Annotated in this window: 54 protein-coding genes and 1 tRNA gene (1 of these 55 cut by a window edge); 32 read left to right on the top strand and 23 right to left on the bottom strand. The window is 71.0% G+C overall.

All coding sequences use genetic code 11. The features are described 5' to 3' along the window. Nucleotides 1–199 precede the first annotated feature (199 nt). From ACLJOU_RS32910 to ACLJOU_RS32895, 4 genes are all read right to left on the bottom strand, one after another. A complete protein-coding gene (locus ACLJOU_RS32910; protein WP_410572938.1) occupies nt 200–559 on the bottom strand; it encodes a DivIVA domain-containing protein in 360 nt (119 codons plus the stop codon). Nucleotides 560–759: 200 nt separating this feature from the next. Further along, on the bottom strand, nt 760–1,080 hold the full coding sequence (locus ACLJOU_RS32905; protein ID WP_410572936.1) for a DivIVA domain-containing protein: 321 nt from the start codon (nt 1,078–1,080) through the stop codon (nt 760–762). Nucleotides 1,081–1,101: 21 nt separating this feature from the next. Beyond that, complete coding sequence (gene pth, locus ACLJOU_RS32900; RefSeq protein WP_410572934.1) at nt 1,102–1,695, bottom strand: aminoacyl-tRNA hydrolase; 594 nt, start codon at nt 1,693–1,695, stop codon at nt 1,102–1,104. Nucleotides 1,696–1,724: 29 nt separating this feature from the next. After that, the gene (locus ACLJOU_RS32895; protein WP_410572932.1) at nt 1,725–2,327 is read right to left on the bottom strand and encodes a 50S ribosomal protein L25/general stress protein Ctc; all 603 of its coding nucleotides are present in this window, start codon (nt 2,325–2,327) and stop codon (nt 1,725–1,727) included. Nucleotides 2,328–2,676: 349 nt separating this feature from the next. Between ACLJOU_RS32895 and ACLJOU_RS32890 the strand changes: the two genes are divergently transcribed. Next, entirely contained in the window at nt 2,677–3,771 is a 1,095-nt protein-coding gene (locus tag ACLJOU_RS32890; RefSeq protein ID WP_410572981.1) for a hypothetical protein, read from the top strand. Between the two features lie 96 nt (nt 3,772–3,867). Further along, entirely contained in the window at nt 3,868–4,509 is a 642-nt protein-coding gene (locus ACLJOU_RS32885) for an NAD(P)-dependent oxidoreductase (RefSeq protein ID WP_410572930.1), read from the top strand. On the opposite strand, the gene ACLJOU_RS32880 is transcribed toward ACLJOU_RS32885, so the two are convergent. The 5 genes from ACLJOU_RS32880 to ACLJOU_RS32860 form a co-directional block, all read right to left on the bottom strand. Further along, the gene (locus ACLJOU_RS32880; RefSeq protein WP_410572928.1) at nt 4,503–5,435 is read right to left on the bottom strand and encodes a TIGR03621 family F420-dependent LLM class oxidoreductase; all 933 of its coding nucleotides are present in this window, start codon (nt 5,433–5,435) and stop codon (nt 4,503–4,505) included. The two genes, ACLJOU_RS32885 and ACLJOU_RS32880, sit on opposite strands and share 7 nt — an antisense overlap. Before the next feature lie 61 nt (nt 5,436–5,496). Next, complete coding sequence (locus ACLJOU_RS32875) at nt 5,497–6,477, bottom strand: ribose-phosphate diphosphokinase (RefSeq protein ID WP_410572927.1); 981 nt, start codon at nt 6,475–6,477, stop codon at nt 5,497–5,499. Beyond that, a complete protein-coding gene (glmU, locus tag ACLJOU_RS32870; RefSeq protein WP_410572926.1) occupies nt 6,474–7,946 on the bottom strand; it encodes a bifunctional UDP-N-acetylglucosamine diphosphorylase/glucosamine-1-phosphate N-acetyltransferase GlmU in 1,473 nt (490 codons plus the stop codon). The genes ACLJOU_RS32875 and glmU overlap by 4 nt, the downstream gene beginning before the upstream one ends. Nucleotides 7,947–8,053: 107 nt before the next feature. Next, a complete protein-coding gene (locus ACLJOU_RS32865; protein WP_410572925.1) occupies nt 8,054–9,808 on the bottom strand; it encodes a diguanylate cyclase domain-containing protein in 1,755 nt (584 codons plus the stop codon). Between the two features lie 35 nt (nt 9,809–9,843). Then, nucleotides 9,844–9,915, bottom strand: a tRNA-Gln gene (locus ACLJOU_RS32860). Between the two features lie 204 nt (nt 9,916–10,119). Between ACLJOU_RS32860 and ACLJOU_RS32855 the strand changes: the two genes are divergently transcribed. Further along, nucleotides 10,120–11,085, top strand: coding sequence for an acyl-CoA desaturase (locus tag ACLJOU_RS32855; protein ID WP_410572924.1), 966 nt, complete (start codon nt 10,120–10,122; stop codon nt 11,083–11,085). Nucleotides 11,086–11,180: 95 nt separating this feature from the next. Next, the gene (locus ACLJOU_RS32850) at nt 11,181–11,774 is read left to right on the top strand and encodes a TetR family transcriptional regulator (RefSeq protein ID WP_410572979.1); all 594 of its coding nucleotides are present in this window, start codon (nt 11,181–11,183) and stop codon (nt 11,772–11,774) included. 126 nt (nt 11,775–11,900) lie between these two features. Here the strand turns inward: ACLJOU_RS32850 and ACLJOU_RS32845 are convergent, their stop codons facing one another. Together ACLJOU_RS32845 and ACLJOU_RS32840 are read right to left on the bottom strand one after the other, a co-directional pair. Next, complete coding sequence (locus tag ACLJOU_RS32845; RefSeq protein ID WP_410572923.1) at nt 11,901–12,293, bottom strand: NUDIX hydrolase; 393 nt, start codon at nt 12,291–12,293, stop codon at nt 11,901–11,903. Further along, a complete protein-coding gene (locus ACLJOU_RS32840) occupies nt 12,290–12,682 on the bottom strand; it encodes an NUDIX hydrolase (RefSeq protein ID WP_410572977.1) in 393 nt (130 codons plus the stop codon). Before ACLJOU_RS32840 ends, ACLJOU_RS32845 begins: the two co-directional genes overlap by 4 nt. Nucleotides 12,683–12,718: 36 nt before the next feature. Here ACLJOU_RS32840 and ACLJOU_RS32835 point away from each other — a divergent pair, with 36 nt between their 5' ends. Continuing rightward, nucleotides 12,719–13,447 carry an SDR family NAD(P)-dependent oxidoreductase gene (locus ACLJOU_RS32835; RefSeq protein WP_410572921.1) on the top strand — a complete coding sequence of 243 codons (729 nt, stop codon included), beginning with the start codon at nt 12,719–12,721 and terminating at the stop codon, nt 13,445–13,447. 218 nt (nt 13,448–13,665) lie between these two features. Here the strand turns inward: ACLJOU_RS32835 and ACLJOU_RS32830 are convergent, their stop codons facing one another. The 3 genes from ACLJOU_RS32830 to ACLJOU_RS32820 all read right to left on the bottom strand — a co-directional run bounded on the left by ACLJOU_RS32830 (nt 13,666) and on the right by ACLJOU_RS32820 (nt 16,665). Next, complete coding sequence (locus ACLJOU_RS32830; protein WP_410572919.1) at nt 13,666–14,847, bottom strand: PQQ-dependent sugar dehydrogenase; 1,182 nt, start codon at nt 14,845–14,847, stop codon at nt 13,666–13,668. Between the two features lie 67 nt (nt 14,848–14,914). Then, nucleotides 14,915–15,571 (bottom strand): response regulator, encoded by a 657-nt coding sequence (locus ACLJOU_RS32825; protein ID WP_410572917.1) that lies wholly within the window; start codon nt 15,569–15,571, stop codon nt 14,915–14,917. After that, nucleotides 15,568–16,665 (bottom strand): sensor histidine kinase, encoded by a 1,098-nt coding sequence (locus ACLJOU_RS32820; protein ID WP_410572975.1) that lies wholly within the window; start codon nt 16,663–16,665, stop codon nt 15,568–15,570. Before ACLJOU_RS32820 ends, ACLJOU_RS32825 begins: the two co-directional genes overlap by 4 nt. 152 nt (nt 16,666–16,817) lie before the next feature. On the opposite strand from ACLJOU_RS32820, the gene ACLJOU_RS32815 reads away from it, so the two are divergent. After that, entirely contained in the window at nt 16,818–17,414 is a 597-nt protein-coding gene (locus ACLJOU_RS32815; RefSeq protein WP_410572915.1) for a class I SAM-dependent methyltransferase, read from the top strand. A 15-nt stretch (nt 17,415–17,429) separates the two neighbouring features. Here ACLJOU_RS32815 and ACLJOU_RS32810 read toward each other — a convergent pair whose 3' ends face one another. Continuing rightward, a complete protein-coding gene (locus tag ACLJOU_RS32810) occupies nt 17,430–18,203 on the bottom strand; it encodes a helix-turn-helix domain-containing protein (protein WP_410572913.1) in 774 nt (257 codons plus the stop codon). Nucleotides 18,204–18,277: 74 nt separating this feature from the next. Between ACLJOU_RS32810 and ACLJOU_RS32805 the strand changes: the two genes are divergently transcribed. The 4 genes from ACLJOU_RS32805 to ACLJOU_RS32790 all read left to right on the top strand — a co-directional run bounded on the left by ACLJOU_RS32805 (nt 18,278) and on the right by ACLJOU_RS32790 (nt 24,063). Next, a complete protein-coding gene (locus tag ACLJOU_RS32805) occupies nt 18,278–19,195 on the top strand; it encodes an LLM class flavin-dependent oxidoreductase (protein WP_410572911.1) in 918 nt (305 codons plus the stop codon). Nucleotides 19,196–19,393: 198 nt separating this feature from the next. Beyond that, nucleotides 19,394–22,948, top strand: coding sequence for a transcription-repair coupling factor (mfd, locus tag ACLJOU_RS32800; RefSeq protein ID WP_410572973.1), 3,555 nt, complete (start codon nt 19,394–19,396; stop codon nt 22,946–22,948). A gap of 124 nt (nt 22,949–23,072) precedes the next feature. Next, entirely contained in the window at nt 23,073–23,912 is an 840-nt protein-coding gene (locus ACLJOU_RS32795; protein WP_410572909.1) for a helix-turn-helix domain-containing protein, read from the top strand. Further along, entirely contained in the window at nt 23,902–24,063 is a 162-nt protein-coding gene (locus ACLJOU_RS32790) for a DUF397 domain-containing protein (protein WP_410572907.1), read from the top strand. Before ACLJOU_RS32795 ends, ACLJOU_RS32790 begins: the two co-directional genes overlap by 11 nt. Here the strand turns inward: ACLJOU_RS32790 and ACLJOU_RS32785 are convergent. Continuing rightward, nucleotides 24,047–24,454 carry a hypothetical protein gene (locus ACLJOU_RS32785; RefSeq protein ID WP_410572905.1) on the bottom strand — a complete coding sequence of 136 codons (408 nt, stop codon included), beginning with the start codon at nt 24,452–24,454 and terminating at the stop codon, nt 24,047–24,049. The two genes, ACLJOU_RS32790 and ACLJOU_RS32785, sit on opposite strands and share 17 nt — an antisense overlap. An 85-nt stretch (nt 24,455–24,539) precedes the next feature. Between ACLJOU_RS32785 and ACLJOU_RS32780 the strand changes: the two genes are divergently transcribed. From ACLJOU_RS32780 to ACLJOU_RS32750, 7 genes are read left to right on the top strand one after another with little or no spacing between them, the layout of a single operon-like run. Beyond that, complete coding sequence (locus ACLJOU_RS32780) at nt 24,540–25,565, top strand: hypothetical protein (RefSeq protein ID WP_410572903.1); 1,026 nt, start codon at nt 24,540–24,542, stop codon at nt 25,563–25,565. Then, nucleotides 25,562–26,494, top strand: coding sequence for a MazG family protein (locus ACLJOU_RS32775; protein WP_410572901.1), 933 nt, complete (start codon nt 25,562–25,564; stop codon nt 26,492–26,494). Before ACLJOU_RS32780 ends, ACLJOU_RS32775 begins: the two co-directional genes overlap by 4 nt. A 54-nt stretch (nt 26,495–26,548) precedes the next feature. After that, nucleotides 26,549–27,106: an RNA polymerase sigma factor gene (locus ACLJOU_RS32770; RefSeq protein ID WP_410572899.1), complete on the top strand. Its 558-nt coding sequence runs from the start codon at nt 26,549–26,551 to the stop codon at nt 27,104–27,106. Continuing rightward, complete coding sequence (locus ACLJOU_RS32765) at nt 27,103–27,924, top strand: zf-HC2 domain-containing protein (RefSeq protein ID WP_410572897.1); 822 nt, start codon at nt 27,103–27,105, stop codon at nt 27,922–27,924. The genes ACLJOU_RS32770 and ACLJOU_RS32765 overlap by 4 nt, the downstream gene beginning before the upstream one ends. A 17-nt stretch (nt 27,925–27,941) precedes the next feature. Next, nucleotides 27,942–28,733 (top strand): ABC transporter ATP-binding protein, encoded by a 792-nt coding sequence (locus tag ACLJOU_RS32760; RefSeq protein WP_410572895.1) that lies wholly within the window; start codon nt 27,942–27,944, stop codon nt 28,731–28,733. Next, a complete protein-coding gene (locus ACLJOU_RS32755) occupies nt 28,727–30,070 on the top strand; it encodes a hypothetical protein (RefSeq protein WP_410572893.1) in 1,344 nt (447 codons plus the stop codon). The genes ACLJOU_RS32760 and ACLJOU_RS32755 overlap by 7 nt, the downstream gene beginning before the upstream one ends. Further along, a complete protein-coding gene (locus ACLJOU_RS32750; RefSeq protein ID WP_410572891.1) occupies nt 30,067–30,630 on the top strand; it encodes a hypothetical protein in 564 nt (187 codons plus the stop codon). The genes ACLJOU_RS32755 and ACLJOU_RS32750 overlap by 4 nt, the downstream gene beginning before the upstream one ends. A 151-nt stretch (nt 30,631–30,781) precedes the next feature. Here ACLJOU_RS32750 and ACLJOU_RS32745 read toward each other — a convergent pair whose 3' ends face one another. The 6 genes from ACLJOU_RS32745 to efeU form a co-directional block, all read right to left on the bottom strand. Next, nucleotides 30,782–31,192, bottom strand: a complete 411-nt coding sequence (locus ACLJOU_RS32745; RefSeq protein WP_191307248.1) for a PPOX class F420-dependent oxidoreductase — start codon at nt 31,190–31,192, stop codon at nt 30,782–30,784. Nucleotides 31,193–31,209: 17 nt separating this feature from the next. Beyond that, a complete protein-coding gene (locus ACLJOU_RS32740) occupies nt 31,210–32,352 on the bottom strand; it encodes a GDSL-type esterase/lipase family protein (RefSeq protein ID WP_410572889.1) in 1,143 nt (380 codons plus the stop codon). Next, nucleotides 32,349–32,918 (bottom strand): TetR/AcrR family transcriptional regulator, encoded by a 570-nt coding sequence (locus ACLJOU_RS32735; RefSeq protein ID WP_410572971.1) that lies wholly within the window; start codon nt 32,916–32,918, stop codon nt 32,349–32,351. The genes ACLJOU_RS32740 and ACLJOU_RS32735 overlap by 4 nt, the downstream gene beginning before the upstream one ends. 63 nt (nt 32,919–32,981) lie before the next feature. Beyond that, entirely contained in the window at nt 32,982–34,256 is a 1,275-nt protein-coding gene (gene efeB / locus ACLJOU_RS32730; RefSeq protein ID WP_410572887.1) for an iron uptake transporter deferrochelatase/peroxidase subunit, read from the bottom strand. Continuing rightward, nucleotides 34,253–35,398 carry an iron uptake system protein EfeO gene (gene efeO / locus ACLJOU_RS32725; RefSeq protein ID WP_410572885.1) on the bottom strand — a complete coding sequence of 382 codons (1,146 nt, stop codon included), beginning with the start codon at nt 35,396–35,398 and terminating at the stop codon, nt 34,253–34,255. The genes efeB and efeO overlap by 4 nt, the downstream gene beginning before the upstream one ends. After that, a complete protein-coding gene (gene efeU, locus ACLJOU_RS32720) occupies nt 35,395–36,240 on the bottom strand; it encodes an iron uptake transporter permease EfeU (protein WP_410572883.1) in 846 nt (281 codons plus the stop codon). Before efeU ends, efeO begins: the two co-directional genes overlap by 4 nt. Nucleotides 36,241–36,606: 366 nt before the next feature. Between efeU and ACLJOU_RS32715 the strand changes: the two genes are divergently transcribed. After that, on the top strand, nt 36,607–37,353 hold the full coding sequence (locus ACLJOU_RS32715) for a murein transglycosylase (protein WP_410572969.1): 747 nt from the start codon (nt 36,607–36,609) through the stop codon (nt 37,351–37,353). A gap of 220 nt (nt 37,354–37,573) precedes the next feature. Here ACLJOU_RS32715 and ACLJOU_RS32710 read toward each other — a convergent pair whose 3' ends face one another. Further along, a complete protein-coding gene (locus tag ACLJOU_RS32710; protein WP_410572881.1) occupies nt 37,574–37,978 on the bottom strand; it encodes a tetratricopeptide repeat protein in 405 nt (134 codons plus the stop codon). Between the two features lie 72 nt (nt 37,979–38,050). Here ACLJOU_RS32710 and ACLJOU_RS32705 point away from each other — a divergent pair, with 72 nt between their 5' ends. From ACLJOU_RS32705 to ACLJOU_RS32640, 14 genes are all read left to right on the top strand, one after another. Then, nucleotides 38,051–38,512, top strand: coding sequence for a VOC family protein (locus ACLJOU_RS32705; RefSeq protein WP_410572879.1), 462 nt, complete (start codon nt 38,051–38,053; stop codon nt 38,510–38,512). A gap of 65 nt (nt 38,513–38,577) precedes the next feature. Then, the gene (eno, locus tag ACLJOU_RS32700; RefSeq protein WP_410572877.1) at nt 38,578–39,864 is read left to right on the top strand and encodes a phosphopyruvate hydratase; all 1,287 of its coding nucleotides are present in this window, start codon (nt 38,578–38,580) and stop codon (nt 39,862–39,864) included. Nucleotides 39,865–40,052: 188 nt separating this feature from the next. After that, complete coding sequence (locus ACLJOU_RS32695) at nt 40,053–40,415, top strand: FtsB family cell division protein (protein ID WP_410572967.1); 363 nt, start codon at nt 40,053–40,055, stop codon at nt 40,413–40,415. 129 nt (nt 40,416–40,544) lie between these two features. Next, nucleotides 40,545–41,054: a DUF501 domain-containing protein gene (locus tag ACLJOU_RS32690; protein WP_410572875.1), complete on the top strand. Its 510-nt coding sequence runs from the start codon at nt 40,545–40,547 to the stop codon at nt 41,052–41,054. 139 nt (nt 41,055–41,193) lie between these two features. After that, nucleotides 41,194–42,366, top strand: a complete 1,173-nt coding sequence (locus ACLJOU_RS32685) for a lytic transglycosylase domain-containing protein (protein WP_410572873.1) — start codon at nt 41,194–41,196, stop codon at nt 42,364–42,366. Nucleotides 42,367–42,393: 27 nt separating this feature from the next. After that, nucleotides 42,394–43,347, top strand: coding sequence for an exopolyphosphatase (locus ACLJOU_RS32680; protein WP_410572871.1), 954 nt, complete (start codon nt 42,394–42,396; stop codon nt 43,345–43,347). Between the two features lie 235 nt (nt 43,348–43,582). Beyond that, nucleotides 43,583–45,208: an ABC transporter substrate-binding protein gene (locus ACLJOU_RS32675; RefSeq protein WP_410572869.1), complete on the top strand. Its 1,626-nt coding sequence runs from the start codon at nt 43,583–43,585 to the stop codon at nt 45,206–45,208. Between the two features lie 84 nt (nt 45,209–45,292). Beyond that, nucleotides 45,293–46,222: an ABC transporter permease gene (locus ACLJOU_RS32670; protein WP_410572867.1), complete on the top strand. Its 930-nt coding sequence runs from the start codon at nt 45,293–45,295 to the stop codon at nt 46,220–46,222. Further along, nucleotides 46,215–47,168 carry an ABC transporter permease gene (locus ACLJOU_RS32665; RefSeq protein WP_410572865.1) on the top strand — a complete coding sequence of 318 codons (954 nt, stop codon included), beginning with the start codon at nt 46,215–46,217 and terminating at the stop codon, nt 47,166–47,168. Before ACLJOU_RS32670 ends, ACLJOU_RS32665 begins: the two co-directional genes overlap by 8 nt. 4 nt (nt 47,169–47,172) lie before the next feature. Next, complete coding sequence (locus ACLJOU_RS32660) at nt 47,173–48,174, top strand: ABC transporter ATP-binding protein (RefSeq protein WP_410572863.1); 1,002 nt, start codon at nt 47,173–47,175, stop codon at nt 48,172–48,174. Next, complete coding sequence (locus ACLJOU_RS32655; protein ID WP_410572861.1) at nt 48,161–49,198, top strand: ABC transporter ATP-binding protein; 1,038 nt, start codon at nt 48,161–48,163, stop codon at nt 49,196–49,198. Before ACLJOU_RS32660 ends, ACLJOU_RS32655 begins: the two co-directional genes overlap by 14 nt. A gap of 74 nt (nt 49,199–49,272) precedes the next feature. Beyond that, the gene (locus tag ACLJOU_RS32650) at nt 49,273–50,997 is read left to right on the top strand and encodes a S8 family serine peptidase (protein WP_410572859.1); all 1,725 of its coding nucleotides are present in this window, start codon (nt 49,273–49,275) and stop codon (nt 50,995–50,997) included. Nucleotides 50,998–51,214: 217 nt separating this feature from the next. Continuing rightward, a complete protein-coding gene (locus ACLJOU_RS32645; RefSeq protein WP_410572857.1) occupies nt 51,215–52,051 on the top strand; it encodes a hypothetical protein in 837 nt (278 codons plus the stop codon). Nucleotides 52,052–52,089: 38 nt separating this feature from the next. Then, a protein-coding gene (locus ACLJOU_RS32640; protein ID WP_410572855.1) for a hypothetical protein crosses the window boundary here: on the top strand, nt 52,090–52,352 show its start. It continues 571 nt past the right edge of the window; 263 of the gene's 834 nt are visible here — the first part of the coding sequence; the start codon lies at nt 52,090–52,092; the stop codon falls past the right edge of the window.

The following is a 52,352-nucleotide window of genomic DNA, read 5'->3' as shown; positions in this document are numbered from 1 at the left end:
CCTCTGGAACCTCGGACTTGATCTTCGCAAATCCAGTCCTACCAGGGGCCCCACGCCTCAACCCCGGTCAACACGCGCACCCGGCCCCAGCCTTACTGAGAAAACCTCAATGTGGCCTTCGGTGCGTCAGACGCACCCAATGTGGCCTTCGGTGCGTCAGACGCACCCAAGGCCACATTGGGGCGCTCGAGGCGGGGGGTCAGCGCTGCTGGACGCGGACCGCGCGGATCGTCGGGGGCGGGGTGACGCGTTCGGCGGTGGCTTCCTCGGACTTGCGGGCGCCCGGGAGGTCCGGGGCGTGGCCGGTGCGGGCGGCGAGCTGGTCCTCCACCGCGTCGAGGAACTCGTCGACTTCGCGCTCGTCGTAACCGCGCTTGCCGATCAGCGGCTTCGCGAACATCACGTGGTGCACTTCGGCGGCGGTCAGGTCGTCCTCGTCGGCGAGCGTCTTGGCGATCCGCCGGACGAACGCGTCGACCTGGTCCTTGGCGTAACCACGGCGGCCGATCGGGGCGTTATCGAAGGTGACCTCGGCGAGGTCTTCGGCGGTGAACGACATGGAACTCTCCGTCTCCGGGGTTGGGCGGGTGCGAACTCCCGTGCACCGTCCTAACCCGCGGACACGTTCCCCCGGAAGAGGCAGCCCGCAACCTCACCCCGACGGGCGGCCCGGCACCCGCCTTCGGGTGAAACAGCGCTACCGAACGGTGTGTGTCCGGGTTCACACCGTAACCTCCGGTGCTTCGCCCCGGACGGCGTTCAGCTGCGCCCGAACCACTTCCGGGGTGCTCCCGGCCGCTGCGGCTCGTCGGCCACCGCCGGCCGCGGGTTGCGCAGCTCCACCAGCGCCGCCTCGGCCTCGTCCAGGAACAGGTCGACCTGGGCCTGGTCGTAGCTGCGCATGCCGACCGGCATGATCGTGAACTCGACGTAGTGGATGTCGTCGGGCGTGAGGATGTTCCGCCCGGCCAGTGCCTCCGCGATGAGGTCGAGGAAGGCGTCGACCTCGTCCTCGTTGTAGCCGCGACGGCCGAACCGGGGCTTGCCGAAAGCGATCGCCCGGACTTCGTCGGGGGTCATGGCTTCACCTTGCCACCCATGTCAGCCCGCGTGGAAGGCGTTCTGCGCGGCCGCGAGGCCGGTGCCGGCCAGGGCTTCGGTCGCGTCCGCACACCGGTCCACCTCCAGCGGGAGTTCCTTGCGCTCGACCGTCGAGAAGTCCTTCAGCACGAAGTCCGCCGGGTCCTGCCGCCCGGGCGGGCGGCCGATGCCGAACCGCACCCGGTAGTAGTCGCGGGTGCCCAGCGACTTCGTGATCGAACGCAGTCCGTTGTGGCCGTTGTCGCCGCCGCCGAACTTCAGCTTCAGCGCCCCGAAGTCGACGTCGAGCTCGTCGTGCACCACGACCACACCCGAGGGCGGCACCTTGTAGAACTTCGCCGCGCCGGCCACCGGCCCGCCGGAGAGGTTCATGTACGACCGCGGCTTGACGAGCACCACGCGGCGGCCGGCGAGCCGGCCCTCGAGCACCTCGCCGCCGGTCTTGTGCGTCTTGAACTTGCCGCCGACGCGGGCGGCGAGCTCGTCCAGCACCATGAACCCGACATTGTGCCGGTTTCCGGCGTACTGGGGTCCGGGATTGCCGAGGCCGACGAGCAGGATCAGCTCGCCGGCCCCGGGCAGATCTTCAGGCATGCGGAAAAGGTAACAGCGGAAGGCGGAGGTTATTCGGCCGCTTCGGCGGACTCTTCGCCCTCGTCGGCCTCGGCCTCGTCGGCCTCTTCACGCTGCGGCTCGTTGACGGCCACGACCAGCGCCTCGGGGTCGGTGACCAGGGTCGCGCCCTGCGGCAGCTCGACCTGGCCGGCCAGCACCTGGGAGCCGATCTCGAGACCCTCGATCGAGACCTCGAACTGCTCCGGGATGTGCAGCGCCTCGACCTCGACCTGCAGGGTGTCGACGTCCTGGTTGACCAGGCCGCCCGGGCCGGGGTTGCCGGTCACGACGACGGGGACGTCGACGACGATCTTCTCGCCGCGCTTCACGACCAGCAGGTCGACGTGCTCGATGTAGTTCTTCAGCGGGTGGACCACGATGGTCTTGGTCAGGGCGAGCTCGACCGAGCCCTCCAGGTCCAGCGTGATGACGGCGTTCGAGCCGTTCTCACGGACGACGCGGGCGAACTCGATCGCGGGCAGCGCGAAGTGCCGCGGGTCCGCGCCGTGGCCGTAGAGGACGGCGGGGATCTTGCCGGCGCGACGCGTGCGGCGCGCGGCGCCCTTGCCGAACTCGGTGCGCGGCTCGACGGACAGACGTACCTCGGACACGGTGTGGCACTCCTTCAAATCAAAGACAGCGTGCTGCGGCGGGGGGAAGCCGATATGTTTCGTGCAGGAAGTTTCGGCGGCGAGTTTCCGGGCGTGCACGACGACGGGGGCTACTCGAGCCGCCGCGTCGATCACGCCGGGCACCCCAGAAGGGCCCCGCCTCGCCGAGACAACCTCAAGAGTGTAAACCAACCTCATCACGGTGGGTTGCGGCGGGTGCCCGGCCCAGGCTAGAACCTCCTGGACCCCGGTACGTGACGACACAAATCCGGTGGCGGGACGACGCCGGCCGAGGTGTGCTCGGTAGCGGGAGAGCAGGGGGCGGAACATGCGCGCTCGACGGAGCAGGGTGGCGGCGGTGCTGCTGCTGGGCGGGCTGCTGTCCGGCTGCCAGGTGGCGGTCGCCGGCACCGCCGGTGTCTCCGCGGCCGACCAGGCGACGGCCGACCGGCGCGCCGAGCAGCGCGCGGCGGTCGACGCGGCGCTCACCGCGCTGGGCCAAGCGCCCGCGATCGCGCTGAAGTCGACGCTGAAGGGCGCCGAGCAGCAGTTCCGGATCACCCGCGGCGGCACCGCGGCCGGCGCGCTGCCGCTGGACGGCCGGTTCGTGCAGGTGACGGCGGCGGCCGGCCAGTTCTACCTGCAGGCCGACGCCGACTACTGGAAGGCCCACGCCATCGACGAGGGCACGCAGTTCGGCACCAGCTGGGTGCGCTCGCTCGGCTCCGAACTGCCCTTCGACCCGGCGGCCCGGTTCGCGCCGCCGGCGCTGGCCGAAGGGCTGCGCAAGACGCTGGCCGGGCTGGACCGGATGAGTGAGCCGGTCCGCGCGAAGCTGCCGGACGGCACCGAGGTCTACCAGCTCGGTACCGCCCCCAGCGTCCTGCGCGTGACGACGGCCAAGCCGAACCGCGTCGTCAGCTTCGCCCCGGCGCTGCTCGACCCGCAGAACGGGCCCAAGTACGGCGCCGAGTTCGCCGTCACCGCGCTCACCGGCGACGCGGTCAAGACCTTCCACACCGACCTCGACGCCGCCGTGGACGGCCTGGGGCAGCCGTTCGAAGGGCTCGTGCAGGCCAGCGCCGTCGTCACCAACGACCACCTGGACTGCAAGGACTTCGTCGGCTCCTGCACGACGACGGCCGACGTCTCCAACAGCGTCGTCGGCACGCCCGCGTCGGGCGAAAAGAGCGTCGTCCACATCACCCTCTCGGTCGAGGTGAGTGCCGAGTCGCTCGGGGCGCAGACGTGCACGGCGGCCGGGGACGCGGAGCCGTACAAGACGATCCAGCTGTCCTGCGCGGTGAAGTTCAAGCTGCCCAACCGCACGGCCAGCTACCAGGTGCTCTCCAAGCCGACCGCGACCGCGGAGGTCCGCGCGGGCCTCGACGCCGCCGCCGTCAAGCAGAAGGTGGCCGCGGAGTTCGCGGGCCTCGGCGGCTGACCTGGACACCTACCCCCAGGTGTGTTGCTTCCGTTGAAGTAGGTGATCTTCCGTTCCTAGCATCGGCTGTGCACAGCCGACTGAACGGAGAAGGACATGGCGAAGCTGGTCATTTTCGGGGGCACCGGGTACGCCGGTGGCAAGATCGGCGCCGAGGCGCTGCGGCGCGGGCACGAGGTCGTCGGGGTCGCGCGCCACGCGGGTTCGGTCCCCGAGGGCGTCGAGGAGCGGCAGGGTTCGCTGCACGACGAGGACTTCGTCGCCGAGGTCGCGAAGGACGCCGACGTCATCGTGGTGGCCACCCCGGCCCGCGAGATCGACGGCAAGAAACTGATCGACGCCGTCCCGGCGCTGGCCCGGATCGCGAGCGAGCACGGCGCCCGGCTGTCGTTCGTCGGCGGCGCGGCGAGCCTCCACGTGGCCGAGGGCGGCCCGCGGCTGTTCGACACCCCGGAGTTCCCGGCCGAGTATAAGGAGGAGGCGGGCAACCACGCCGAGGTCCTCGGCCTGCTGCGCGAGCAACCCGAGAGCCTCGACTGGTTCTACGTCAGCCCCGCCGCGGAGTTCGGCGCGTGGGTCCCGGGCGAGCGCACCGGCAAGTTCCGCATCGGCGGCGACGTCCTGCTGACCGACGAGAACGGCCGGTCCTTCATCGGCGGCGACGACTTCGCCATCGCCTACGTCGACGAGATCGAGCAGCCGAAGCACCGCCGCGCGCGGTTCACTGTTGCTTACTGAGGGCTTTCGGGGGTCCGGGCGGCGAAGCCCCCGGTCCGAGGCGAAGCCTCGGTTCGACGCTGAAGCTCCTTCAGCACCGGCGCGAAGGTTTCCAGGTACGGCTCGAAAACCGTGATGTAGGAAAAGCCGTACCGCTCGCGCCGGTCCACCAGCTGCCCGGCGATCTCCTCGACCGTGCCCAGCAGCAGCTGCGGCGCGTCGAGGAGCTCCCGGGCGTCCGGGACGGTGCTGCGCTCGGTCTTCTCGTGCCACGCTTCGGCCGCGGCACGCCGGTCCTCGGTGACCTCGACGTGCTGCACCAGCATGTTGTACTCGACCTCGCGCGCCCCGGCGCGGGCCCGGAAGTACGCGACGCGCTCGTCCACGGCTTCGGCGTTGTCGAGTTTGAAGGTGCCCGGCGGCTGGCCCGGCTGCTGCCGGAGCCCGCCGAAGCCGACGACGTCCGCGTGCTCGGCCGCCAGCTCCAGTACCCCGTCGCTGTTGCCCGCGATCAGCAGCCGCGGGTGGTCGATGCCCTCGTGGTCGAAGTGTTTCCGCAGGTAGCCGAGGCTTTTGTCGAGGTAGGCGATCCGGTCGGACGCCCGCTGCCAGGGCAGTCCGGCGGCGTCGAACTCGCTCTTCATGTGCCCGGCGCCGAGGCCGAGGTCGAGGCGGCCGTCGAGCAGCGCGGCCATGGAGGACGCTTCGCGCGCGAAGAGCGCGAGGTTGTAGAAGGGCACATTGGACACGAGCGTGCCCAGCCGCGGCCGCTCGGTGACCGCGGCGGCCATGGCCAGCACCGGGAACGGCGCGAACCGGCCGGTGCCGAGGTGGTCGGGCACGGTGATGACGTCGTAGCCGAGCTCTTCCGCCCGCCGGCACCTGGCGACCCAGGCGTCCCGGCTGCCGATCCCGCGGAGGCTGACGCCGAACTTGAAGTTCCCCATGCCGGCGACGCTAGCGCCGGAAACCCCCGCCGGGCGCGGAGTTCGCGCCCGGCGGAAAGCGTCAGGCGTTGCCGTCGAAGAGGGACGTCACCGAGCCGTCCTCGAAGACCTGCTGGATGGCTTCGGCCAGCATCGGCGCGATCGACAGCACCGTCAGGCCCGGGAAGCGCTTCTCTTCCGGGATCGGCAGCGAGTTCGTCACGATGACTTCGCGCGCCTTGCACGCCGAGAGCCGCTGGGTGGCCGGGTCGGACAGGATGCCGTGGGTCGTCGCGATGACGACGTCGGCCGCGCCCTCGTCGATCAGGGCCTCGGTCGCCTTCACGATCGTGCCGCCGGTGTCGATCATGTCGTCGATCAGCACGCAGAGCTTGCCTTCGACCTTGCCGACGACGCGGTTGGCCACGGCCTGGTTCGGCTTGTCCGGGTCGCGCGTCTTGTGGATGAACGCGATCGGGCGGTCGCCCAGCTGCGCGGCCCACTTCTCGGCCAGCCGCACGCGGCCCGAGTCCGGCGAAACGACGGTGATGTCGGCGTCGCCGTAGGTGGCCTTGATGTGGTCGGCCAGCACGGTCTGCGCCATCAGGTGGTCGACCGGGCCGTCGAAGAAGCCCTGGATCTGCGCGGTGTGCAGGTCGACGGTCATGATCCGGTCGGCGCCCGCGGTCTTGAACAGGTCCGCGATCAGCCGGGCCGAGATCGGCTCGCGGCCCTTGTGCTTCTTGTCCTGGCGCGCGTACGGGTAGAACGGCATCACCACGGTGATCCGCTTCGCGCTCGCCCGCTTGAGCGCGTCCACCATGATCAGCTGCTCCATCACGTACTCGTTGATGGGCGTGGTGTGGGCCTGGATGACGAAGGCGTCGGTACCGCGGACGGACTCCTCGAACCGGACGAACAGCTCGCCGTTGGCGAACGTGTGCGCCGTCTGCGGGGTGATCGTCACGTTGAGGTGCTGGGCGACCTCTTCGGCGAGTTCCTTGTGCGCGCGTCCGGAGAAGAGCATCAGGTTCTTCTTCGGCGTGCCTTGCTTCGGACTCATGCTGGTGACTCCCCGTCGGTTCCTGCTGCTGACTCGGCGTCGAGAGCGGCCTGGGCCGCTTCCGCCGCGGGCGTACCCGGCCGGCGCCGGATCGCCCAGCCTTCGATGTTGCGCTGCGGCGGCGCCGACACCGCGAGTGTGCCCGGCGGGACGTCTTCGCGGATCACGGCACCTGCACCACTGTAAGCGCCGTCACCGATGTGCACCGGGGCGACGAAGGTGTTGTCCGCGCCCAACCGGACATAGGACCCGATAACGGTCCGGTGCTTGTTCACCCCGTCGTAGTTCACGAACACGCTGGAGCAACCGATGTTGCTGTGCTCGCCGATCGTGGCGTCACCCACGTAGGTCAGGTGCGGCACCTTCGTCCCGGCGCCGATCTCGGCCGCCTTCGTTTCGACGAACGCGCCCAGCTTCGCCTTCACGCCCAGCTTCGTGCCGGGCCGGAGGTAGGTGAACGGGCCGACGTTGACGCCGTCGCCGAGTTCCGAGTCCGAGCCGTGGACCCGCACGACGCTTGCGCCGGCACCGATCTGCACGTTCGTCAGCGTGCTGTCCGGGCCGACCGTGCTGCCCTCGCCGACCGACGTCGTGCCCTTGAGCTGCACGCCGGGCTCGATGACCACGTCACGGGACAGCGTCACGCCGGCGTCGATCCACGTGGTGGCCGGGTCGACGACGGTGACGCCGTCACGCTGCCAGCGCTGCACGATCCGGCGGTTCAGCTCGGCGCCGAGCACCGACAGCTGCACGCGGTCGTTGACGCCCTCGGTCAGCCACGGGTCGTCGACGACCAGCGCGCCGACGTGCAGACCGTCGCCGTTCGCGATGCCGAGGACGTCGGTCAGGTAGAGCTCGCCCTGCGCGTTGTCGGTCGAAAGACGGGAGAGGCCGTCGCGCAGCACCGCGGCGTCGAAGGCGTAGACGCCCGAGTTGATCTCGATGATCTCCGCCTGCTCCGGGGTGGCGTCCTTGTGCTCGACGATCCCGGTGACCTTGCCCGCGCTGTCGCGCACGATCCGGCCGTAGCCGGCCGGGTCGGCGACCACGGCGGTGAGCACGGTGACCGCGTTCTTCGCTTCGGTGTGCTCGTCGAGCAGCGCGCCCAGGGTCGCGGTGTCGAGCAGCGGGACGTCGCCGTAGCTGACGAGCACGGTGCCGGTGAGGTCGGCGGGCAGGGTGGCGAGCGCGCAGGACACGGCGTGGCCGGTGCCCTTCTGCTGGTCCTGCACCGCGGTGCCGACCGGGCGGGCGAGCGCGGTCCCGAGCTGCGCGAGGTGCTCGCCGACGAGCTCCCGGCCGTGGCCGACGACCACGACGAGGTGTTCGGGGTTCAGGCCGGCGGCGGCCCGGACGGCGTGCTCGACGAGGGGGCGCCCGGCGATCGGGTGCAACACCTTCGGGGTCGCGGATCGCATGCGGGTGCCCTCACCCGCGGCGAGGATCAACGTGCTCAGCGGGCCGGTCAACGGCGCTCCCAACGGTCACTCCGATCGCCGCTTCCACGGGAAGGTGACCCGGAGGCGGCCTCCAGGTCACTTCCCCGTGAAAGTGGCGCTTTGGTCGGTGACCGATCCTAACCGTGGTCTTCGGCGTCCCACGCGGGGTCGGTGGGAGGGGCCTCGCTCGCCCACGCGCCCGCGGGGTCGGCGGCCATCGAGTTGGCCGACGCCACCTGGTTGCCGCCGCCGCGTTTCGCCTGGTACATGGCCGCGTCCGCGCGGGCGAGGACCTGCTCGCCGCGTTCCTGCGGCCGCAGCGAGACGAGCCCGATCGACAGCGTCACGCCGTGCGAGAGGTGGTGCGGCAGGTTGGAGACGGATTTCACCGCGCGTCCGAGCGCCATCTTCGCCGCGGACGCCGGCGTGCCGGGGAGCAGGACGATGAACTCGTCGCCGCCGTAGCGCGCCACCAGGTCGTCGCCGCGCAACGCGTCACGAAGCGTGCTCGCGACGACCCGCAGGACGTTGTCGCCTTCGGCGTGCGACTGCTTGTCGTTCACGCCCTTGAAGCCGTCGAGGTCGACCAGCGCGACCGCCAGCGGCTGCGCGTCGGCCGACGAAGCGAGCTGACGCAGCTTCTCGTCCAGCGCGCGCCGGTTCGGCAGGCCGGTGAGCGGGTCCTGCAGCGCCTGCTGGGTGATCGCGCCGTGCTCGGCGGACAGCCGTTCGTGCTCGCGGCGGGCGTTCAGCGTGGCGATTTGCGACTCGCGCAGGCTCCACATCTCCGACTCCAGGCGCCGGGCGTAGTCGATCAGCGACTCGCTCGCGCCGGACGCGTAGTCCGGGCTCGTGTCGAGCCGGGCCAGCTCGCGGGCGATGTTGAGCCGCATCGACGGCTGCGAATGGTCGTCGGAGATGGACTGGCGGGTCTCGCGCAGGACCGACAGGGCCTCCTCGCGGCGGCCCTCCTTGTCCAGGCAGCGCGCCAGCGCGATCGCGACGATCTCCCGGTCGTGCCCGAACGCGCGCTCGGTGTAGAGCTTCTGCAGCCGCTCCACGTGCTCGGCGCCCGGCTGGTTCAGCGCCGGTGCCGCGGCCAGGACGCCGACCTGGTCGATCGCGGCGACGTTCGCCTTGCGTGGGAACAGCGACTCGGCGAACGGGCCTTCGGCGGCCGCCCCCATCGACGCCGCGGTGCGGAACTTCTCGGCGCTCTCGTCGTACTCGTCGATGCGCTCCAGCCGCAGGCCCCAGCCGAGCAGCATCTTGATCCGGTTGATCAGCTGCAGGGCGATGTCGTGCGGGCTCGCGCTCTCGCGGATCGCCGCGGCGGCCCGGCCGATCACCTCTTCGGCGGCTTCGTAGACGCCGAGCTGGTTGAGCACCAGCCAGCAGTCGATCAGCGTGGAGGCGAGCAGCCGGTTCCAGTTGCGCAGCCCGACCTGGCGGTCCGGGATGGTCGAGTCGTCGAGGATGGCCAGCGCCCGGGCGATCTCGGTGAGCGCGGCGTCCTCCTGCGCGGCGATCACCAGCCGGCGCCCGCGCAGGGCGTGCGCGTCGGCCCGCAGCAGGGCGATGCCGTGGCGGCGGGTGTGCGCGAGCATCTCGTCGAGCCGGGGCTCCGCTTCGGCGGCCAGGCCCTTCGTGGCCAGCCGGGCGAGGGCGGACGAGCGCAGCAGCTGGGCCACGAGCAGGGGCTCGCCGCGCCGCTGGGTCTCGTCGAGCAGCTCGTCCAGCATCGCGACGATCTCGAGCTGCTGGGTGTACTCGTGCCGCTGGACCGCGGCGTTCAGCTCCCGCGCGCGCCCGACGATCCAGGCGTCGGACATCTCGGCCAGCGCGGGCCGCCTGGCCGTCACCGGGTCGGTCGCCTCGTCGGTCAGCGCCAACCTCCCGGTGTCGTGGGTTTCCGGTCCTTCTGCTGCTCCGCCGCCAGGATTCGAACCTGAACTGTCAGAACCAAAATCTGAAGTGCTGCCGATTACACTACGGCGGATCGAACCTGGTCAGGATAGCGACGATCGGGTGTCGTCCGCGCGGGGGATGCGTTAGGCGCCGGTTCGCCGGGTACCCCGGTTACGGACAGCAGTGTGAGCTCGGGCTCTCCCCAGCCGCCCGAACCTCCTGTACCGTAACTTACGGCATCGTAGGTTAGGGCGCCCTTGGTACAAGTGAGCCCGTGTAGGAAGAAGTGAAGCGTATGACGGCCACGCTCGACCGCACTCAGCCCACTGGGGAGCCCCCGGCTCCGAAGGGGCCCAAACCCGTCACCGAAGGCACGCGCGGCATGGGCGTGCAGCTGTCGGTCTACTTCGGTGTGATCGCCCCGCTCGTGGCCCTCCTGGTCGCGGTGCCGTTCGCGTGGGGCTGGGGACTGAGCTGGGTCGACGTCGGCATCTTCGTGGTGTTCTACGCGATCAGCGGGCTCGGCATCACGGTGTCGTACCACCGCTACTTCACGCACGGTTCGTTCAAGGCCAAGCAGTGGCTGCGCGTGTTCATGGCCATCGCGGGCAGCATCGCCCTGCAGGGCCCGGTGATCACCTGGGTCGCCGACCACCGCCGCCACCACGCGTTCTCCGACCGCGACGGCGACCCGCACTCGCCGTGGGCGTTCGGCACCACGCCGTGGGCCATCGCCAAGGGCTTCTGGCACGCGCACATGGGCTGGCTGTTCGAGCGCGACCAGACCAACGCCGAGCGCTTCGCGCCGGACCTGGTCAAGGACCCGGCCATCAAGAAGGTCGACGAGCTGTTCTGGCTGTGGGCCCTGATCAGCCTGACCCTGCCGGCGCTGCTCGGCGGCCTGATCTCGTGGTCGCTCTGGGGCGCGGTGACGGCGTTCTTCTGGGCCGGGCTGGTCCGCATCTGCGTGCTGCACCACGTGACGTGGTCGGTCAACTCGATCTGCCACATGATCGGCGAGCGCCCGTTCGCCGCCCGTGACAAGTCGGCCAACTTCTGGCCGCTGGCGATCTTCTCCTTCGGCGAGTCGTGGCACAACCTGCACCACGCCGACCCGACCTCCGCCCGCCACGGCGTCAAGCGCGGCCAGATCGACATCTCCGCGCGGCTGATCTGGATCTTCGAGAAGTTCGGCTGGGTGCACGACGTGCGCTGGCCGACGCCGCAGCGCCTGGCCCGTATCGCCACGGAAAAGGGCTAGTCAACTAGGCTGCCCCGATGGCGGGGAGACGACGTTCGAAGCGGGAACAGCAGGTCACCGGGGCACGTCCGGCCGCCCCGGTGACCCGGGTCCGGATGACCGGCACCGAGCGGCGTCAGCAGCTGCTGAACGTGGCTCGGGCGCTGTTCGCCGAGAAGGGCTTCGACGGCACGTCCATCGAAGAGATCGCCCACCGCGCCAACGTGTCGAAACCGGTGGTGTACGAGCACTTCGGCGGCAAGGAAGGCATCTACGCGGTCGTCGTCGACCGCGAAACGCAGCTGCTGCTCGACCGGATGATCTCGACGCTGCACGGCGGCCACCCGCGGGCGATGCTGGAGCAGGCGGCGACGGCCCTGCTGTCCTACGTCGAGGATTCCCACGACGGCTTCCGCATCCTGGTCCGCGACTCCCCGGTGGCGAGCTCGACGGGCACGTTTTCCACGGTGCTGAACGACATCGCGAGCCAGGTGGAGCACATCCTGGCCCAGCAGTTCGCGGCCCGCGGCTACGACGAGAAGCTGGCCGCGCTGTACGCGCAGGCCCTGGTGGGCATGGTGGCGCTGACCGGCCAGTGGTGGCTGGACGCACGCAAGCCCAAGCGCGACGAAGTGGCGGCCCACTTGGTGAACCTGGCGTGGAACGGGTTGTCCCACCTGGAGCACAAGCCGAAGCTGCGGCTGGCCTAGCCGTGGCGCTGACGGCCGCGCAGCTGCGGCTCAGGCAGGGCCTGGCCCAGCGGATCACGGCGACCCACCCGGAGGTGCCGTCGGCGGCCGTGGTCCAGGCCCACGTGGACGCGTGGGCGCCGCCCGTCACCGCAGCAGGCCGGCTTCGTGCAGGTGGTCGAAGATGAGCTGGTCCACCGCGGAGACCCGGCCGCGGTCGGCGTAGCCGAGCCACGCCACCTCTTCGATCTCGCTGCTCGCCTTCAGCGCACCGCGGTATCCGGCGGTGTAACAGGTCATCCGCACCAGCGTGCCCGCGGCGTGCCCGTCCGCTTGGGCCTCGAACGTCCCCGCCGCGGCGATCGAGCCGGGAGCGATCGTCACGTCGAGTTCCTCGCGGATCTCGCGGGCCAGCGTCTCGGCGTCGGACTCGCCGGGTTCGCGCTTGCCGCCCGGTAGGTAATAGACGTCCTTGCCGCGGGAGCGCGTGCTGAGGATCCGGCCGTCCACCAGGTGGAGCCAGGCGATCTTGTCGATCACCGCAGCTGTCCGGTGCGACGCAGGTGGTCGAAGACCAGCTGCGTCACCAGCGAAACCCGGTCCCGGTCCGCGTACCCGAGCCACGCGATCTCTTCGATTTCCGCACACGCCCGCGGCTCTCCGCGGTACTCCGCCGCGTAGGCCGTGGTGCGGACCGTCGTGCCCTCCGCCTGCCCGTGGGCCTGGCCCTCGAACACCCCCGCCGGGCTGATCGACTCGGTGTCGATCTCCACGCCGAGTTCCTCGCGGACCTCCCGGGCCAGCGTCTCGGCGTCGGACTCGCCCGGTTCGCGCTTGCCGCCGGGCAGGTAGAACTTGTCCTTGCCGCGGGAACGCGCCGCCAGGACGCGGCCGTCGGCCACGTGGATCCAGGCGATCTTGTCGATCACGCTCATGCCCCGATCCTAGGCACTAAGGTCGAGGTCATGGCGGACAACAGGGAAATCGTGGTGACGGGCGGCGGCACGGGCATCGGCTATGCCGTGGCGGCGGCGTTCGCCGGGGCCGGCGAGCGCGTCACCATCACCGGGCGCCGGGAAACGGTGCTCGCCGAGGCCGCGACGCTCGCGGGTGCGCGGCCCGTCGTGTTCGACGCCGCCGATCCCGCGGCCGTCGAAGCCGCACTGGCGGAGTTGCCGGACCGCGTCGACGTCCTCGTCAACAACGCCGGTGGCAACACCGATTTCCTCGACAGCGAGGGCGAAACCGGCCTCGCCGGCTTCGCGGCGGCGTTCGAGCGGAATCTGCGGTCCAATGTGGTCAGTGCCGCGCTGGTGACGCACGCCCTGCGCGACCGGCTCGCCGACGGCGGCCGGATCATCACCATCGGGTCGATCGCCGCGCGCACCGGCGCCGGGTCCTACGGCGCCGCCAAGGCCGCGGTCGAGGGCTGGAACGTCAGCGTGGCCCGGGAGTTCGGGCCGCGCGGGATCACTGCGAACGTCGTCGCGCCGGGGCTGATCGGCGACACCGAGTTCTTCCACGGCCAGCTGAGCGAACGTCGTCGCGAGTGGCTGATCGGCAACACGATGAACAAGCGCCCGGGCACGCCGGACGATGTCGTGGCCGTGGTGACGTTCCTCGCGAGCCCGGCCGCCGGCCACGTCACCGGCCAGGTGGTGCACGTCAACGGCGGGGCGTACCTGGGCAAGTAGGGCCGGGCCGGAACCCGGACGACGTGGATGCCGGTCCCCGGGCGCCAGGTCGGCGATGGCGCCCGGGGACCGGCGCGGTGCTGCCGCGGGAAAACTCTCTTCGGACCGCGTCCAACACGCGTCGGGGGCGGGCGAAACCTCTGGTGCTCACCATGTTCCGCGATCCACCGGCCCGGCGGAAGTGTCCACGGCACCCGGCGGCCGTGCTTTTCTCATGGTCAGGCGGGCGTGACCTTCAGCAGCTTGTCGTCGGTCCCGTCCGACGTGGTCACGTACAGGGCGCCGTCGGGGCCGCTGCGGACCGCGCGCAGGCGGCCGAACTTGTCGTCGAACTCCGGCGGCAGCGTGACGTCGAGGACCTTGCCCGCGGGGTCCAGGTGGTACAGCAGCAGCTTCTGGCCCTTGAGCGCCACCACGACGAGGGCGCCGTCGTCCTTGCCCCACTGCGCGCCGGTCAGGAAGGCGTCGCCGCTGATCGCCTCGGTGATCTTCCCGGACGTCCACAATGGACTCACCGCGTCCGGGAAGCGCTTGAGGTCGGTCATCGGCACGCTCTCGTCGTAGCTCGAGTCCGTGCCGCCCTTCGACGGGTCCCAGCCGTAGTTGCCGCCCGGCTTCAGCAGATTGACCTCGTCGTCGAACGAAGGCCCGTGCTCGGCGGTGATCACCTGGCCGCTGCCCGGCCGGATCGCCACGCCCTGGACGTTGCGGTGCCCGTAGGTGTAGATCAGCCGTTCGCGCGGATCACTCGAAGTGATGAACGGGTTGTCCGGCAACGGTTCCCCGGTCTTCGCGTCCAGCCGCAGCACCTTGCCGCCGAGGGAGTGGCGGTCCTGCGAGACCGTCGACTTCGCGGTGTCGCCGGTGCCCACGAGCAGCGCGCCGTCCGGGGCGAACGTCGGGCGGCAGCCGGAGTGCCGTCCGCTCGGGTTCACCGGCAGCCCGGTCAGCAGGTTCTTCACCTTCGTCGCGCTCGCGCCGTCGTCGGCCAGCTTCCAGGTGACCAGCCGGATGTCGACGGCCTTGCCGCCCTCCTGGTGGTCCTGGCAGGTGATGAACTCGCGGCTGGTCGCGAAGTCGGGGCTGACGACCATGCCGAGCAGCCCGCCTTCGCCCTTGACGAGGACGTCGGAGAAGTCGGCGCGCACCTCGGCGGCCCGCCCGTTCCGGACCAGCGCGAGCTTGCCGGGCCGCTGCGGCACGAGGATGCCGCCGTCGGGCAGGAAGCCGACGTCCCAGCCGTGCTCCAGCCCTGCGGTCACCGTTTCGACCTTGAACTTCCCGCTCGCGGCGGACGGCGTGGCCGCCGGGGGGACGCTCTGCACCGGTTCGCTCGCCGCCCCGGAGCAGCCCAGGACCAGCAGGGACACCACACCGATGAGACCCAGCGAACGCCGCATAAGGGTCATCCTGCCACCGGGTGGTGAAATCGCCGTGTCGTCCGCAGGCCGGCTCGGCGGGGCGCGCTCAGGACCCCGGCCGCACCAGCCCGGACTCGTAGGCGAAGACGACCGCGTGCACCCGGTCCCGCAGCCGCAGCTTGCCCAGGATCCGGCCGACGTGCGTCTTCACCGTCGTCTCGCCGATGTACAGCTTCGCGGCGATCTCGCTGTTCGACAGCCCCCGCGCGATGAGGCCCAGCACGTCCTTCTCGCGTTCGGTCAGCGCGGCGAGCTTGGCGGCGTCCACGGGGTCGCGGTCGTCGGCGAGGTACCGCTCGAGCAGCCGCCGCGTCACCGACGGCGAGACCATCGAGTCGCCCCGCAGCACGCCCCGGATCGCGACGAGCATCTCCTCCGCGGGCGCGTCCTTCACCAGGAACCCGCCGGCCCCGCCGCGCAACGCCGCGTACGCGTATTCGTCGAGGTCGAAGGTCGTGATGATCAGGACGCGCACGTCCGGCAGCTCGGCGCAGATCCGCGCGGTCGCCGCGACGCCGTCGAGCACCGGCATCCGGACGTCCATCAGCACCAGGTCGGGCCGCAGCCGACGGGCCAGCGCGACCGCCTCCTCGCCCTCGGCCGCTTCGCCCACGACGACGAGGTCGTCCTGGCTCTCCACGATCATCCGCAGGCCGACGCGCACCAGCTGCTGGTCGTCGCAGAGCAGGATCCGGGTGGTCACGGGCCCACCACCAGGCTCGCGCGCACGCGGTACCCGCCGTCCGGGAGCGGCCCGGTGGTCAGCTCGCCGTGGTACATCTCGACGCGCTGGCGCATCCCGGTCAGCCCGCGTCCGGACGACGGCAGCGTCGGCGCCGGCTGCGCGTGGCCGCCGGTGTTCGTCACCTCGATCCGGACCTCGGGCGGCTGGTAGGCAACGCCGACGCGGCCCGTCGCGTCGGCCGGGGCGTGCTTGATCATGTTGGTGAGTGCCTCCTGGACGATCCGGTACGCCTGCAGCGCGGCGCTCGCGGGCAGCGCGCCCGGGTCGCCGGTGACGTCGAGGGTGACGTCCCGGCCGGACTGGTCGACGAGCTCGCGCAGTCCGGCGAGCGTCGGCTGGGGACTGCGCGCCGCCTGACCGGCGTGCAGCACTTCGAGGAGCCGCCGCAGCTCGGCCAGCGCGTCGCGGCCCGTGTGGACGATCGTGTCCAGCGTGCGGTCGACGGCGTCGGGATCCCGGTGCCGGGCCAGCTTCGCGCCTTCGGCGTTCAGCACGATGACGCTCATGCTGTGCGCCAGGACGTCGTGCAGCTCGCGCGCGATCCGGGTGCGCTCCTCGGCGACGGCCGCGCGGGTCTGGGCTTCGTCGCGCTTCTCCTCTTCGGCGGTCAGCTGGGCCTTGGCGCGGAAGAACTCCCCGAGTGCCCAGGCCGCGAAGTGCAGGGGCACGATCCCCACGATCGTGAGGGTCGGGTTCTGGGTGAACGGGCCCCAGCGGAACCCCCACACCACGTCCAGGGCCAGGATCGCGGCGGTGGTCAGCGCCGCGGACCGGCGGTCACCGCGTTGCACGAGGGTGAAGAGGACGACCGCCATGCCCAGCTCCGCGCGGCCGCGGTCGTAGGCCCAGATTTCGGTGCTGTAAGTGACCAGGGCGCCGGCGAGGACGAGGGAGGTGACCGTCCGCGGGAACCGGCGGCGCACCAGCAGGGGCAGCAGGAACAGCATCGGGATGGCCCGCACGGGCCACGAAGCCGGGCCCACCCAGTTCGGGGCGAGGAAGACGAACACCGCGTACAGCGGCAGGTCCACCGTCCACCGGTGCTTGCGCATCCACACGACGAGCCGTTCCACCCCCCGAACGTAGCGCCGGGACCCCGCCCGTGGCGTCGGTCGTGCGGCCGGTTCCCGTCCTCCTGCGGGAGGACACGGACGGCCGATCCGGCGGACTCGCGGCGACCCGGCCCGTTCCTAACGTCGGCGCCATGTCGATCACCAGAGAATTCCTCCGCCACCCCGTGCTGACCGGCGCGATCGCCCCGAGCTCGCCACGGCTGGCCGAAGAGATGACGGCGGGCCTCGGCCTGGAACACGCGTCGTGCGTCGCGGAGCTCGGGCCGGGCACCGGCGTGTTCACCGAAGCGATCCTCGCGTTGCTGCGTCCCGAAGCGCGCTTGACGGCTTTCGAGATCAACCCGCGTTTCGCGGCGTCCTTGAGCGAGCGCTTCCCGCAGGTCGACGTCGTCACGGGTGCGGCGGAACACCTGGCTCTCGAGGGCGTAGATGTGGTGGTCTCGGGTCTGCCGTGGACGGCGATGACCACGGCCCGGCAGCAGCGCACCCTGGCCGCGGTCACCGCGGCCCTGGCCCCGAACGGCCGGTTCACGACGTTCGCATACACCCACGCGGCGTGGACGCCACCGGCGCGGCGCTTCGCGGCGTCGCTGCGAAGCCGCTTCGCGGTGGTGGAGCGCACGAAGGTGGTGTGGGGGAACCTGCCACCGGCGTTCGTGTACCGCGCGGCCCTGCCGGTGGCGGTGGGAAGGGCTCGGCGTGGACACCCTGCTGCGGCCCTTGCTTGAGGCGCCCGCGATGGGTCACACGGCGGCGTTGCTGCGCTGAAGCCGTTCCGCAGTCTCGGCGTCCGCGGGCAGGAAGGTTTCCAGCTTCAGTTCCGACACGGTCACGTCCGCGGCGGTCGCGAACGTCGTGATCGCCGTGATCAGCCGCAGCTCCCCGACGGAAGTCGCCAGCCGGACCGGGACCGCGAACCCCAGGTGCTCCGGTCCCGGCGGGGACGGCGGTGGCAGATACCCCGCCAGCTCCGCGAGCTGCGCCGCCAGCCGGTCGTCCGGGGTGCGGGCCAGGTCGTTGCGGAGACGCTCGAGGATGTGCCGCGCCCAGTCGTCGAGGTTGGCCACGCGCGGCGCCATCCCGTCCGGGTGCAGCGCCAGCCGCAGCGTGTCCACCGGTTCGCGCAGGAGCTCCGGCGCGGCACCCTCGGTGAGCAGCCGGAACCCGTCGTTCGCCGCGACCAGCACGCCGTACCGGTCGACCACGATCGCGGGGTAGGGCCGGTGGCCGTCGAGCAGCCGCCGGAGGCCGTCGAGGACCGGCTGGATCGCCGGGTCGTCCAGACGCGTTTCGGGGTACGTCGGCGCGTAGCCGGCCGCGTGGAGCAGGCCGTTGCGCTCGCGCAGGGGCAGTTCCAGGGACTCGGCGACGCGCAGGACCATCCCGCGGCCGGGGACCGAACGCCCGCTCTCCATGAAGCTGACGTGCCGCTGCGTCGTGCCCGCGCGCAGCGCCAGGTCGAGCTGGCTGAGCCGCCGCCGGGTGCGCCAGTCCTTGAGCGCCGTTCCGAAGTCCACGGGGCCATCCTGCTCGCGGCGTCCATTCCCCGCGGGGAATTGAGGGCATACCCCGGTTCCGCGACGCTGCCGCCATGACGAACTACGGCCTGGTCATCCCGACCTACCAGCCCATCCTCGACGCCGGGCGGACCGCGCCCGAGCTGGTCGCGACCGCCGTCGAAGCGGAAGAACTCGGCCTCGACTCCGTCTGGGTCGGCGACACCCTCGCCCGGGCGCCGCTGGACGCGCTCGCGCTCCTCGCCGCCTTCGCCGCCCGGACGTCCCGGGTGACCCTGGGGACGTCCGCGCTGCTCCCGGCCCTGCGCAACCCGATCCTGACGGCGAACCAGCTGCTGTCGATCGACTTGCTCAGCGAAGGCCGTCTCACGGTGGCCGTCGGGGCGGGGTTCGCCGGGCGCAGCGAACCGGAGTTCGCGTTCGCGGGCGTCCCGTGGGAGCGCCGCCGGGCCCGGCTGGACGACATCGTGGCGCTCTGGCGCGCGGCCTGGAGCGGCGCGGAGTCCTTCCACGGCTCGGTGCTGCACCACGACTCGCTGCCGGTGTTCCCGGCCCCGGCCCGGCCGGGCGGCCCGCCGGTGTGGCTGGCGGCGTACACGCCGGGCGCGCTGGAGCGGGCCGGCCGGCTGTACGACGGCTGGCTGCCCTACCCGCCGGACCCGGCGGACTACGGCACCGGCCTGGCCCGGATCCGCGCGACGGCCTCCCGCCCGGTGACCCCGGCCCTCTTCGCGACGGTCCTGGTGGAGGACGACCCGGTCCGCGGGAGCGAGCTGCTGGAGGAATACTGCCTGCGCAACTACGGCCGCCCGGCGGCGTTCGTCCAGGGCATCCAGATGCAGGTGAGCGGCAGTGCCGCGGAAGTGGCCGCGCAGCTGCGGAAGTACGAAGGGGTGGAGCACTTCCTGCTGCGCATCGCGAGCACGGACCCGAAAGTGTTCGACGAGCAGCTGCCCCGCGTCGCGGAGGTGGTGAACCTGCTGCGCTCTTGACCAGCTGCCAGCACCCCAAGGCGGCCTTCGGTGCGTCACACGCACCCAAGGCGGCCTTCGGTGCGTCAGACGCACCGAAGGCCACATTGGGGCGCTCGGGGCGCGACCGACGCGACATGGGGCGCTCGGGGCGCGAGGCGCCGTGACCGGAAACCTGTCGGGGGTGGCACGTAGGCTGGGACCGTGACCGACGCTCCACTGTCCGGACTCCTCACCGCCATCCTTCCCGACCCGGCGCTGCGCGGCGTGGTCGAGCGCGCCGGCGCGCCGCTGCTCGAGCTGCAGGGCCCGATCGCCGCCCGGCAGCTCGTCGCCGCCGCCATCGCCGCCGACGCCGGGGCGGCCAAGCCCGTCCTCGCCGTCACCGCCACCGGCCGGGAGGCCGACGAGCTGACCGCGGCCCTCAAAGCCCTCGTCGGCGACGGCCGGGTCGCCGACTTCCCCAGCTGGGAGACCCTTCCGCACGAGCGCCTCTCCCCGCGCGCGGACACCGTCGGCCGCCGCCTCGAGGTGCTGCACCGACTGAAGACGGGCGCGGACGACCTGCGCGTCGTCGTCGCCACCGTCCGCAGCCTGATCCAGCCCATGGCCCCCGGCCTCGGCTCGCTGCAGCCGATCGACCTCGTCGTCGGCGAGGAGACCCCGTTCGACGAGCTGCTGGAACGCTTGGTCGAACTGGCGTACACCCGCGTCGACATGGTCGAGAAGCGCGGGGAGTTCGCCGTCCGCGGCGGCATCCTCGACCTGTTCGGGCCGACCGCGCAGCACCCCGTCCGGGTGGAGTTCTGGGGCGACGAAGTCAGCGAGATCCGCGCGTTCGCGGTCTCCGACCAGCGGTCGCTGCGCGGCGACATCCCGCGGGTCACCGCGCCGCCGTGCCGCGAGCTGCTGCTCACCCGGCCGGTCAAGGAGAAGGCCGCGGAGCTGGCGAAGACGTACGAGGCCGACGCGCACCTGGCCGAGATGCTCACCAAGCTCGCCGACGGCATCCCGGTCGAGGGCATGGAAGCGTTGATTCCGGTCCTCTGCGAGGGCGAGCTGGAGCTGCTCACCGACGCGATGCCGGCCGGCACCCACGTCCTGCTCACCGACCCGGAGAAGATCCGCGCCCGCGCCGCCGACCTCGTCCGCACCGGCCAGGAGTTCCTGGAAGCGTCCTGGACGACGGCCGCGGCGGGTGGCCAGGCCCCGATCGACCTCGGTGCGTCGGCGTACCGGGGGCTCGACGAGATCGCCTCCCACGCACAGGACACCAAGCGTGCCTGGTGGACGCTCACCCAGCTGACCAGCGAAGACCCGGACGTCTACCGCGTCTCGGTCGAGGCCGCGCCCGCTTATCGTGGCGAGCTCGAGCGCGCGATGGCCGACCTGCGCGCCCACACGGCCGCGGGCGGCACGGCGGTGCTCGTCGTCGCCGGGCACGGCACCGCCGCCCGCGCGGTCGAGCAGCTCACGGGCGCCGACGTCCCGGCGACCCAGGCCGGCGACGGGCTCGAGGACGCCCCGGCCGCGGGCATGGTCACGGTCACCTGCGGCGGCCTCACCGACGGGTTCGTCTCGCCCGAGCGCGCCCTGGTCGTGCTGAGCGAAGCGGACCTCACCGGCCGCGGCGCGGGCGCCGGGACGTCCACAAAGGACCTGAACACCAAGATGCCGTCCCGGCGGCGCAACGCGGTCGACCCGCTGGCGCTGAAGGCCGGCGACTACGTGGTGCACGACCAGCACGGCATCGGCCGGTTCGTCGAGATGGTCCAGCGGACCGTCGCCGGCGCCACCCGCGAGTACCTGCTCCTGGAGTACGCGTCGTCGAAGCGCGGCCACCCGGGTGATCGGCTGTTCGTGCCCACCGACCAGCTCGACGAAGTCTCCCGCTATGTCGGCGGCGAACTGCCCACGCTCAACAAGCTGGGCGGGTCGGACTGGAAGAACACCAAGGCCAAGGCCAAGAAGGCGGTCAAGGAGATCGCCGCGGAGCTCGTCCAGCTCTACGCCGCGCGCCAGGCCGCGCCCGGGCACGCGTTCGGCTCGGACACGCCGTGGCAGCACGAGCTGGAGGACGCCTTTCCGTTCACGGAGACGAACGACCAGCTCGCCGCCATCGACGAGGTCAAGGCCGACATGGAACGCGGCGTCCCGATGGACCGCGTCATCTGCGGTGACGTCGGCTACGGCAAGACGGAGATCGCGGTCCGGGCGGCGTTCAAGGCGGTCCAGGACGGCAAGCAGGTCGCGGTGCTGGTGCCGACGACCCTGCTCGCCCAGCAGCACCTGAACACCTTCCACGAGCGCATGCGCTCGTTCCCGGTGACGATCAAGGGCCTGTCCCGCTTCACGAACAAGACCGAGTCCGACCTGATCCTGGAGCAGCTGGCCGCGGGCGAGGTCGACATCGTCATCGGCACGCACCGCCTGCTGCAGACGGGTATCCGCTACAAGGACCTCGGGCTGGTGATCGTCGACGAGGAGCAGCGCTTCGGCGTCGAGCACAAGGAACACATCAAGGCGCTGCGCACGCACGTCGACGTGCTGACGATGTCGGCGACCCCGATCCCGCGCACGCTGGAGATGTCCCTGGCCGGCATCCGCGAGATGTCGACGATCCTGACCCCGCCGGAAGACCGCCACCCGATCCTCACGTACGTCGGCGCGTACGACGACAAGCAGGTCGGCGCGGCGATCCGCCGGGAGCTCCTGCGCGACGGCCAGGTCTTCTACGTCCACAACCGGGTGTCGTCGATCGAGAAGGCGGCGCGGCGGATCCGCGAGCTGGTGCCGGAGGCCCGGGTCGTCACCGCGCACGGCCAGATGAACGAGGAGAAGCTCGAGAAGATCATCCAGGGCTTCTGGGAAAACGAGTACGACGTCCTGGTGTGCACGACGATCGTCGAGACCGGGCTCGACATCTCGAACGCCAACACGCTGCTGGTCGAGCGCGGTGACCTGCTGGGTCTCGCGCAGCTGCACCAGTTGCGCGGCCGCGTCGGGCGAGGCCGGGAGCGCGGGTACGCGTACTTCCTGTACCCGCCGGAAGCCCCGCTGACGGAGACCGCGCACGACCGCCTGGCGACGATCGCCCAGAACACCGAGCTCGGCGCGGGCATGGCGGTCGCGATGAAGGACCTGGAGATCCGCGGCGCGGGCAACATCCTCGGCGCGGAGCAGTCGGGGCACATCGCGGGCGTCGGGTTCGATCTGTACGTGCGCCTGGTCGGCGAGGCGGTCGACGCGTTCCGGCGGCACGCGGGTGCGGAGCCGACGGAGGAAGTGGAGTTGGCGGAAGTCCGCGTCGACCTCCCGATCGACGCGCACATCCCGCACGACTACGTGCCCGGGGAGCGGTTGCGCCTGGAGGCGTACCGCAAGATCGCGGCGGCACCGGACGCGGAGGGGCTCGATGCGGTCCGCGAAGAGCTCATCGACCGCTACGGCCAGCCGCCCGCGCCGGTGAACCGGCTGCTGGCGGTGGCTCGCTTCCGGCACACGTGTCGTGAAGCGGGCGTGACGGAGGTGGCGGTCCAGGGCAACACGATCCGCTTCGCGCCGCTGCCGTTGTTGGATTCGCAGATGGTCCGGTTGAAGCGGCTGTACCCGAAGGCGGTGTACAAGGCGGTGACGAACACGGTCTCGGTGCCCAAGCCGACGGAAGGCCCGGCCGGCGGCCGGATCGGCGCGCCGACGTTGCGGGACGAAGAGCTGTTGGAGTGGTGCACGAAGCTGCTGCTCCAGCTGACGAAGAAACCGGCGGCTGTTTAGGGTGGCTGTTTAGGGCGGCGGATTAGGGTGGCGGTGTAACGAGCGCTGGACACCCGGCGCCACATCGGGGGACTTTCCGTTGTGGCGCCTGGGTTTCTCGCCGTGGAGGTTCTAGGTTCCGCGCATGGCGGAATATCGCGAGCCGAACATCCGGGCCCGGCAGCTGGGCGAACGGCTCCTTGAGCGCATGGCGGAAAAGGGCTGGGGCGTCCGGGAAATGTCCCGGCGCCTGGAGATGAGCGCGCAGTGGGTATCGTCGGTGACCCGCGGCCGCGCCCGGCCCGATCCGGTGCATCTGGCCCGCTTCCTGACGACGCTCGGGTTCCGGGGTGAGGAATACCGCGCGCTGATGGCGATGGGCGACGAAATGCGCAAGCCAGGCCTCCTCGAGCGCTCCGAAAACATCCGTACTCTGATCGGTCTCGAGGAGCATGCCGATGCCATCGCGGTTTTCCAGGCGAACGTGGTGCCGGGATTGCTGCAAACAGGCGACTACGCCCGCAACTTGGCGATCGAGATGGGTAACCAGCCGGATCCCGACAAGCTCGATGAGCACATATTCGCCCGGCTGTCGCGGCAGGCAATCCTCGCCCGGCCGCACGTGCGGTTCCGGTTCTTCCTGCACGAATTCGTGCTTCTCCTCCCGGTCGGCTCTTCCAGCGTGATGACCGGCCAGCTCAGGCAGCTCTTGCGGGTATCCGCTCAGCAGAACACAACCGTCCGGATCGTCCCCGCAAGACTGGGTGGGCATGCCGCATCGGCTGGGCATTTCCAGATGATGGAGTCGGGCTCGTACCAGCCGGTGGTCTGCATAGAAAGCGAGGTGACCTCGCTGTACCTGGAAGAACCGCAGGAGATCAAGGCTTACCGAAAAGTACTGCGTAGCCTGGAAGCCAAGGCCCTCGATGAGGCAAAATCGAAGCAATTCATCGCCGACCTCATCGGAGGAGCAGATGCTCGCTAAGTGGCGCAAGAGCACCTACAGCAGTCAAGGCGACTGTGTCGAGGTGGCCCTCGACCGCCCTGTCCTGATCCGGGACACCAAGGACCCTGAAGGCGGCACCCTCACCGCCTCCACCGCAACCTGGCGTGAACTGCTCAGCAAACTTCGCTGAACATCGGCGGCAACGCCTCCGCCAGCCCCATCCGCACCGACTCGACCGGTACCGGAACCGCCCCGGCCCCCGCCATCGGCAACGGCCGGGGCGTCCTGGGCATCCGCGATCCGGCGCCCCCACCCCTTCCCGGGTACACCAGCAGCCCGCGCGTCGGGTCCGGGACCGCGTCGAGGGCCGCCGTCACGACCGGCAGCTCGCGAAACGCGTCTCGCCGCTCCTCGGTCGAAAACTCGATCTCCAGCACCACGCCCCACCGGTGCTCGTGCCAAACCCACTGCTCAGCGCCGTTCGTCAGCGCCGCTTCGGTGAGCGCGTCCCCTTGAGCCAGGCGCCACAGCGAAGCCGAATGCTCCCCGTCGAACACTTCGATGGTCAGCCATTGGTCCATAAGTCGACATTACCGCCGCCCGGACCCCATGGGTGTTGCGTTTCGGGGGCGATGGTGTGAGAGGGTATGGCCTGTGATGCGGATCATGGGGCGCCCTCGCGCGCTGGTCGCGGTCGTTGCCGGTGCACTTCTGCTCGCCGGGTGCGGCTCGGGCCCCAGCCAGGTCGGCAGCGCCGTCGTCGTCGGCGATCGGTCGGTGTCGCTCGACCAGGTCCAGTCGATGATCGACCAGGCCGTCCGCGACCACCCGTACGCGCAGAAGCTCGCACGCGAGCACAAGCTCGACGTGCTGGGCCGCGAGATCGTCCGGCAGGACGTCCTCCACGAGCTCACCGCCCGCGCGGCCGCGCAGGAGAACCTCGTCGCCGACCAGGCGAAGGTCGCCGGGCTGGCCGCGCAGTTGACGCCGGGGCCGGTCACCGACACCGGGCAGGGCGACCAGGTCGCCGTCACGCAGATCGTCTCGAAGCTGCGCGACCGCAACGAGGTCGCGGGCGACGTCGTCCTCGAGCAGGAGCTCGCCCGCAAGGTGCTGCCGAAGCTGTCGGTCGGCGCGGACTACGTCGGCATCAGCGCGACCGGCGACAACGACCAGGCGGCCCGCACCCGCGCGTTCGACCTCGCGAAGGAGTTCGCCGACGACCCCGGCAAGGTCCAGGGGGTCGTCCAGGAGGCGCAGAAGGAAGCGCAGCAGGCCCAGCAGACCGGCGCGCCCGGCCCCGGCGGGTACTCGGCGGGTCAGCTCGCCGAACTGTTCGGCGCCGCGCAGTACCCCGGCCTGGCGCAGACCGCGCTGTTCGGCTCCGAAAAGAACAGCGTCGTCGTCTTCCAGGCGCAGAAGCCGCAGAGCCCGGACTGGTTCGTCTTCGTCATCCGCGCCCGCGGCACCGACAAGGCCGTGCCGGCCGACCAGGAAGCGCAGAAGCCGACCGACGCGCAGCTGACCGCGATCGGCACCCGGCTGCTGCAGCCCTACCTCGGCCAGAGCGGCCTGCGCGTCAACCCGCGGTACGGCGTGTGGGATGTTGTGGGCATGAACCTCGTGCCGAACTCCGGCGCCACCCAGGGCGTCGTGCTGCCCATTCGCAGTGCTGCGCGCGCGCAGCAGTGAGCACGGGTGTCGTCGTAGTCGTCCGCGGGACGACGCTGCCCGGTGCGGCACTGAAGATCCTGCGTGAATCACCGGCCGTGTACGCGGCCACGGACGTCGATCCGGCCGCGTTCGGCGTCCCGGCCGTCATCGACGCACCTTCGCTCAAGGACGTCGTGCTGCTCGCCGGGTCCCGCGACGAGCCCGCGGCGTCGCTGCTCATCGCGACCGGCGCCGAGGTCATCGAGACGCCGGTGCCGCCGCTGGTCGAGGCCGCCGACGTGATGGACCGGCTTCGCTCGCCGGGCGGCTGCCCGTGGGACGCGGTGCAGACGCACGATTCGCTGCGGCAGTACCTGGTCGAGGAAACCTACGAGCTGGTCGACGCCATCGAAGAAGGCGACCGCGAGGCGTTGCGCGAAGAGCTCGGCGACGTCCTGTTGCAGGTGCTGTTCCACGCGCGGGTGGCGGCGGAGGACGCGGACGACCCGTTCGACATCGACGACGTCGCCGCGGCGCTGGTCGCGAAGCTGGTCGGCCGGCACCCGCACGTCTTCGCCGACGCCGACGAGGTGCACACCGTCGAGCACCAGAACGTCAAGTGGGAAGAGCTGAAGCAGCGCGAGAAGCAACGTCGGTCCATTGTGGACGGCGTGGCCCTCGGGCAGCCGGCGGCCGCGCTGGCGGGCAAGCTGGGGCAGCGTTCCGGGCGCGCGGGCATCCCGCTCGATCTGTTCCCCGAAGGCGCCGGGGCCCCGGCTCAGCTGTTCCGCATCGCGGCCACCGCGCGCCGGGCGGGTGTCGACGCCGAGGGTGAGCTGAGGGCCGTGGCGAAGCAGTTCGCGAAGGACATCCGGGCCGCCGAGCAGGCCGCCCGCGACGCCGGCCTCGAGCCGACGACCCTGGAAGCCGACGGCTGGCGGAAGTTCTGGCCCGCACGTGTGGTGTGACCCGGATCACAGCTGACTGAGAACCGTTTCCGATCAGCCGGCGTCTAGCTGGGTGTGAGGCAGACGTCACTGGAGACCGCAGACGAGGAGCACCTCGTCCGGCGCACGGCCCGTGGCGACCGCGCGGCGTTCGAGGAGCTCTACCGCCGCACGTCGCCGTGGCTCGCCGTGCGCCTGCGCCGCCGGTGCGCCGACGAGCAGATCGTCGCGGAGGTCATGCAGGAGACGTACCTGGCGGTCTGGCGGGCGGCGGAGTCGTTCGCCGGGGCGGCCACCGGGGGCAGCGCGGTCGGCTGGCTGTGGACGATCGCGGCCCGCCGGCTGGTCGACGCGTTCCGCCGCCGGGCCCACCACGCCCAGCCACCCCCGGAAATGGCCTTGGACGTCGCCCCGGTGGCGGCGGCCGAGGAGGAGCTACTGGCGGCCACGATCGGCGACGAGGTCGGAGCGGCCCTGCGCGACCTGGCCCCGGAGCTGCGGGCGGTGCTGCAGGCCATGGTGCTGGACGGCCTGACGGTTCGCGAGACGGCGGTCCTGCTGGGCCTGCCGGAGGGAACGGTGAAGACCCGCGCCCGGCGGGCCCGGATCGCATTGCGGGAGGCACTGTCGTGAACCATGCGCCGGAGCGGCTGATCGCCGCCTACGTGGCGGGTGATGACCTCCCGGGTGACCAGCTGTGGGGTCTCGAAGCCCACCTCGAAACGTGCCGGCACTGCCGGGCGCGGCTCGCCGAAGTCGCGCCGGTCCAGCCCGTGGTCGACCTGGTCTGGAGCCGGCTTTCGGTCGATGTCGTGCTCCCGAGCGGTCCCTTCCACGAGCCCTACACCCGACCCGCCCCGAAACGCCGCCGCCGGCACCGGTGGCTCGATACCTGGATCACCCCGGCGATGGGGCCGTGGCTGGTGATGATCGTGGCCGTCACGCTGGCCGCAGTCCTGCTCGACAGCGTCTGGCGCGCCGTCCTCGACGTGGCCGCCGTCCAGCTCTTCGCCCCCGTCCTCCCGGTCCTCGGGGTCGCCGTGGCGTGGGCGCGAGGGCTGGATCCGGCCTACGAGGTCGTCACCGCGACCGCGCGGGCCGGTCTCTACCTCGTCGTCCGGCGGACGGTCGCGGTGCTCCTCGTCGTCCTGCCGGTGCTCGGGGTCGCCGGGTGGCTGAGCGGCACCGCGGCCGCGCTCTGGCTGCTGCCGAGCCTGGCCTTCACCACCGGCACCCTCGCGCTCGGCGGGCTGATCGGCGTCAGCCGGGCGGCGTACGCGCTGGTCGCCGTGTGGGTGGCGATCATCGTCGTCCCCGCGCTCGTCCAGCGGGAACAGGCGTTTTCGCTCGGCACCGGCGCCTTGCCGGTCTGGGCCGGGATCTTCGTGCTGACCACGGTGGTCGTCGCCCTGCGCGGGGCGGCGTTCACCCGGCTCGGCGCACGTCACTAGGTCTTCAGGGAGGAAGCATGCGCGCAGTGGGGGCCGCCGAGGTCGCACCGGCGAGCTACGCCTGGGAAATCCAGGCGGAAGCGCTGAAGGTGCGGGTCGGGCGGCGGAAGATGGCCGTGGACGGGCTGGACCTGTCCCTCGGGAAGGGCGTCCACGGGCTGCTCGGCCCGAACGGCGCCGGCAAGACGACCCTCATCCGGGCCCTGGCCACCGTGCTGCGGCCGGCGTCGGGTCGGCTCACGCTGCTCGGCGGGTCGGGTAGCCGGCGTGAGCTGCGACGCCGGCTCGGGTACCTGCCGCAGAACTTCGGGTACTACAAGCGGTTCACCGTGCGCGAGTTCGTCGAGTACCTGGCCTGGCTCAAGGAGATGTCCAAAGAGGACATCCCGGACGCGGTCCAGCGGGCGGTGGAGCGGGTCGGCCTGGCCGACCGCGCGGACGACCGCATGAAGACGCTGTCGGGCGGCATGGTGCGCCGGGTGGGCATCGCGCAGGCGATCGTCAACGATCCGGACATCCTGCTCCTCGACGAGCCGACGGCGGGCCTCGACCCGGCGCAGCGGGTCCGGTTCCGCGAGCTGGTCCAGGAACTGGGCCGCGACTCCTGCGTCGTCATCTCGACGCACCTGGTGGAGGACGTCGCCGCCGCCTGCACGGACGTCGTGCTGTTCGCGGCGGGGAAGCTCGTGTTCCAGGGCACGCCGGACGGGCTGGCGGCCGCGGGCACCCTCGAGCACGTCGGCGACAGCCCGATCGAGCGCGGCTATTCGGCGCTGCTGAACCACGATCCCGGCAAGGGGGAATGGTGATCTTCCGCATCGAACTCCGGCGCTCGATCGCGCCCTGGGCCGGTCTCGCGCTCGTCGTCTTCGCGCTCGCGTACCTGTTCCTCCTCTCCGGGCCGTGGTGGAAGATCCCCGCCGCCTGGTCCGTGAACACGACCACGACGGCAGTGTGGGTCCGGTACCTGCTGCAGTTCCTCTGGCCCGTCGTGATCGGTGCCGGGGCCATCCAGGGCATGCGCGACAGCCGTTCCGGCATGACCGAACTCCTCGCCACCACACCGCGGCCCGCGTGGCAGCGGGCGGTCCGGCTCGCCGGTGCCGTCGGTGCGCTGACCGGGCTCGGCTACCTGGTCGTGTTCGGCGTCGGCGTCGCCGAAGTGCTCGCCCACGACGGGTTCGTCTCGGCCGCCTTCGTCCCCGTCTTGGCCGTCGGGGTGCTCGGCGTGGTCGCCGGTGGCTGGCTCGGGCTGGCCGTCGGCCGGCTGCTGCCGCACCCGCTGACCGCGCCCGGGCTCGCCGCGCTCGCTTTCGTCGGGTCGGTCCTCTGCTGGATTTCGCTCGAAGACGGCCTGGACCCCGTGCTGCCGCGCTGGGCCGGTCCGCTGGCACCGGCGCTGGCCGCGCCGCGGGGCTCGATGGTGACGACCGCCGGAGCACTCGACGCCGGGCAGGCCGTGTGGTTCCTCGGCCTCGCCGTCACCGGGTTCCTGCTGCTGTCGGTGCACTCCGGGCGAGCGCGGCTGCTGAGCCTGCTCCCGTTGGCCGCCGGAGTCGCCGTCGCGCTGCCGTTGTTCCCCGCGGACGTCTTCGCGGCCGACCCGGTCGCCGCCCGGAAAGTGTGCGACGGGCCGGTCTGCGTGACCGAACTGCACCGCGACAGGCTGGCCGCGCTGGCCGGCCCAGGCCGCGAAGCGCTCGCGATGCTGGCGAAAGTCCCCGGCGCGCCGACGCGGGTCGAGGAGCAGGTGGCGCCCAGTTCGCCGGTCGACCGTCCCCCGCGTGACCCGGGGGTCGTCCTGCTCGACTTCCAGCGCAACGACGAACTCCTCACGGCCGACGCGAGCGACCTGCGGGTGGCGGTGCTGTCCGGGGTCGGCGTGCCGTCCTGCGAACGGCCGAGCGCACCCAGCGTGTCCGACACCGGCGCCCGGATGATCGCGGCGGCCTACTTCACCGGGCAGCTGAAACCCCTGCCCGAGTCCTCCGGGCGGTGGTTCCGAAGCCAGTTGGGCCCGGTCGACCAGGTGTGGACGCGGTTCCGCGCCCTGCCCGCGGACATCCGGTCCGCCCGGATCGCCGCCCTGCGCCAGGCGTTGCTGACGTGCCACGGCGATCCGCTCGAAACGCTGGTGCCCCGATGAGGTGGGCGATGCTGTACGCCCGCTCGCGGCAGCTGCCGGCGGCGTTCGGGGCGCTGCTGGTGGCGACGTCCGGGGTGTGGTTCCTGGCCCGGGACGCCTGGGGCGGGGTGCCCGCCGCGCTGGCGCTGACCGTGGCGGTCGCGCTGGCGGCGATCGGGCTCAGCGGCCAGGACCCCGACCTCGACCGCACCGCGGCCCGGCCGTGGCCGGTCCGGCGGTTCGCCCACCTGGCGCTGATCGCGGTCGTGGCCGGCGCGGTGGTGCTGGGGGTGCAGGAACTGGGCCTGTCGACGGTCGCGGGATCGGTCATCGTCCGCGACGCGGCCGGCCTGGCGGGGCTGGCCGGCCTGGCGGCCACGATCGCGGGCGGCCAGTTCGGCTGGACGCTCCCGCTGGCCTGGTCGGCGGTCAGCCCGTTCGTCCCGGTCGACACCTCGACGCTGAGCCGCGTCGCGGCCTGGCTCCTGCAACCCCCCGAAACCCCGGCGGCCACCTGGACGGCGGCGATCCTGGCGGCCACCGGAGCGGCGGCGTACACCACCTGGGGCGGCCGCCGCTAGCGCCCAAGGCCACATTGGTTGCGTGAGACGCACCCAAGGCCACATTGGGTGCGTCTCACGCACCGAAGGCCGCCTTGGGTGCGTGAGACGCACCGAAGGCCGCTTTGGGTGCGCGAGACGCACCGAAGGCCACATTGGGGCGCTTGGACGGTCACACGTTGCGGATGTTCGTCTCCAGTTCCAGGGGCTCCCGGTCCCAGTCCTCGACGCCGAAGGCGAGGATGCGTTCCGGGTGGATCCGGATCACCGCGTCGTCGAAGTGGTTGTCCGGCAGGTTCACCCCCACCAGCGCCTCCGCGCGGCCGCGGATCTCCAGGCACCGGACGCGCCACGGGTTCGTCGACGGCAGGTCGTCGACGACGAACGCCACGCGGTCGTGCGTCGCGATGTTGCGGAACTTCTTGCTGTTGCGCAGGTTGTGCCCGGTGACGTCGATGGTCTGCTCGTCCGGGTTGTAGCGGAAGCCGACCGGGTTGGCCTGGAGGGTTCCGTCCGGCTGCTGGGTCGCCAGCCGGCCCAGCGGCTGGGCGGCGAGGTAGGCGAGTTCTGCTTCGGTGAACATGTCCGCAGTCTCGGACTTCAAGCGGCCTTGAAGTCAAGGACCAGCGAGGCGAACCGGGCCCCGATCCGGCGGTGGGCCGCCGGGCTCGGGTGGAGGTCGTCCGGCAGCGGCAGGTCCGCGAAATCCGCCTCGCCGTACAGCGAACGGCCGTCGAGGTAGTGCAGGTGCGAGTCCGACGCCTGCCGCTGCGTGACGATCCGGTCCAGCTCCTCCCGGATGACCTCCAGCGTCAGCTTGCCCGTCGCCCGCTCGGCCGGGTCGCCGGTCGCGCGGAACCGGACCTCGCCGCGGGCCAGTGCCTCGTGGTCGAAGTCGCCCGGGCCGGGCGTCCGCTCGTGGATCGGGCAGTACAGCGGTGAGACGACGACGAGCGGGGTGCCCGGGTGGCCGTCGCGGATCGTGTCGAGGAACCCGTGCACGGCGGGCCCGAACGCGCGCAGGCGCATCAGGTCCGCGTTGACCACGTTGATCCCCAGCTTGACGCTGATCAGGTCGGCCGGCGTGTCGCGCAGGGCACGCGCGGTGAACGGGTCGAGCAGCGCGTTGCCGCTGAACCCGAGGTTCACCAGGTCGACACCGGCGGCGGTGGCGGCGAGAGCGGGCCACGTCGTCGCGGGGCTCGCCGCGTTCGAGCCGTGGCTGATCGAGCTGCCGTGGTGCAGCCACACCCGGCGCTCGGGCAACGTCTCGACCGGTGCGTCGGCGCGCAGCGCGATCAGCTCGGTGAGTTCGTTGTGCGGCAACCAGAGTTCGACGTCCTTGGCGTGCCCGCCCAGCCCGGCGAACCGCACGACCCCGGGCGAACCCGTCGTGAGCGAGGACGCCCCGGTCGCCATGTCGACATTCAGGACGTTGCCGCCGGACGCGCTCGCCTGGGCGGTGAGCTCGCCGTCGACGAGCAGGTCGTACACGCCGTCCGGCCGCGGCGGGGCACCGGCGTACACCTGCTTGGTCGGCAGCGTCGCCAGCTCGACGACGTCCGCCCGGGTCCGGAACCGCAGCCGCACGCCCGCGGGCTGCGCTTCGGCCATGGCCAGCCGCGGGTCGCTGTTCTGCGCCCGCGCGCGAGCCGGCAGCCGGTGCGGCACCAGGCCGCGCCCGGTGCGTTCGAGTTCGAGGGCGCCGCGGACGACGTCGCTGGTCAGGGGGATGTCGATCACGACCGTGGCCAATCACGCAGAAGGGAATCGAGGACGGCGAGGATGCGGACCCAGCTTTCCGGCGCCGCCGGTGCGCTGTGGTCGAACCCGCCCTGGCTTTCGAGGCCGACGAACCCGTGGAAGACGCTGCCGAGCAGCCGCACGGCGTGTGTCTCGTCCGGCCCGGTCAGGTCGTAGCCGCGGAGGATGGCGCGCATCATCTCGGCGTGCCGGGGACCGGCGCTCGCCGCGGCGGTCTCCGGGTCGAGCCGCAGCTGCGCCGCCGCGTACCGGCCGGGGTGCTCGCGGGCGTAGTCGCGGTAGACGTCGGCGAAGGCGACGAGCGCGTCCCGCCCGGCGCGCCCCGCGAGCGCGGCGGCGGCCCGGTCGGCGAGCTCGGCCAGCGCCAGCAGCGCGACCTTGACCCGCAGGTCGTGGGCGTTCTTGACGTGCGAGTACAGGCTGGCGACCTGGACACCGAGCCGCCGGGCCAGCTCCGACGGCGTCAGCCGGTCGAAGCCCGCCTCGTCGGCCAGCTCCGCGCCGGCGCGCACCACGCGTTCCGTGGTCAAGCCCGCTCTGACCATCATCCTTCTCCCGTTCGCCTAAAGCCAGGGTAGATCAACCTAAAGGCTTTAGGCAACCGGGGGTCAGGAGAAGAGTGCGTCCGCCCAGCTCGAGTCGCGGGTGACGCCCGGCGGGACGGCGAAGTGCGCGGAGCCGGTGTGTTGGACGTACTCCATCATCGCGTCCTTCGACGACAGCGCCTGCTGCATCGGCACGTACTGCTTGCGGGTGTCCCGGTTGAACGCCAGGAAGAACAGCCCCGCTTCGAGGTGGCCGACGCCGTCGGAACCGTCGACGAAGTTGTAGCCGCGGCGCAGGATCCGGACGCCGTTGAGCGCCTGGTGCGAGGCCAGCCGGACGTGGGCGTCCTCCGGGATCAGCTTCTCGCCGCCCGCGCCGCCGACGTCGAGGTCCGGTTCGTCGAACTCCGCGGTCTGGCCCAGCGGGGCGCCGGTGCCCTTCGTGCGGCCGATGATCTTCTCCTGGCCGTCGAGGGTTTCGCGGTCCCACGTCTCGATGTGCATCCGGATCCGGCGCGCCACCAGGTAGGTGCCGCCGGCCATCCACGCCTGCCCGTCGCCGGCCTCGGCCCAGACCTGGTCGCGCAGCACGTCGGGTTCCTCGGCCTTGATGTTGTTCGTGCCGTCCTTGAAGCCGAACAGGTTCCGCGGGGTCTGCTGCGCCCGCGACGTCGACGAACTGCGGCCGAAGCCGAGCTGCGACCAGCGGACCTCGGTGACGCCGAAGCCGAGCCGCACCAGGTTGCGGACCGCGTGCACCGCCACCTGCGGGTCGTCCGCGCAGGCCTGGATGCACAGGTCGCCGCCGCTGCGGGCGGGGTCGAGCTTGTCCTTCGGGAACAGCGGCAGGTCGACCAGCTGCGGCGGGCGCTTGCCCGCCAGGCCGAACCGGCCGTCGAACAGCGACGGCCCGAACCCGATGGTCAGCGTGAGGTTCGACGGTGGCAGGTCGAGCGCCTCGCCGGTGTCGCCGGGCGGGGCGTACGCGCCGCTGCCGACCGCGCCGTTCGCCACGACCTCCTGGCCCGCGGTCATCCGGCGGGCCGCGTCGGTCCACGTCCTGAGCAGCTGCCGCAGCTTCTCGCGGTCCTTCGTCGTGACGTCGAGGGCCGCGAAGTGCAGGTTCGCCTGCGCCGGCGTGGCGATCCCGGCCTGGTGCTCGCCGTGGAAGTCGACCACGTTCGTCGAGGCTTCGGCGTTGCCGCTCGTCGCCTTGTCGATCCCGATGCCGGCGGCCGCCCCGGCCCCGGCGAGCGCGACACCCGCGCCCGCCAGGCCGAAGAGCTTGCGCCGCGAGACGCGCGTGCCCTCCGTTTGCCTGCCCGCTGTCGACGTCACTTCGAAACAACCTCCGCAACCTTGCTCAGCGGTTCGCTCAGCGCGTCGACGGCCGAGGCGAACTCCTTGACCTGGTCCTGGGAAAGGTCGGTGTAGGACTTGAAGCCGTCACCGGCCCGCTGCTTGTCGAGCAGGCCCTGGACGTTCGCGAACTCCTTGTCCAGGGTGGACACGAGCGCGGGGTCCTTGGCCTGCAGGATCGGCCGCAGCGAGGCGATCGCGCCCTTCGAACCGTCCACATTGGCCTGGAAGTCCCACAGGTCGGTGTGCGAGAAGGCTTCTTCCTCACCGGTGATCTTGCCGGTGGCGACCTCGTCGAGCAGGCCCTTCGCACCGTTCGCCAGGTCCAAAGCGGACAGCTCGAGCGTCTTCGTCTTGGCGACGAGGGTCTTGACGTCGGTCACCAGCTTGTCGGCGATCTGGCCGCTGTCGGGCTGCAGGCCGGTCTTGAACAGGTCCTTCTCCAGCCGGTGGAAGCCGGTGAACTGCTGGTTCGGCTCGAGGTCGGCTTCGCGGACGTCGATGGCCGGGTCGAGGTCGCCGAACTTCTCGGCGACCGGCTCGATCCGCTCGTAGTAGGTGCGGGTGCGCGCGTACGCGGCCTTGGCCTCGTCGACCTTGCCCGCCTTGACCAGGTCCGCGAACTTCACCGTCTCGTCCTGCAGCGCGGACGTGTTGTTCGCGATGTAGTCGGCGTAGCTCTTGGTGGCCTGCGCCTTCTGGGCGTTGCTGTCGTTCTGCTTGGCGACGCCGCCGGTGACGGTGAAGTCGCCGCGGATGCCGGTGCCGGCCATGCCCGGCTTGCACGCCGTCTGGTACTTGCCGGCGTCGGCGACCTCGACGATCAGCCGCCGGTTCAGCCCCGGGGCGATGTTCTCGACCTCGCCCATGATCCGGTCGCCCTCGGCGTAGAGGTAGAACTCGGTGACCTTGGTGCCCTTGTTGGTGATCTCGAAGGTCAGGTTGCCCGCGTCGGCCGTCGTGGCGGAGACCTCGCACGCGGTGTCGGACGCCGCGACCTTGATCGGGCCGCCGGCAGCCGCGGCACCCGGAGCGTCGCTCTTGCTGTCGCACGCGGCCAGCGTCACCAGCACGGCGGCGCCGGCCAGTACGGCGAGCGAGGGGGTCTTGCGCACGGTCACTCCTTCGAGGCGGCCGCGGCGGCGGGCGCCGGCGCGGTCTTGTTGCTGGGCTTGAGGAACAGCGGCAGCACGATGACGACGTAGGCGAGCCAGGCGACGGCCTGCAGCACGGTCGTCTGCTGCGAGTAGTTGAAGATGCCCTTGAGCAGGGCGCCGTACCAGGACGTCTCCGGCAGCGCGTTCGACGCGTCGAACGCCAGCGTGCCGATGCCGGGCAGGAAGGCGGCCTCCTGCAGGTCGTGGAGGCCGTAGCCGAGCACGCCCGCGGCCACGAACACCAGCAGGACGCCGGTGATCGTGAAGAACTTCGAGAGGTTGAACCGCACCGCGCCCCGGTAGAGCAGCCAGGCGAGCACGACGGCGGCGGCGATGCCGATGGCGAAGCCGATCAGCGGCTGCACGGTTTCCGACTGCGCGGCCTGGACGGTCGAGTAGAAGAACACCGCGGTCTCGAGCCCCTCGCGCCCGACCGCGAGGAACGACAGCAGCAGCACGGCCGCCGGGCCGACGTCCAGTGCGTCGTCCATCTTCCCGCGCAGCTCGGCGGCGATGCTCTTCGACGCCTTGCGCATCCAGAAGATCATCGCCGTGACGAACCCGACGGCGACGATCGACAGGCTCCCGCCGAGCAGCTCCTGGTGCTCGAAGGACAGCTGGGCGGTCGTGAAGGTGAGGATCGCGCCGACGGCGACCGACAGCAGCACCGCGGCACCGACGCCCGGCCAGACCCAGCGCAGCGCGTGCCGCCGGTCGGTCTTCACCAGGAAGGCCACCAGGATGCTGACGACCAGCGCGGCTTCCAGGCCTTCGCGCAGCCCGATCAGCGCGCTCGAGAACAACACCGGTCCGCCTCCCTGAGTTCTGCTTCCGTGATGGTTTTAGGTAAGGCTCACCTGTAAGTCCAGTGCGTGCCGGTCGGACCGGAAGGAGTCAACCGGACAAAAGGGACGCCAACCGGAAGTTAGGTTAGGGTAACCGCAGGTCAGGGGCCTGCGCGTCGACTCGATAACGAAATTTGTGATGTCGCTGGCAGGGACGCCGGATTTACCGTCCGCTTGCCTGGTCAGTCGCGCGAACCACCCTCTTGAGTGGCTCCGTAACCTGTTCGAGTGGCCGATACCGCTCAGCCGACCGACACGCCTCCGTCGTCGCCTTCGGGTGGCCCGCCGAGGCGGTACCTCGGCCGGGTGGCGCTCGCGCTGGGGCTGGTGGTCACCGGCGTGCTCCTCCTTGTGACCATCGGTGTCCGGAACCCCGATGCGCCGGTCGCGTCGCCGCCGATCCAGCCGGCGCTCGCCATCCCCGAACAGCGTCCGCAGCCGGGCGCGGAAGCACCCCGGGCCGGCCTGGCCGCGCCGGTCGACCGGCCGCAGGTGTCCGACCGGGCCGAACTGGACGCGTGGGCCACCCGCGTGGCGGACAAGACGCACGTCGCGGCGCGCGTGCTGGCGGCGTACGGCCGGGCGGAGATGTGGATGCAGCGCCAGAAGCCGACCTGCCACCTCTCGTGGGCGACGCTGGCCGGCATCGGCCGGGTCGAGACCGGGCGCGGGGATTTCGACCTGGCCGCGATCGGCTCGGACGGCCGGCTGGCGAAGCCGGTGGTCGGCCCGCCGCTCGACGGTTCGCCGGGTGTCCCGGCGGTGCACGACAGCGACGGCGGCAAGCTCGACGGCGACAGGTCGTGGGACCACGCGATCGGTCCCCTGCAGTTCCTGCCGTCGACGTGGAAGAAGTACCAGGAGCGCGCGAACGGCGACGGCGGTGCGCCGGACCCGCAGAACATCGACGACGCGGCCTTCACGGCCGCCCGCTTCCTGTGTTCCGGCGGCGACGACCTCGGCACGCCGTCGGGCTGGTGGCGGGCGATCCTGTTCTACAACCCGGCCGTCGCGTACGGCCAGGACGTCTTCAACGCGGCGGACGCCTACGCGGAGGCGAGCGTCGCGCCCTGAGTCAGAGCTCCCGGTCGGCGAACAGCGGCGTGACGGCCATCAGCACGAGCAGCAGCAGCCCGGCGTACGCACCGAGCGTGGCGAAGATCGACATCGTGGTCCCTCCGGTTTTCGGTCTGCACTCAGCATCGCCGGTGGCGGGGGTGCCGCGGATCGGTCGAGGGGCCTGCTTCGATCGGCCGAAAGGCTGAGGTGACCCGGGCCGTTCGGCCCTGCCGCCTCAGGGTTCGCGCAGGGCGATGTGGGCCTTGACCTCGCTGATCGCCTCGAGGTACTCCGGCACCGGGTTCATCGCCGACGCGATCCGCAGCTGGCCCAGCGCCTCGACGAACCGGCCGAGGCGCTGCAGCGTGCGGCCCAGGACGAACCGCGCGTAGTGGTCCGTCGGGTCCAGCTCCAGCACCCGGGTGAACGCCTCTTCGGCGCGCCGCAACTGAGCGGAGTGGAAGTACGCGCGCCCGGCCAGCAGGTGCACCGACGGCTTGTCCGTTTCGGATTCCAGCAGGGGCTGGAGGGCTTTCAGCGCGTCGAGCGGGCGACGGCGGCCGACCAGGTCTTCGGCCTGGCGGAAGGCGCGGAACCGCGACTCCTCGGGAGGCTGCGAAGCAGCTGCGGCGTCCGTCATGGTCACTCCCACGTTACCCCGGGGGAGGGGGATGCACACGCCTCCGAACGGGACGTGATGGACTGTCCGGCCATGAGCAGCGGGTACCGGGGCCTGGCGCCCTACCTCTACTACTCCGACGCCACGGCGGCGCTCGCGTGGCTGACCAGGGTCTTCGGCTTCACCGAGGAAGTCCGGTTCTGCGACGCGGCGGGCGAGGTCTTCCAGGCGACGCTGCGGGCGGGCGACGCGCGGATCCAGCTGGCGGGGGTCGGGCCGGACTACTGGCAGGCCAAGGGCGTCGACGGCCCGGTCGGCCAGCTCAACATCCTCTACGTCGACGACGTCGACGAGGCCTACGCGCGGATCGAGGCCGCGCTCGGCGACGAGGGCGAGCTCGAGCCGCCGCAGGACCAGCCCTACGGCGCCCGGGTGTTCACCGTCGCCGATCTGGGCGGCAACAGCTGGACCTTCTGGCAGCAGACGTCGGAAACCGTCGAACTGCCGCCCGGCTGGCAGGAGGTCCGCGCGGGCGGTGAGTCCTCCAACGGGTGAACCGCGGCGACGGCTAGGCTGGGCGCGTCACCGCAGGCAGGAACGATTCACCCGAGGAGCATGGCGTGGCTCTCATCGAGCAGGTAGGCGCGCGCGAGATTCTGGACTCGCGTGGCAACCCGACGGTCGAGGTGGAGGTGGCTCTCGACGACGGCACCCTGGCGCGGGCCGCGGTTCCGTCGGGCGCGTCGACCGGTGAGCACGAAGCGGTCGAGCTGCGGGACGGCGACACCGGCCGCTACAACGGCAAGGGCGTCGAGCGCGCGGTCGCCGCGGTGCTCGACGAGATCGGCCCGGAGATGGTCGGCATCGAGGCCGTCGACCAGCGGATCGTCGACCAGAAGCTGGTGGACCTCGACGGCACGCCGGCGAAGTCCCGCCTCGGCGCGAACGCCATCCTCGGCGTCTCGCTGGCCGTCGCGAAGGCCGCCGCCGAGTCGGCCGAGCTGGAGCTGTTCCGCTACCTGGGCGGACCGAACGCGCACGTGCTGCCGGTGCCGATGCTGAACATCCTCAACGGTGGTTCGCACGCCGACAGCAACGTCGACATCCAGGAGTTCATGATCGCGCCGATCGGCGCGGAGACCTTCCGCGAGGCCCTGCGCTGGGGCACCGAGGTCTACCACTCGCTGAAGTCGGTGCTGAAGGGCCGGGGCCTCTCGACCGGCCTCGGCGACGAAGGCGGCTTCGCGCCGAACCTGGCGAACAACCGCGAGGCGCTCGACCTGATCCTGCAGGCCATCGAGAAGGCCGGCTACACCCCGGGCCGCGACGTCGCGCTCGCGCTGGACGTCGCCGCGACGGAGTTCTTCGGCGACGGCGCGTACACCTTCGAAGGCAGCAAGAAGAGCGCGGAGCAGATGTCGGCGTACTACGCCGAACTGCTGCGCGACTACCCGCTCGTGTCCATCGAGGACCCGCTGAGCGAGGACGACTGGGACGGCTGGGTCACCCTGACCGCCGAGGTCGGCGAGAAGGTCCAGATCGTCGGCGACGACCTGTTCGTCACCAACCCGGACCGCCTCGAGGAGGGCATCACCCGCCGCGCCGCCAACGCGCTGCTGGTGAAGGTCAACCAGATCGGCACGCTGTCCGAGACGCTCGACGCGATCTCCCTGGCCACGTCGTTCGGCTACAAGTCGATGATGAGCCACCGCTCGGGCGAGACCGAGGACACGTTCATCGCGGACCTGGCGGTCGCCACCGGCGTCGGCCAGATCAAGACCGGTGCCCCGGCCCGCGGCGAGCGGATCGCCAAGTACAACCAGCTGCTGCGCATCGAGGAGACCCTCGGTGACGCCGCCCGGTACGCCGGCGAGCTGGCCTTCCCGCGGTTCACCGCCGAGGCCTGATGGCGGACCGGGGGAGGACGCGCGGCCGCCGCGACGGTGGCGGCGGGGCATCGCGGGCCAACCGGCCCGCACCGGCCCGCCGCCCCGAAGCGGCGCGGCGGCGCACCGTCGACGCGGAAACGACCAGGGCCCGGTTGCGCCGGGGCCTGGCGGCGAAGCGCGCGTCGGGTGCGGCGAAGGTGCTCGGCATGTCCACCACCCGCCGCGCGGCGGTGGTGGCGATCGTGGTGTGCGCGCTGGCGTTCACCATCGCCGTGCCCCTGCGCACGTACCTTTCCCAGCGGACCGAGGTCCGCGAACAGCAGGCGCAGCAGGCCCAGCTGCAGCAGGAGGTCGCTCAGCTCCAAGGCCGCAAGGCGGAGCTGAGCGACCCCGCGCAGATCGAGGCCGAAGCCCGGCGGCGGCTGCGGTACGTCAAGCCGGGCGAGACGCCGTACATCGTCCAGCTGCCGGAGGACAAGGCGCCGGACGCGGCCCCGCCGTCCGGACCGCAGCAGGCCGCGGCCACATCCTGGTACGAGAACCTCTGGAACCAGGTCTCCGGCGGCTGAGTCAAGCGCCCCAATGTGGCCTTCGTTGCGTCCCACGCACCCAAGGCGGCCTTCGGTGCGTCAGACGCACCGAAGGCCGCCTTGGGGCGCTTGGGGGCCGGGGCGGGGGCACGCTCTAACCTTGACCGCGTGAACAACGCGCAGCAGCACCGGTTCGAGCCCGTCACCGACGCCGACCGCGACATCATCGCGGAGCAGCTCGGGCGGCCGCCGCGGGCGTTGCGCGCCATTGCCGCGCGGTGCCCGAGCGGGCACCCCTCCGTCGTGCAGACCAGCCCGCGGCTGGAGAACGGCACGCCGTTCCCGACGCTCTACTACCTCACCTGCCCGAAGCTGAACTCGATGATCGGCACCATCGAGGCGTCCGGGATCATGAAGGAGATGACCGAGCGGCTCACCACCGATCCCGAGCTCGCCGCGCAGTACCAGCGCACCCACGAGACCTACCTCGCCGAGCGGGACGCCATCGAGCCCCTCGGTCACCAGGTCACCGCCGGGGGCATGCCGGGCCGTGTCAAGTGCCTGCACGTGCACGTCGCCCACTCCCTCGCCGTCGGCCCCGGCGTCAATCCGTTCGGTGACGAGACGCTCGCCATGCTTAAGGCCAACGGGTGGCCCTCGGGGGACTGCGCCGCGTAACACTCGCGCCGCGTGAACAGATAACTGGTCCGGGTGAGCGAAAACCTCGATCACGACTCTCGATGGGCTGAAACCTCGCCGCACTTGCGGCAGGCTGTCACCCGAAAGCGTGAGAGATCCGGCCAGGAGGGCTCAGAGCATGCGTGTGCGGCGGCTGCCAGACGCAGTCGGGAGCTACACCCGGAGATTCGGGATCCGCCACCGCACCGCCTACCCGCTGATCACCGGCATCCTGGCCGTGGTCCCGGCGCTGGTCGCCGGCGGCGGCACGCTCGGCTGGCTCGGCGGCAGCGGTGACCACACCCGCGACGCCGCGCTCACTCAGGGCTACGACCCCGCGCAGGCCGCCATCCAGCAGGTCGCCGTCGACGGCACCCTCCCCGGCGCGCCCACCCCGCTGCCGCTGCCGGCCTACGAGCTCCCGGACGGCCCGCTCGGCATCCCGGCCACCGCGCTCGCCGCGTACAAGAACGCCGCCGGCATCCTCGGCCGCGAGCAGCTCGCGTGCCACATCGACTGGGCCCTGATCGCCAGCATCGGCCGGATCGAGTCCAACCACGCCCGCGGCGGGTACGTCGACCGTGCCGGGACCACGCGTGAGCCGATCCTCGGGCCGCAGCTCAACGGCCAGGGCGGGTTCGCCGCGATCCCGGACACCGACCAGGGCCTGCTCGACACCGACCCGGTGTGGGACCGCGCGGTCGGCCCGACCCAGTTCATCCCGGCGACCTGGCGGGCGTACGCCTCCGACGGCAACGGCGACGGCAAGTCCGACCCGAACAACATCTTCGACGCGGCCCTGGCCACCGGCCGGTACCTGTGCTCTGGCGGGTTCGACCTGGCGAAGCCGGACCAGCTGCGCGGGGCGATCTACCGCTACAACAACTCCGACACGTACGTGAACACGGTGGTCCTCTGGGCGGACGCCTACCGCACCGGGATCATGCAGGTGCCGGACAGCACGGTGCCGGTCGGCGCCCCGAACGCGGCCGCACTGCCCGCGCCGCCGTCGATTCCGCCGCCACCGGTCCCGTCGACGACGGTCTCCACACCGCCGCCGCGGACGACGGACACGTCGAAGCCGCCGCCCACGTCGGAGTCGCCGTCGTGCACCAAGCCGCCGACGACGACGGTGATCCCGTCGACCGTCGTCAGCGTCACGACCGAGCCGGCGCCGGCCACCACGTCCACCAGCGAGACCACCGCACCGACGAAGGCCATACCGGCGGATCCGACGTGCGGCGAGGTGGTGACCTCGGTCAGCACGACGGTCGTCGTCAGCACGACCACGCTGCCGCCACCCACGAGCTGAGCGCGTCCCGGCAGCTAGGGTGATCGCATGCCTCGTGTTGCCGCGATCGACTGTGGGACCAACTCCATCCGCCTGCTCGTCGCCGAGCTGACGCCGCGCCACGACGGCACGGTCGACCTGCGCGACCTGCACCGCGAGATGCGGGTCGTCCGGCTCGGCCAGGGGGTCGACGCCACCGGCGAGCTGGCCCCCGAGGCACTCGAGCGGACCCGGGTCGCGCTCGCCGACTACACGATCGCCGCGCGGCGCAAGGGCGTGGAGAAGGTCCGCATGGTCGCCACGTCGGCGACCCGCGACGCGAAGAACCGCGACGAGTTCTTCCGCATGACGCGCGAGACCCTCGGTGTCGAGGCCGAGGTGATCACCGGCGACGAAGAGGCCCGGCTGTCGTTCACGGGCGCGGTGGGCGAGCAGGACCCGGACGACGGCCCGTTCGTGGTGGCCGACGTCGGCGGCGGCTCCACCGAGCTGGTCCTCGGTACGTGGGACGGCACGAAGGCCGAGGTGCTCGCGGCGAAGTCGGTGGACATCGGCTGCGTCCGCATCACCGAGCGCGCCCTCAAGAGCGACCCGCCGACGGCGAGCGAGATCGCGACGGCCCGCGACCTGGCGGGCAAGGTGCTGACCGAGGCGTTCGACGTCGTCGACGTGGCCCGCGCTCGCACGTGGGTCGGCGTGGCCGGCACGGTGACGACGCTCTCGGCGATCGCACTGGGCCTCCCGGAGTACGACAGCGACCGGGTGCACCTGTCCACTTTGACCCCGGCGGACATCGACCGCCTGGCGTCGCGCCTGCTGTCGGAGGACCACGCGACGCGCGCGGCCAACCCGGTCATCCACCCGGGCCGGGTGGACGTGATCGGCGGCGGCGCGGTCGTGGTCCAGACCCTCGCCGAGCAACTGGCGGCCCGCGGCGGCCCGACGGAGCTGGTGGTCAGCGAACACGACATCCTGGACGGCATCGCCCTGTCCCTCGCCTGACCGACCGTTCGGCCACCCCAAAGGGCTTGTGCGGCAACGGAACCCTCGGTGAGCGCGTTATTACCAGCTGTCCGCGCTACGCCGTCCGGAGTATCCGGATTCCTACGTTGGTTGTGCTCCAACCAGGTGGTCCCGACGACCGTCACACATTTGCAACACCGCAGTCCTGTGATCGGCTTCATCGCCCCCGATAGCGTGCGTCTCACCTTTCGGGCAGACGGAGATGGAGGGGATCATGCGTCGTTCGCGCAGGCTCTGGGGACCCACGGTGGTGATGACCTCGCTGGCGCTCGCGCTCACCGCGTGCGGCGGTGGCTCGGGCAGCTCCACGGGCGCCGGCGGGACGGACCCGGACGGCACGGTCAGCGTCTACGGCACCGAACCGCAGAACGCGCTGGTCCCGACCAACATCAACGACCTCGGCGGCACCAAGGCGATCCAGGTCATGTTCGCCACGCTGGTCGGCTTCAAGGGTGCGGACGCCAAGCCGTTCAACCTGATGGCCGACTCGATCACCACGACCGACTCCAAGGTCTACGACATCAAGATCAAGCAGGGCTGGAAGTTCCACGACGGCACCGAGGTGAAGGCGCACAACTTCATCGACGCCTGGAACTACGGCGCCTACGCCCCGAACGGCCAGCTCAACACCGACTTCTTCTCGAACATCCAGGGGTACAAGGACGTCCACCCCGCGGACGAGAACGCCAAGCCGGCCACGGACAAGATGTCCGGGCTGGTGCAGAAGAACGACTACGAGTTCCAGGTGACGCTGGACGCGCCGTTCTCCGTGTTCGACATCAAGGTCGGCTACCAGGCGTTCGCGCCGCTGCCCGACGCGTTCTTCAAGGACCCCAAGGGCTTCGAGCAGCACCCCATCGGCAACGGCCCGATGAAGTTCGTCTCGCGGACGCCGAACCAGGACATCAAGCTCACCCGCAACGACGACTACAAGGGTGACGACAAGGTCCACTTCAAGGACCTCGACATCAAGATCTACTCCAGCCAGGAGACCGCCTACCAGGACCTGCTGAGCGGGCGGCTCGACTTCATGGAGGCGCTGCCGCCGTCGGCCGTCGCGGGCGGCAAGTACAAGAACGACCTCGGCGACCGGCTGGTCACCGGCCACCTGCTCGGGATCAGCACCATCGCCATCCCGTACTACGTGCCCGGGTACAACAACCTCGAGCTGCGCAAGGCCATCTCGATGGCGATCGACCGCGCGCAGATCACCAAGACCGTCATGAACGACACCTACGTGCCGGCCGACGGCTACATCTCGCAGGGCATCCCGGGCTACCGGCCCGGTGTCTGCCAGTTCTGCAAGTACGACCCGGCGGCGGCGAAGGCGGCGTTCCAGAAGTCCGGCTTCCAGGGCAAGCTGACCATCGCGTCCAACGCGGACGGCGGCCGCAAGGAACCGCTCGTCGCGGCGTGCAACAGCATCAAGAACACCCTCGGCGTCGAGTGCGACTTCGTGCCCGCGACCGACTTCGGGCAGTGGCGCAGCATCGTGACCGGCCACAAGCTCACCGGCATGGGCCGGTCGGACTGGTCGGCGGACTACCCGTCCATCGAGGACTTCCTCAACCCGATCTACAAGACCGGTGGCTCCTCGAACGACTCGACCTACTCGAACCCGCAGGTCGACGCGCTGCTCGAGAAGGCGGACGCCACCGCCGACAAGGACGCCGCGGTCAAGCTGTACCAGCAGGCCGAGGACCTGATCGCGAAGGACCTGCCGTCGATCCCGACGTGGGACGAAAAGGGTGTCGCGGCGAAGTCGAAGAACCTCAAGTCCGCGGGCCTGGACTTCCGCCGCATGCCGGACTACCCGTCCATCGAGGTCCTGAAGAAGTAGCTGCGGCTCCCACCACCACGCCGTCGTGGGCGGCAAGGCCCCGCCTTGCCGCCCGCGACGGCCGGCGCGCACTAGGAACTCGTCATGATCCGCTATGTCCTGCGACGGCTGCTGCAGCTGGTCCCGGTGTTCTTCGGCACCACGTTCCTCATCTACGTCCTGGTCTGGGCCGTGCCCGGCGACCCGTTCTCCGGCAAGTGCGGCCAGGTCGCCTGCCCGCCGGCCTACATCGCCCAGATGACCGAGAAGTTCCACCTCAACGACAACCTCTTCGTCCAGTACTTCAAGTACCTCGGCAGCCTCTTCACCGGTGACTGGGGCGAAACCTTCAACGGCACGTCGGTCGGCGACCTGATCGCCACGTCGTACCCGATCACGCTGCGGCTGGCCGTGATCGCGGTGGCCATCGAAGCGGTCATCGGGCTGACCGCCGGCGTGCTGACCGGCCTGCGCGGCAAGGGTTTCCTCGACAACCTCGTGCTGATTTCGACCACGTTCCTGATTTCGCTGCCGGTGTTCGTCACCGCGATCGTCCTGCAGCTGGCGCTGGGCCCCAACGGCGCCGGCTGGATCGAGGCGAGCGTCTCGGACGACCCGGGCATCGGCGAGCTCATCGTGCCGGGCATCGCGCTCGGCAGCCTGTCCATGGCCTACGTGGCCCGGCTGGCGCGGACGAGCATCGCCGAAAACCGCCGCGCCGACTACGTCCGGACGGCCATCGCGAAGGGCCAGCCGCAGAGCCGCGTCGTCCTGGTCCACCTGCTGCGCAACTCGGTGATCCCGGTGCTGACGTTCCTCGGCACCGACCTCGGCGCCCTGATGGGCGGCGCGATCGTCACCGAAGGCGTGTTCAACATCAACGGCCTCGGCGGGCTCATCTTCCGCGGCATCCAGAACCGGGAGAGCGCGACGGTCGTCGGCGTGGTCGTCCTGCTGGTGCTGGTGTACCTGCTGATGAGCCTGGTCGTCGACCTGCTGTACGCCGTTCTCGACCCGAGGATCCGCTATGACTGACCCGAACCTGGTGAGCGGCGGCGGAGCCGACGCGGCGGAGCTGTCCCGGGTGGACGACTCCGCCACCGGCCCGCACAAACCCCGCAGCCTGTGGAGCGACGCCTGGCGCCAGCTGCGGCGCAAGCCCGCGGTGATCGCCTCGGCGGTGATCATCCTGTTCATCGTGCTGATCGCGATCGCGCCCGGGTTGTTCAGCTCGCGCGAAGCGGGCTTCAGCGACCTCACGCACGCCAACGAGGGCCCGTCCGCGGACGCCTGGTTCGGTTACGACAACCAGGGCCAAGACGTCTACGCCCGCACGATCTACGGCACCCGCGCGTCCGTGCTGGTCGGCGTGTTCGCGACGCTGCTGACCGTCCTCATCGGCTCGGTGGTCGGCATCATCGCCGGCTACTACGGGCGGATCGTCGACAGCCTGCTGTCGCGCTTCGGCGACATCTTCGCCGGCCTGCCGTTCGTGCTCGGCGCGATCGTCATCCTGACGACGTTCAACGCGCCCGGTGCCAACCCCGGCGCGGTCACGATCGTCGTCCAGGTGGTGTGCTCCATCGCGGTGCTGAGCTGGCCGGTCGGCATGCGGATCATGCGCTCGGCCACGCTGGTGGCCAAGCAGCTCGACTACGTCAAGGCCGCGCGCGGCCTCGGCGCGAGCACCCCGCGGATCATCTTCCGGCACCTGCTGCCCAACACGATCGCGCCGGTGCTGGTGTACGGCACCATCGCGCTCGGCGCGTTCATCGGCGCGGAAGCGACGCTCGCCTACCTCGGCATCGGCGTGCGCCCGCCGGTGATCTCGTGGGGTGTGCTGATCGCGGACTCGCGGGACTACTTCCGGAACGACCCGCACATGCTGCTGTTCCCCGGCGCCTTCGTCACCCTGACCGTGCTGGCCTTCGTGATGCTGGGCGACGGCATCCGCGACGCGCTCGATCCGAAGTCGAGGTAGCTCCTTGTCCGACAACGAACTCCTGCTCGAAGTGGAAGACCTGCACGTCGAGTTCCGGACGTCCGACGGCGTGGCCAACGTGCTCAACGGCGTCGGCTATTCGGTGCACGCCGGGGAGACCTTGGCCGTGCTCGGCGAATCCGGGTCCGGCAAGAGCGTCACCGCCCAGACGGTGATGGGCATCCTCGACACGCCGCCCGGCGTGATCACCGCCGGTGCCGTGCGCTGGCGCGGCGAGGACCTGCTGACCGCGTCCGAGGAACGCCGCCGCGAGGTGCGCGGCAGCGAGATCGCGATGATCTTCCAGGACGCGCTCTCCGCGCTGAACCCGGTGTTCACCGTGGGGTTCCAGATCGAGGAGCAGCTGCGCGTCCGGCTCGGAATGTCCAAAAAGGACGCTCGGAAGCGCGCGGTCGAACTGCTCGACACCGTCCGCATCCCGGCCGCCGAGCGCCGGGTCAAGGACTACCCGCACCAGTTCTCCGGCGGCATGCGGCAGCGGGCGATGATCGCGATGTCGCTGGCGCTCGACCCGGACCTGCTCATCGCCGACGAGCCGACCACCGCGCTCGACGTCACCGTGCAGGCCCAGATCATGGACCTGCTGCACGAGATCCAGGTCGAACGCAAGATGGGCCTGGTCCTGATCACCCACGACCTGGGCGTGGTCGCCGAGGTCGCGGACCGGATCGCGGTGATGTACGCGGGCCGGATCGTCGAGCAGGCCGACGTCGCCGAGCTGTTCCGCGCGCCGGCTCACCCGTACACCGCCGCGCTGATGGACTCCCTGCCCCGGCTCGACCTCAAAGGACAGACGCTGGAAACCATCAAGGGCCTGCCGCCCAGCCTGCTGGACATCCCGCCCGGGTGCCCGTTCCACCCGCGGTGCAAGCGGGCCGAGGCCCGCTGCTCGGAAGAGGTCCCGCCGCAGCACGCGATCGGCTTCGGCCGCACCAGCGCGTGCCACTTCGCCGAAGAGGTGGTGAGCTCCCGTGGCCGTATCTGACGCCGCTTCCGCCGGGACGAGCACGTCGGCGGAACCCATTCTCTCGGTCACCGGCCTCCGGAAGTACTTCCCGGTCCGGACCGGCATCCTGTTCAAGCGGACGATCGGCCAAGTCAAGGCGGTCGACGGCGTCTCGTTCGACCTGATGCCGGGGGAGACGCTCGGCGTGGTCGGCGAGTCCGGCTGCGGGAAGTCGACGCTCGCCCAGGTCCTCATGCGCCTGGAGGAGCCCACCGGCGGCACGGCGAAGTTCGAGGGCCGCGACATCTTCGCGATGCGCGGTGCCGAACTGCGGAAGCTGCGGCGCGAGATCCAGATCGTGCTGCAGGACCCGTACACCTCGCTCAACCCGCGCATGACGGTCGGCGACATCGTCGGCGAGCCGTTCGAGATCCACTCCGAGGTCGCGCCGAAGGGCTCGCGGGCGGGCAAGGTGCGGGAGCTGCTGGAAGTGGTCGGGCTCAACCCCGAGCACCTCAACCGCTACCCGCACCAGTTCTCCGGCGGCCAGCGCCAGCGCATCGGCATCGCGCGGGCACTGGCGCTGCGGCCCAAGGTGATCATCTGCGACGAGCCGGTGTCCGCATTGGACGTCTCGATCCAGGCGCAGGTGATGAACCTGCTCGGCGACCTGCAGACCGAGTTCGGCCTGTCCTACGTCTTCATCGCGCACGACCTGTCGGTGGTGCGGCACCTGTCCAACCGGGTCGCGGTGATGTACCTCGGCAAGATCGTCGAACTCGGCACCGACGAGGAGATCTACGAACGGCCGTCGCACCCGTACACCCAGGCGCTGCTGTCCGCGGTACCGGTGGCGGACCCGTCGGTGCGTGGCCGGCGTCAGGTGATCCGGCTGAACGGGGACGTGCCGAGCCCGCTCGATCCGCCGTCCGGGTGCCGGTTCCGCACGCGGTGCTGGAAGGCCCAGGACCGGTGCGCGACCGAGGTGCCGGAGCTGGTGCCCAGGACGGACGGGCACTTGTCAGCTTGTCACTTCGCCGAGCAGAAGTCGGTTGTTCCGTAACGTACGTTTGGCCGTTGTACGCGCATTGTCCGGTCTATACGGTGCAGGAACCGCTTTCCGCGAGGAGGAGAAACGTGAAGAGACCCAGGCTTCTGGCCGCGGTGCTGGCCGTGCCGCTGTTCGGCGCGGTGTCCGCGGTCGCGGTCCCGGCCGCGTCGGCGCAGCCCGCGCTGGCCGGCCCGGCGACCGAGTTCACCGTGCTCGCCAAGGACGTCCAGAGCATCGGCAGCGCCCAGCAGGCGATCAAGGCCGCGGGCGGCACGGTCCTGGAGACCAACACCGCGGTCGGCCTCATCAAGGCCAGCGCGCCGGCCACCGGTTTCACCGAGCGCGTGACCACGAACCGGGCCGTGTTCGGCGCGGCCAAGGCGCAGGTCATCGGCTCGGTGCCGAAGAACGGCAAGAAGACCAAGAGCGACAACGTCGAGAAGGAGGGCCGCGGCGCCGCCGCTTCGAAGAAGGCGGCTGCGAACAAGGCCGTCGGGATGGACCCGCTCGACGACCAGCTCTGGGGCCTGAAGTCGGTCCGTTCGGACCTTTCGCGCACCAAGCAGCCGGGCAGCAGGCAGGTCAAGGTCGGCGTCATCGACACCGGCATCGACGGCACGCACCCGGACATCGCGCCGAACTTCGACGAGGCCGACTCGCGCAACTTCACCCGCGACATCCCGACCGACGTCAACGGCGTCGAGGTCGACGGCCCCTGCGAGTTCCGCGGCTGCGTCGACCCGGCCAACCACGACGACGGCGGCCACGGCACGCACGTCGCCGGCACGATCGCCGCCGCGGCGAACGGGTTCGGCGTCTCCGGTGTCGCGCCCAACGTGACGCTGGTGAACATCCGCGCCGGCCAGGACTCGGGCTACTTCTTCCTGCAGCCGACCGTCGATGCGCTGACCTACGCCGGTGACGCCGGCATCGACGTCGTCAACATGTCGTTCTACACCGACCCGTGGCTGTACAACTGCACGGCGAACCCGGCCGACTCGCCCGCCGAGCAGGCCGAGCAGCGCACGATCATCGAGGCGACCCAGCGCGCGCTGAACTACGCGCACCGCAAGGGCGTCACGATGGTGGTCGCGCTGGGCAACCAGCACACCGACCTCGGTGCGCCGCAGCCGGACACCACGAGCCCCGACTACCCGGCCAACAGCACGCACCCGCGCACGGTGGACAACTCGACCTGCCTCAACCTGCCGGTCGAGGGCAACCACACGATCGGCGTGAGCTCCTTCGGGCCGTCCCAGCGGAAGGCGGACTACTCGAACTACGGCCTCGAGCAGATCTCGGTCTCGGCCCCGGGTGGCTTCTTCCGCGACGGCTTCGGCACGCCGTGGTACCGCACGGTGGAGAACGAAATCCTCTCGACGTACCCGAAGAACGTGGGCATCGCCGAGGGCAACATCGACGCGGACGGCAACATCACCGAAGCGGGCCTGGCGGCGGGCGTCAAGAAGGCGACCGCGCCCGACGGCCGCGTGGGCTACTACCAGTGGCTGCAGGGAACCTCGATGGCGACCCCGCACGCGACCGGCGTCGCGGCGCTGATCATTTCCCAGTACGGCAAGAAGTCCCACGGCGAGTTCGGCATGGACCCGGACAAGGTCCAGCGCGTCCTCGAGGGCACGGCGGCGAAGATCGCCTGCCCGGTGCCGAGGACGGTGGACTACCTGAAGGAGGGCCGCGACGCAACGTTCACGGCCACGTGCGAAGGCGACCAGTCGTTCAACGGCTTCTACGGCCACGGCGCGGTCGACGCCTACGCGGCGGTGACCCGCGGGTCGCAGTACCTGAAGTAGGTTTTCGCCTGGGAACGGCCCACCTCCTCCGGGAGGTGGGCCGTTTCGCGTGCGGGGGACCGGCGGCACGAGCAGCTCGCGAAGGTCGGCGCCATCCGCGCGCTCCAAGCGCTGCCCCGCCCGAGCTGTGCTTCGGCACCTGATGCGGCGACGCGAGCAATGCCGGGCAACCTATCCTCGGTCACCTGCGTGTTCCGGGGGACCGAGGGGAAGTTCCGTGATCGTTCGTGAACCGGCGTTGCCGGTGGACCCGAGACTGCCCGGCGAGCCCACCGTGCTCGAGGTCGGCAGCGCCCGGAAGTGGCTGGCGCGCCGCGGGGTGGTGGTGTGGCTGCCGACGCGGCTGCTCGCCCTGCGCCTCGGCGGGCGCGCCCTCGGTGGCCGGGGCGTGCCCGCGTTTCTGATCGTCTTCGCCGTGCTGTGGACGGTCGACGCGAGGTTGTTCGACGTGGTGGACCTGCCGGGCAGGACCGCGAGCGGAGCCCTGATCTTCGCCGCGTTCCAGGTGGTGCGCTGGCGCCGGGCGCAGAGCCGGGACCAACTCGCGGAGCACTTGACCGGCGCCGCGGACCCGCTCCCGTTCCGGCTGGCGGCGAAGCGGGTCGGCTGGTGGTACCTGAGCTCGACGGCGCTCACGTTCGGCGGCGGGGCGGCGCTGTGCGCGGCCTCGTTCCTGGCGTCGCCGGGGCAGGTGACGCGGCACTGGTACGCGCCGTCCGTGGCCATCGGGGTGCACACGTTGGCCCTGGCGGCCGGCGCCGGCGCGACCGCGCTGGTGCTGGGCCGGGCGCTCCGGGCACCGGTGCTCGCCGAGGATGCGACCTCGCAGGTCGTCGACGGAGTTTTGCGCGCCGAGGACCCCTACCGGTTCGCGCCCTCCGCGGTGTACGCCGTACTGGCGATGCCCATCTTCGTCGTCGACTGGGCGGTGCCCGGCCCGCTGGGCCGGGCCGGGCTGGTGTACCTGGGCACGGTGGTGGCCCTGCAGCTGACCGGCTGGCTGCTGGTCCGCCGCCGCCACCGCCGGCTGCCGCCCGGCTTCTACGGCCGGTAAACCGTCTCGGCCCGTTCGGCGTGTACGACAGGAGGGGGATGCGGATGGTCGTGGAAAACCCGGCGACGCCGACGGTCGCGGAAGCCAACCTGACGCGGACCTGGCTGACCAACCGCGGGATCACGGTGGACTGGCCGACGCGATTGCTGGCGGTGCGCATCGGATCCCGCGAGCAGGCCCGGCGGTCGTACCAGTTCTACGGTGTCTTGCTCGGCTTCGCCTGGGCCGTCGCCGTCGTGCCGCACTTTCCGGTGCCGCTCAAGTTCCTGCTGGTCGGTGCGGTGTTCACCGGGTACCCGGC

Origin of the sequence: Amycolatopsis sp. cmx-4-61, from assembly GCF_046548775.1 — a bacterium.
In the GTDB taxonomy this organism is placed as follows: Bacteria; Actinomycetota; Actinomycetes; order Mycobacteriales; family Pseudonocardiaceae; genus Amycolatopsis.
This window is presented reverse-complemented; position numbering and strand designations above follow the sequence as displayed.

What these genes read in the sequence shown, in the direction of transcription:
- ACLJOU_RS32910 (WP_410572938.1), bottom strand. Translation starts at nt 559, where the DNA reads ATGTCGTTCACCGCCGAAGACCTCGCCGAGGTCACCTTCGATAACGCC.
- ACLJOU_RS32905 (WP_410572936.1), bottom strand. Translation starts at nt 1,080, where the DNA reads ATGACCCCCGACGAAGTCCGGGCGATCGCTTTCGGCAAGCCCCGGTTC.
- pth (WP_410572934.1), bottom strand. Translation starts at nt 1,695, where the DNA reads ATGCCTGAAGATCTGCCCGGGGCCGGCGAGCTGATCCTGCTCGTCGGC.
- ACLJOU_RS32885 (WP_410572930.1), top strand. Translation starts at nt 3,868, where the DNA reads ATGGCGAAGCTGGTCATTTTCGGGGGCACCGGGTACGCCGGTGGCAAG.
- ACLJOU_RS32880 (WP_410572928.1), bottom strand. Translation starts at nt 5,435, where the DNA reads ATGGGGAACTTCAAGTTCGGCGTCAGCCTCCGCGGGATCGGCAGCCGG.
- ACLJOU_RS32875 (WP_410572927.1), bottom strand. Translation starts at nt 6,477, where the DNA reads ATGAGTCCGAAGCAAGGCACGCCGAAGAAGAACCTGATGCTCTTCTCC.
- ACLJOU_RS32855 (WP_410572924.1), top strand. Translation starts at nt 10,120, where the DNA reads ATGACGGCCACGCTCGACCGCACTCAGCCCACTGGGGAGCCCCCGGCT.
- ACLJOU_RS32850 (WP_410572979.1), top strand. Translation starts at nt 11,181, where the DNA reads ATGACCGGCACCGAGCGGCGTCAGCAGCTGCTGAACGTGGCTCGGGCG.
- ACLJOU_RS32835 (WP_410572921.1), top strand. Translation starts at nt 12,719, where the DNA reads ATGGCGGACAACAGGGAAATCGTGGTGACGGGCGGCGGCACGGGCATC.
- ACLJOU_RS32830 (WP_410572919.1), bottom strand. Translation starts at nt 14,847, where the DNA reads ATGCGGCGTTCGCTGGGTCTCATCGGTGTGGTGTCCCTGCTGGTCCTG.
- ACLJOU_RS32820 (WP_410572975.1), bottom strand. Translation starts at nt 16,665, where the DNA reads ATGCGCAAGCACCGGTGGACGGTGGACCTGCCGCTGTACGCGGTGTTC.
- ACLJOU_RS32815 (WP_410572915.1), top strand. Translation starts at nt 16,818, where the DNA reads ATGTCGATCACCAGAGAATTCCTCCGCCACCCCGTGCTGACCGGCGCG.
- ACLJOU_RS32805 (WP_410572911.1), top strand. Translation starts at nt 18,278, where the DNA reads ATGACGAACTACGGCCTGGTCATCCCGACCTACCAGCCCATCCTCGAC.
- ACLJOU_RS32795 (WP_410572909.1), top strand. Translation starts at nt 23,073, where the DNA reads ATGGCGGAATATCGCGAGCCGAACATCCGGGCCCGGCAGCTGGGCGAA.
- ACLJOU_RS32790 (WP_410572907.1), top strand. Translation starts at nt 23,902, where the DNA reads ATGCTCGCTAAGTGGCGCAAGAGCACCTACAGCAGTCAAGGCGACTGT.
- ACLJOU_RS32785 (WP_410572905.1), bottom strand. Translation starts at nt 24,454, where the DNA reads ATGGACCAATGGCTGACCATCGAAGTGTTCGACGGGGAGCATTCGGCT.
- ACLJOU_RS32780 (WP_410572903.1), top strand. Translation starts at nt 24,540, where the DNA reads ATGGGGCGCCCTCGCGCGCTGGTCGCGGTCGTTGCCGGTGCACTTCTG.
- ACLJOU_RS32760 (WP_410572895.1), top strand. Translation starts at nt 27,942, where the DNA reads ATGCGCGCAGTGGGGGCCGCCGAGGTCGCACCGGCGAGCTACGCCTGG.
- ACLJOU_RS32755 (WP_410572893.1), top strand. Translation starts at nt 28,727, where the DNA reads ATGGTGATCTTCCGCATCGAACTCCGGCGCTCGATCGCGCCCTGGGCC.
- ACLJOU_RS32750 (WP_410572891.1), top strand. Translation starts at nt 30,067, where the DNA reads ATGAGGTGGGCGATGCTGTACGCCCGCTCGCGGCAGCTGCCGGCGGCG.
- ACLJOU_RS32745 (WP_191307248.1), bottom strand. Translation starts at nt 31,192, where the DNA reads ATGTTCACCGAAGCAGAACTCGCCTACCTCGCCGCCCAGCCGCTGGGC.
- ACLJOU_RS32735 (WP_410572971.1), bottom strand. Translation starts at nt 32,918, where the DNA reads ATGGTCAGAGCGGGCTTGACCACGGAACGCGTGGTGCGCGCCGGCGCG.
- ACLJOU_RS32710 (WP_410572881.1), bottom strand. Translation starts at nt 37,978, where the DNA reads ATGACGGACGCCGCAGCTGCTTCGCAGCCTCCCGAGGAGTCGCGGTTC.
- ACLJOU_RS32705 (WP_410572879.1), top strand. Translation starts at nt 38,051, where the DNA reads ATGAGCAGCGGGTACCGGGGCCTGGCGCCCTACCTCTACTACTCCGAC.
- ACLJOU_RS32695 (WP_410572967.1), top strand. Translation starts at nt 40,053, where the DNA reads ATGTCCACCACCCGCCGCGCGGCGGTGGTGGCGATCGTGGTGTGCGCG.
- ACLJOU_RS32685 (WP_410572873.1), top strand. Translation starts at nt 41,194, where the DNA reads ATGCGTGTGCGGCGGCTGCCAGACGCAGTCGGGAGCTACACCCGGAGA.
- ACLJOU_RS32680 (WP_410572871.1), top strand. Translation starts at nt 42,394, where the DNA reads ATGCCTCGTGTTGCCGCGATCGACTGTGGGACCAACTCCATCCGCCTG.
- ACLJOU_RS32675 (WP_410572869.1), top strand. Translation starts at nt 43,583, where the DNA reads ATGCGTCGTTCGCGCAGGCTCTGGGGACCCACGGTGGTGATGACCTCG.
- ACLJOU_RS32670 (WP_410572867.1), top strand. Translation starts at nt 45,293, where the DNA reads ATGATCCGCTATGTCCTGCGACGGCTGCTGCAGCTGGTCCCGGTGTTC.
- ACLJOU_RS32665 (WP_410572865.1), top strand. Translation starts at nt 46,215, where the DNA reads ATGACTGACCCGAACCTGGTGAGCGGCGGCGGAGCCGACGCGGCGGAG.